Source organism: Xylophilus sp. (genome assembly GCA_009914555.1).
Lineage (GTDB): Bacteria > Pseudomonadota > Gammaproteobacteria > Burkholderiales > Burkholderiaceae_C > WNDY01.
Genome location: WNDY01000006.1, coordinates 1 through 55,138 on the forward strand (window position 1 = coordinate 1; position 55,138 = coordinate 55,138).

The 55,138-nt window shown below is 70.6% G+C and carries 54 protein-coding genes and 3 pseudogenes (1 of these 57 cut by a window edge); 24 read left to right on the forward strand and 33 right to left on the reverse strand.

The window, feature by feature from the left end:
- Positions 1–252 (reverse strand): transposase (locus tag GAK38_RS05035; protein ID WP_325341977.1); only part of this gene is annotated, 252 nt, incomplete at its 3' end.
- A gap of 63 nt (positions 253–315) precedes the next feature.
- On the opposite strand from GAK38_RS05035, the pseudogene GAK38_RS05040 reads away from it, so the two are divergent.
- A pseudogene (locus GAK38_RS05040) lies at positions 316–948 on the forward strand (Hsp70 family protein); the annotation flags it as partial.
- A 60-nt stretch (positions 949–1,008) separates the two neighbouring features.
- On the opposite strand, the gene nfsB reads toward GAK38_RS05040, so the two are convergent.
- Together nfsB and GAK38_RS05050 are read right to left on the reverse strand one after the other, a co-directional pair.
- The gene (gene nfsB, locus GAK38_RS05045) at positions 1,009–1,674 is read right to left on the reverse strand and encodes an oxygen-insensitive NAD(P)H nitroreductase (protein WP_325341979.1); all 666 of its coding nucleotides are present in this window, start codon (positions 1,672–1,674) and stop codon (positions 1,009–1,011) included.
- A gap of 39 nt (positions 1,675–1,713) precedes the next feature.
- A complete protein-coding gene (locus GAK38_RS05050) occupies positions 1,714–2,721 on the reverse strand; it encodes a zinc-binding alcohol dehydrogenase family protein (RefSeq protein WP_325341980.1) in 1,008 nt (335 codons plus the stop codon).
- Between the two features lie 110 nt (positions 2,722–2,831).
- On the opposite strand from GAK38_RS05050, the gene GAK38_RS05055 reads away from it, so the two are divergent.
- Entirely contained in the window at positions 2,832–3,746 is a 915-nt protein-coding gene (locus tag GAK38_RS05055) for a LysR family transcriptional regulator (protein WP_325341981.1), read from the forward strand.
- A gap of 1 nt (position 3,747) precedes the next feature.
- Here GAK38_RS05055 and GAK38_RS05060 read toward each other — a convergent pair whose 3' ends face one another.
- From GAK38_RS05060 to rsmI, 5 genes are all read right to left on the reverse strand, one after another.
- Entirely contained in the window at positions 3,748–4,041 is a 294-nt protein-coding gene (locus GAK38_RS05060) for a BrnA antitoxin family protein (RefSeq protein WP_325341983.1), read from the reverse strand.
- Positions 3,923–5,302, reverse strand: coding sequence for an efflux transporter outer membrane subunit (locus tag GAK38_RS05065; RefSeq protein WP_325341984.1), 1,380 nt, complete (start codon positions 5,300–5,302; stop codon positions 3,923–3,925). The genes GAK38_RS05060 and GAK38_RS05065 overlap by 119 nt, the downstream gene beginning before the upstream one ends.
- A gap of 246 nt (positions 5,303–5,548) precedes the next feature.
- Positions 5,549–7,558 (reverse strand): MacB family efflux pump subunit, encoded by a 2,010-nt coding sequence (locus tag GAK38_RS05070; protein WP_325341986.1) that lies wholly within the window; start codon positions 7,556–7,558, stop codon positions 5,549–5,551.
- Positions 7,559–7,568: 10 nt separating this feature from the next.
- Positions 7,569–8,804: an efflux RND transporter periplasmic adaptor subunit gene (locus GAK38_RS05075; protein ID WP_325341987.1), complete on the reverse strand. Its 1,236-nt coding sequence runs from the start codon at positions 8,802–8,804 to the stop codon at positions 7,569–7,571.
- Positions 8,805–8,944: 140 nt separating this feature from the next.
- Positions 8,945–9,868 (reverse strand): 16S rRNA (cytidine(1402)-2'-O)-methyltransferase, encoded by a 924-nt coding sequence (gene rsmI, locus GAK38_RS05080; protein ID WP_325341989.1) that lies wholly within the window; start codon positions 9,866–9,868, stop codon positions 8,945–8,947.
- Here rsmI and GAK38_RS05085 point away from each other — a divergent pair, their 5' ends adjacent.
- From GAK38_RS05085 to GAK38_RS05095, 3 genes are all read left to right on the forward strand, one after another.
- Complete coding sequence (locus GAK38_RS05085) at positions 9,869–10,276, forward strand: YraN family protein (protein ID WP_325341991.1); 408 nt, start codon at positions 9,869–9,871, stop codon at positions 10,274–10,276.
- Positions 10,277–10,396: 120 nt separating this feature from the next.
- Positions 10,397–10,984: an SIS domain-containing protein gene (locus GAK38_RS05090; protein WP_325341992.1), complete on the forward strand. Its 588-nt coding sequence runs from the start codon at positions 10,397–10,399 to the stop codon at positions 10,982–10,984.
- Positions 10,985–11,036: 52 nt separating this feature from the next.
- Positions 11,037–11,729: a BON domain-containing protein gene (locus tag GAK38_RS05095; protein ID WP_325341994.1), complete on the forward strand. Its 693-nt coding sequence runs from the start codon at positions 11,037–11,039 to the stop codon at positions 11,727–11,729.
- A 23-nt stretch (positions 11,730–11,752) separates the two neighbouring features.
- On the opposite strand, the gene GAK38_RS05100 is transcribed toward GAK38_RS05095, so the two are convergent.
- The 6 genes and pseudogenes from GAK38_RS05100 to GAK38_RS05125 all read right to left on the reverse strand — a co-directional run bounded on the left by GAK38_RS05100 (position 11,753) and on the right by GAK38_RS05125 (position 18,565).
- Positions 11,753–12,025 (reverse strand): hypothetical protein, encoded by a 273-nt coding sequence (locus tag GAK38_RS05100; protein WP_325341996.1) that lies wholly within the window; start codon positions 12,023–12,025, stop codon positions 11,753–11,755.
- Between the two features lie 106 nt (positions 12,026–12,131).
- Complete coding sequence (locus GAK38_RS05105) at positions 12,132–14,588, reverse strand: membrane-bound PQQ-dependent dehydrogenase, glucose/quinate/shikimate family (protein ID WP_325341998.1); 2,457 nt, start codon at positions 14,586–14,588, stop codon at positions 12,132–12,134.
- Between the two features lie 170 nt (positions 14,589–14,758).
- Complete coding sequence (locus GAK38_RS05110) at positions 14,759–15,667, reverse strand: NAD(P)-dependent oxidoreductase (protein WP_325341999.1); 909 nt, start codon at positions 15,665–15,667, stop codon at positions 14,759–14,761.
- Positions 15,668–15,742: 75 nt separating this feature from the next.
- Positions 15,743–16,879, reverse strand: a complete 1,137-nt coding sequence (locus tag GAK38_RS05115; protein WP_325342000.1) for a PilT/PilU family type 4a pilus ATPase — start codon at positions 16,877–16,879, stop codon at positions 15,743–15,745.
- Between the two features lie 19 nt (positions 16,880–16,898).
- Positions 16,899–17,493 (reverse strand): annotated as a pseudogene (locus tag GAK38_RS05120) (cyclic nucleotide-binding domain-containing protein).
- 28 nt (positions 17,494–17,521) lie between these two features.
- On the reverse strand, positions 17,522–18,565 hold the full coding sequence (locus GAK38_RS05125; RefSeq protein ID WP_325342001.1) for a type IV pilus twitching motility protein PilT: 1,044 nt from the start codon (positions 18,563–18,565) through the stop codon (positions 17,522–17,524).
- Positions 18,566–18,621: 56 nt separating this feature from the next.
- Between GAK38_RS05125 and GAK38_RS05130 the strand changes: the two genes are divergently transcribed.
- From GAK38_RS05130 to GAK38_RS05145, 4 genes are read left to right on the forward strand one after another with little or no spacing between them, the layout of a single operon-like run.
- On the forward strand, positions 18,622–19,323 hold the full coding sequence (locus tag GAK38_RS05130) for a YggS family pyridoxal phosphate-dependent enzyme (protein WP_325342002.1): 702 nt from the start codon (positions 18,622–18,624) through the stop codon (positions 19,321–19,323).
- A 41-nt stretch (positions 19,324–19,364) separates the two neighbouring features.
- Positions 19,365–19,979: a LemA family protein gene (locus GAK38_RS05135; RefSeq protein ID WP_325342004.1), complete on the forward strand. Its 615-nt coding sequence runs from the start codon at positions 19,365–19,367 to the stop codon at positions 19,977–19,979.
- A 52-nt stretch (positions 19,980–20,031) separates the two neighbouring features.
- Positions 20,032–20,904 (forward strand): TPM domain-containing protein, encoded by an 873-nt coding sequence (locus GAK38_RS05140; RefSeq protein WP_325342006.1) that lies wholly within the window; start codon positions 20,032–20,034, stop codon positions 20,902–20,904.
- Between the two features lie 2 nt (positions 20,905–20,906).
- Positions 20,907–21,452, forward strand: a complete 546-nt coding sequence (locus GAK38_RS05145) for a TPM domain-containing protein (protein ID WP_325342008.1) — start codon at positions 20,907–20,909, stop codon at positions 21,450–21,452.
- A 90-nt stretch (positions 21,453–21,542) separates the two neighbouring features.
- Here GAK38_RS05145 and GAK38_RS05150 read toward each other — a convergent pair whose 3' ends face one another.
- Positions 21,543–22,577 (reverse strand): GntR family transcriptional regulator, encoded by a 1,035-nt coding sequence (locus GAK38_RS05150; protein ID WP_325342010.1) that lies wholly within the window; start codon positions 22,575–22,577, stop codon positions 21,543–21,545.
- Positions 22,578–22,709: 132 nt separating this feature from the next.
- Between GAK38_RS05150 and GAK38_RS05155 the strand changes: the two genes are divergently transcribed.
- The 6 genes and pseudogenes from GAK38_RS05155 (at position 22,710) to GAK38_RS05180 (ending at position 28,235) form a co-directional block, all read left to right on the forward strand.
- A complete protein-coding gene (locus tag GAK38_RS05155) occupies positions 22,710–23,393 on the forward strand; it encodes an amino acid ABC transporter permease (RefSeq protein ID WP_325342011.1) in 684 nt (227 codons plus the stop codon).
- Positions 23,394–23,413: 20 nt separating this feature from the next.
- Positions 23,414–24,061 (forward strand): amino acid ABC transporter permease, encoded by a 648-nt coding sequence (locus tag GAK38_RS05160; RefSeq protein WP_325342013.1) that lies wholly within the window; start codon positions 23,414–23,416, stop codon positions 24,059–24,061.
- A 22-nt stretch (positions 24,062–24,083) separates the two neighbouring features.
- Complete coding sequence (locus GAK38_RS05165) at positions 24,084–24,812, forward strand: amino acid ABC transporter ATP-binding protein (RefSeq protein ID WP_325342015.1); 729 nt, start codon at positions 24,084–24,086, stop codon at positions 24,810–24,812.
- A 43-nt stretch (positions 24,813–24,855) separates the two neighbouring features.
- Positions 24,856–25,611 (forward strand): annotated as a pseudogene (locus tag GAK38_RS05170) (transporter substrate-binding domain-containing protein); the annotation flags it as partial.
- Between the two features lie 93 nt (positions 25,612–25,704).
- Complete coding sequence (locus GAK38_RS05175; RefSeq protein ID WP_325342183.1) at positions 25,705–27,285, forward strand: UxaA family hydrolase; 1,581 nt, start codon at positions 25,705–25,707, stop codon at positions 27,283–27,285.
- 17 nt (positions 27,286–27,302) lie between these two features.
- Positions 27,303–28,235 carry a dihydrodipicolinate synthase family protein gene (locus GAK38_RS05180; RefSeq protein WP_325342017.1) on the forward strand — a complete coding sequence of 311 codons (933 nt, stop codon included), beginning with the start codon at positions 27,303–27,305 and terminating at the stop codon, positions 28,233–28,235.
- A 52-nt stretch (positions 28,236–28,287) separates the two neighbouring features.
- Here the strand turns inward: GAK38_RS05180 and pdeM are convergent, their stop codons facing one another.
- The 15 genes from pdeM to GAK38_RS05255 form a co-directional block, all read right to left on the reverse strand.
- Entirely contained in the window at positions 28,288–28,977 is a 690-nt protein-coding gene (pdeM, locus tag GAK38_RS05185; RefSeq protein ID WP_325342019.1) for a ligase-associated DNA damage response endonuclease PdeM, read from the reverse strand.
- Positions 28,974–30,155 carry an ATP-binding protein gene (locus GAK38_RS05190; RefSeq protein WP_325342021.1) on the reverse strand — a complete coding sequence of 394 codons (1,182 nt, stop codon included), beginning with the start codon at positions 30,153–30,155 and terminating at the stop codon, positions 28,974–28,976. The genes pdeM and GAK38_RS05190 overlap by 4 nt, the downstream gene beginning before the upstream one ends.
- A 61-nt stretch (positions 30,156–30,216) precedes the next feature.
- A complete protein-coding gene (locus tag GAK38_RS05195; protein WP_325342023.1) occupies positions 30,217–30,477 on the reverse strand; it encodes a DUF2164 domain-containing protein in 261 nt (86 codons plus the stop codon).
- A 2-nt stretch (positions 30,478–30,479) separates the two neighbouring features.
- Entirely contained in the window at positions 30,480–33,311 is a 2,832-nt protein-coding gene (locus tag GAK38_RS05200) for a ligase-associated DNA damage response DEXH box helicase (RefSeq protein WP_325342025.1), read from the reverse strand.
- Positions 33,308–34,975 carry an ATP-dependent DNA ligase gene (locus GAK38_RS05205; protein WP_325342029.1) on the reverse strand — a complete coding sequence of 556 codons (1,668 nt, stop codon included), beginning with the start codon at positions 34,973–34,975 and terminating at the stop codon, positions 33,308–33,310. Before GAK38_RS05205 ends, GAK38_RS05200 begins: the two co-directional genes overlap by 4 nt.
- A complete protein-coding gene (locus GAK38_RS05210) occupies positions 34,972–36,090 on the reverse strand; it encodes a ligase-associated DNA damage response exonuclease (RefSeq protein WP_325342031.1) in 1,119 nt (372 codons plus the stop codon). Before GAK38_RS05210 ends, GAK38_RS05205 begins: the two co-directional genes overlap by 4 nt.
- Before the next feature lie 252 nt (positions 36,091–36,342).
- Positions 36,343–36,762 (reverse strand): F0F1 ATP synthase subunit epsilon, encoded by a 420-nt coding sequence (locus GAK38_RS05215; protein ID WP_325342033.1) that lies wholly within the window; start codon positions 36,760–36,762, stop codon positions 36,343–36,345.
- Positions 36,763–36,772: 10 nt separating this feature from the next.
- A complete protein-coding gene (gene atpD / locus GAK38_RS05220; RefSeq protein WP_325342035.1) occupies positions 36,773–38,206 on the reverse strand; it encodes a F0F1 ATP synthase subunit beta in 1,434 nt (477 codons plus the stop codon).
- Positions 38,207–38,256: 50 nt separating this feature from the next.
- The gene (gene atpG / locus GAK38_RS05225) at positions 38,257–39,123 is read right to left on the reverse strand and encodes a F0F1 ATP synthase subunit gamma (protein WP_325342037.1); all 867 of its coding nucleotides are present in this window, start codon (positions 39,121–39,123) and stop codon (positions 38,257–38,259) included.
- A 30-nt stretch (positions 39,124–39,153) separates the two neighbouring features.
- Positions 39,154–40,710 (reverse strand): F0F1 ATP synthase subunit alpha, encoded by a 1,557-nt coding sequence (gene atpA / locus GAK38_RS05230; protein ID WP_325342038.1) that lies wholly within the window; start codon positions 40,708–40,710, stop codon positions 39,154–39,156.
- Between the two features lie 42 nt (positions 40,711–40,752).
- Positions 40,753–41,298 (reverse strand): F0F1 ATP synthase subunit delta, encoded by a 546-nt coding sequence (locus GAK38_RS05235; RefSeq protein WP_325342040.1) that lies wholly within the window; start codon positions 41,296–41,298, stop codon positions 40,753–40,755.
- A 15-nt stretch (positions 41,299–41,313) separates the two neighbouring features.
- Positions 41,314–41,784 carry a F0F1 ATP synthase subunit B gene (locus GAK38_RS05240; protein ID WP_325342042.1) on the reverse strand — a complete coding sequence of 157 codons (471 nt, stop codon included), beginning with the start codon at positions 41,782–41,784 and terminating at the stop codon, positions 41,314–41,316.
- Positions 41,785–41,818: 34 nt separating this feature from the next.
- Positions 41,819–42,076 carry a F0F1 ATP synthase subunit C gene (gene atpE, locus GAK38_RS05245; RefSeq protein WP_325342044.1) on the reverse strand — a complete coding sequence of 86 codons (258 nt, stop codon included), beginning with the start codon at positions 42,074–42,076 and terminating at the stop codon, positions 41,819–41,821.
- 82 nt (positions 42,077–42,158) lie between these two features.
- The gene (atpB, locus tag GAK38_RS05250; RefSeq protein WP_325342045.1) at positions 42,159–43,037 is read right to left on the reverse strand and encodes a F0F1 ATP synthase subunit A; all 879 of its coding nucleotides are present in this window, start codon (positions 43,035–43,037) and stop codon (positions 42,159–42,161) included.
- A 3-nt stretch (positions 43,038–43,040) separates the two neighbouring features.
- Positions 43,041–43,529, reverse strand: coding sequence for an ATP synthase subunit I (locus GAK38_RS05255; RefSeq protein WP_325342047.1), 489 nt, complete (start codon positions 43,527–43,529; stop codon positions 43,041–43,043).
- A 163-nt stretch (positions 43,530–43,692) separates the two neighbouring features.
- Between GAK38_RS05255 and GAK38_RS05260 the strand changes: the two genes are divergently transcribed.
- The 9 genes from GAK38_RS05260 to GAK38_RS05300 all read left to right on the forward strand — a co-directional run bounded on the left by GAK38_RS05260 (position 43,693) and on the right by GAK38_RS05300 (position 51,633).
- Positions 43,693–43,974 (forward strand): YbeD family protein, encoded by a 282-nt coding sequence (locus GAK38_RS05260; RefSeq protein ID WP_325342049.1) that lies wholly within the window; start codon positions 43,693–43,695, stop codon positions 43,972–43,974.
- Between the two features lie 2 nt (positions 43,975–43,976).
- A complete protein-coding gene (lipB, locus tag GAK38_RS05265) occupies positions 43,977–44,657 on the forward strand; it encodes a lipoyl(octanoyl) transferase LipB (protein WP_325342051.1) in 681 nt (226 codons plus the stop codon).
- 12 nt (positions 44,658–44,669) lie between these two features.
- Positions 44,670–45,665 carry a lipoyl synthase gene (lipA, locus tag GAK38_RS05270; protein WP_325342052.1) on the forward strand — a complete coding sequence of 332 codons (996 nt, stop codon included), beginning with the start codon at positions 44,670–44,672 and terminating at the stop codon, positions 45,663–45,665.
- A 522-nt stretch (positions 45,666–46,187) separates the two neighbouring features.
- The gene (locus GAK38_RS05275; RefSeq protein WP_325342054.1) at positions 46,188–46,808 is read left to right on the forward strand and encodes an HdeD family acid-resistance protein; all 621 of its coding nucleotides are present in this window, start codon (positions 46,188–46,190) and stop codon (positions 46,806–46,808) included.
- A 251-nt stretch (positions 46,809–47,059) separates the two neighbouring features.
- Positions 47,060–47,692: a PepSY-associated TM helix domain-containing protein gene (locus GAK38_RS05280; protein WP_325342056.1), complete on the forward strand. Its 633-nt coding sequence runs from the start codon at positions 47,060–47,062 to the stop codon at positions 47,690–47,692.
- A 23-nt stretch (positions 47,693–47,715) separates the two neighbouring features.
- Positions 47,716–48,261 carry a DUF2271 domain-containing protein gene (locus tag GAK38_RS05285; RefSeq protein ID WP_325342058.1) on the forward strand — a complete coding sequence of 182 codons (546 nt, stop codon included), beginning with the start codon at positions 47,716–47,718 and terminating at the stop codon, positions 48,259–48,261.
- A 37-nt stretch (positions 48,262–48,298) separates the two neighbouring features.
- Positions 48,299–49,114 carry a DUF4198 domain-containing protein gene (locus GAK38_RS05290; protein ID WP_325342060.1) on the forward strand — a complete coding sequence of 272 codons (816 nt, stop codon included), beginning with the start codon at positions 48,299–48,301 and terminating at the stop codon, positions 49,112–49,114.
- Positions 49,115–49,127: 13 nt separating this feature from the next.
- A complete protein-coding gene (locus tag GAK38_RS05295; RefSeq protein WP_443089155.1) occupies positions 49,128–50,189 on the forward strand; it encodes an FAD:protein FMN transferase in 1,062 nt (353 codons plus the stop codon).
- A 55-nt stretch (positions 50,190–50,244) separates the two neighbouring features.
- Positions 50,245–51,633 (forward strand): sulfite reductase subunit alpha, encoded by a 1,389-nt coding sequence (locus GAK38_RS05300; protein ID WP_443089157.1) that lies wholly within the window; start codon positions 50,245–50,247, stop codon positions 51,631–51,633.
- Positions 51,634–51,714: 81 nt separating this feature from the next.
- On the opposite strand, the gene ftsZ is transcribed toward GAK38_RS05300, so the two are convergent.
- From ftsZ to GAK38_RS05315, 3 genes are all read right to left on the reverse strand, one after another.
- On the reverse strand, positions 51,715–52,923 hold the full coding sequence (ftsZ, locus tag GAK38_RS05305) for a cell division protein FtsZ (RefSeq protein WP_325342064.1): 1,209 nt from the start codon (positions 52,921–52,923) through the stop codon (positions 51,715–51,717).
- Positions 52,924–53,128: 205 nt separating this feature from the next.
- Positions 53,129–54,358 (reverse strand): cell division protein FtsA, encoded by a 1,230-nt coding sequence (gene ftsA, locus GAK38_RS05310; protein ID WP_325342066.1) that lies wholly within the window; start codon positions 54,356–54,358, stop codon positions 53,129–53,131.
- 47 nt (positions 54,359–54,405) lie between these two features.
- On the reverse strand, positions 54,406–55,138 hold the 3' portion of the coding sequence (locus tag GAK38_RS05315) for a cell division protein FtsQ/DivIB (protein WP_325342068.1). 104 nt of this gene lie beyond the right edge of the window; the window shows 733 of its 837 coding nt (coding positions 105–837); its start codon lies beyond the right edge, outside the window; the stop codon is at positions 54,406–54,408.

The following is a 55,138-nucleotide window of genomic DNA, read 5'->3' on the forward strand; positions in this document are numbered from 1 at the left end:
GAAAGCGTTCTCCTCCTCCAGCCGCGCCACTTCACGTTTGAGCCGTGCATGTTCGGCCAACTCCAAGCGTTGTGCCTGATCGTCCTGGTCGTGCCGCCGCGCCTGGGCGCGCCAACTGTACAGCTGGGCAGGCTGCAACCCCAGATCACGAGCCACCGTGGTTACCCCTTCTGTGGCCGCTCGCAACAGTGCCTGCTGCCTGAACTCCAGGCTGAACTCCTGCCCCTTTCTGCTTGCCTTGCTCTTGGTCATCGTCCACCTCCTATTGCGATAGTTAATCGCTTATAGGGGTGTCCGTGAAACGGGGGCAAGATCACCGACCTGCTGGCCACGGCCGGCGTGCACATCGGCGGCACCGACTTCGACCAGCGGCTGAACCTGGCGCTGGCCATGCCGCTGCTGGGCCTGGGCCACACCGGTCCGCACGGCCGCGAGGTGCCGAGCCACGTGTTCCACGACCTGGCCACCTGGCATCTGATCCACTGGCAGTACGGCGGGCCGGCGGTGCGCGCGGCGCAGGCGCTGCGCGGCGACTACCGCGACCCGGCGCTGCACCGCCTGCTGATGGCCGTGCTGGAACGCCAGTTCGGCCACCGCATCGCGGCCGAGGTGGAGCGCGCCAAGATCGCCGCGTCCAGCGCGGATGCGCAAGCCTGGCTGGACCTGGACTTTATCGAGCCGGCCCTGGGCGCGCCGCTGCCGCCGGGCCCGCTGGCCGGGCACCTGCAAGCGCTGCTGGCCCGCGTGGCCGCCTGCGCGCAGGACTGCGTGCGGCGCGCAGGCGTGGCGGCGGGCGCGCTCGACGCGGTCTACCTCACCGGCGGCTCGTCGGCGCTGCGGCCGTTCCAGGCGACGCTGCGCACGGCCCTGCCCGGCGTGCCGCTGGTCGAGGGCGACCTGTTCGGCGGCGTGGCCGCCGGGCTGGCGGTCACGGCCGCACTGGTCTAGATACCCCCCAGGTCATCGACCCACAGCGCTCGTATCTCGCGCGCCAGGAGGATATACCCCCTATAGAAAGGTCGCTACCTTGTCCAGCGGCAGGCGCGATTTCGGCAGGCCGGCGTTGAAGTCGCCGTCGCCGCGGCGGCCCAGCGCCACCAGCACCAGGCTGGTGTAGCCGCGCTCGCGCAGGCCCAGTTCGGCATCGAGCGCACGGCTGTCGAAGCCTTCGATCGGCGTGGCATCGATGCCGGCGGCCGAGGCGCCGAGCAGCAGCGTGCCGAGGGCGAGGTAGACCTGCTTCTCCAGCCACTGCGGCTCGTCCTTGCGGTCGAAGCGGTGCTGGGCGACGTAGAACTGGCGGCCCTTGTCCTGCGCGGCGCGGGCGGCGGCGTCCTGGAAGCGGCCGTCCTGCGCTTCCTGCGCCAGCACGGCGGCGAAGTGCTCGGCGAAGCGGTCGGCCCGCGCGGCCAGCACGATGACGTGCGAGGCATCGCGCACCTTGGGCTCGTTGGCCGCGTAGGAGCCGGTGGTGGCCTTGGCGATGCGCGCGCGGGCGGCCTCGTCGCCCGCGATGGTGAAGTGCCAGGGCTGCGAGTTGACCGACGACGGCGCGAGCCGGGCCAGCTCGATCAGTTCGCGCACCTGGGCGTCGTCCAGGCGCTGGCCGGCGGCATAGGCCTTGACCGCGTGGCGGGCGCGGGCGAAGGCGACGAGGGAAACGGGGTTCGGCATGGTGTCTGTGTCGTTCGAGGTTGGACCAGGGGAGCCGGATTAGAAACCTTCCAGAACAACCTTGCCGCGCGACCTGCCACTTTCGACGAGCGCATGGGCGCGGCGCAGGCTGGCGGCGGTGATCGCGCCGAAGTGCTCGGCCGCCGTGCTGCGCAGCACGGCCTGGTCCACCAGCTGCGCCACGCGCGCGAGCAGGTCGTGCTGGCGCTGGATGTCGGGCGTCTCGTAGAGCGGGCGGGTGAACATCAGCTCCCAGTGCAGCGACAGGCTCTTGCGCTTGAGCGGCATGGCGTCGAGGGTGTCGGGGTCGTCGATCAGCGCGAGCCGGCCCTGCGGGCGCAGCGTCTCGATGATCTGGGCATAGTGCCGGTCGGTGTTCGTCAGGCTGGCGACGCAGTCGACCTCGGGCAGGCCGGCGCGCTTCAGTTCTTCGGCCAGCGGCCGGCTGTGGTCGATCACGTGGTGGGCGCCGAGCTGGCGCACCCAGTCGGCCGTCTCGGGCCGCGAGGCGGTGCCGATCACGGTGAGCCGGGTGAGCTGGCGCGCCAGCTGCACGAGGATGGAGCCGACGCCGCCGGCCGCGCCGACGATCAGCAGGCTCTGCCCGGCGCCGCCGCCTTCGGGCACGCCGAGGCGGTCGAACAGCAGCTCCCAGGCGGTGATGGAGGTCAGCGGCAGCGCCGCGGCCTCGGCGTCGCCGAGGCTGCGGGGCGCCGGCCCGGCGATGCGCTCGTCGACGAGGTGCAGCTCGCTGTTGCTGCCGGGCCGCGCGATCGAGCCGGCATAGAACACGCGGTCGCCCGGCCTGAACAGCGTGGCCTCGGCACCGGCGGCCTGCACGATGCCCACCGCGTCCCAGCCGAGCACGCGCGGCGCCTCGCCCGCCACGCCGCGGCGCAGCTTGGTGTCGACCGGGTTGACCGAGACGGCGCGCACCTGCACCAGCAGGTCGCGCGGGCCGGGCTCGGGCGCGGGCAGGTCGATCTCGACGAGCGACTGCGGGTCGTCGATCGGCAGGCCGTGCCGGATGTAGACGATGGCTTTCATGGCGTTTGCTTTCGAAAAAAGGGGATGGCGGGATGGTCGCGCGTTCGATTGCCCCCTACAAGCCATGCAATGGACCAGCACTTGCATGCTTTGGCAGAAAATCGGGGGCCATGATCCGCCTCGACGACCTCGCCCTGTTCGAGCGCGCCGCCGCCCTCGGCAGCTTCTCCGACGCCGCGCGCGAGGCCAGGCTGGCGCCGCAGCAGGCCAGCGCCGCCGTCGGCCGGCTGGAGCGCGCGCTCGATCTGCGCCTGTTCGCCCGCTCCACGCGCAGCCTGCGCCTCACGGCCGAGGGCGAGCGCTACCTGCCCTATGCGCAGGAGGCGCTGGCCGCATTGCGCGAAGGCCGCGCGCGACTGCACGGCGATGGGGCGCAACTGAGCGGCCTGCTGCGCATCGCCGCGCCGTCGGACTTCGGCCGCCATGTGCTGCTGCCCTGGCTCAGGGACTTCCACCGCGCGCATCCGCGGCTGGTGCTGCGGCTGTCGTTCTCGGACCGCATCGCCGACGTGTTCCGCGATCCGGTGGACGTGGCCGTGCGCTACGGCGAGCCGCAGGACGCGAGCTTCGTCGCGCTGCCGCTGGCGCCGGTCAACCGCCGGGTGCTGGTGGCCGCGCCGGCGTACCTCGCGCAGCGCGGCCGCCCGGCCATGCTCGATGACCTGGCGGCACACGACTGCCTGCCGTTTTTGATGCGCGGCCGGGTCTACGACCGATGGGTCTTCATCGATGCCGACGGCCAGAAGCGCCCGGTGGACGTGCACGGCCCGCTGCAGAGCGACGACGCCGAGATCGTGCGCCGCCTTGCGGTGGCCGGCGAAGGCATCGCCTACAAGTCGTGGCTGGACGTGCGCGAGGACGTGCTCGCCGGCCGGCTGGAGCTGCTGCAGGGCCCGTGGCAGGGCGAGCCGGTGCCGCTGTCGCTGGTGACGGCGCACCGCAGGCAGTTCCTGCCGGCGGTGCAGCGGCTGCATGCGCTGCTGCGCCAGCGGTGCGACGGGCTAGCCCCGCCCACCGCGGGCTGAATCAGGTCGCGAGCTTGCCGCTGCGCACCGCGTCGCGCAGCAGATCGTTCACCCGCGTCTGCCAGCCGGCACCGCTGGCCTTGATGGCGGCCAGCACGTCTGCATCGACGCGCATGGTGAGGGGCACCTGCGGTCCGGTCGATACCGTACGTCGATTCACGGCGCAAGCGAGGGCGCTACACCCCTCCGCCCAGCGCCTGGAACAGCGTCGCGTGGTTGGCGAACCGGTTGAGCCGGTTCTCGGCCAGCGAGGTCTCGGCCGTGCGGCGGCTCTCCTGCGCGTCGAGCCAGACACTGAGCGCCACGGAGCCCGCGCGGTAGCGCACCTCGTAGAGCCGCTCGATGCGGCGCGCGTCGGCCAGCGACTGTTCGAGCTGCTCGCCCTGGAGCGCGTACTGGCGGCGCGCAGACAGCGCGTTGTCCACGTCGGCCAGCGCCTCGTAGAGCGTCTGGCGGAAGTCGATCACCGCCTTCTCGTAGTCGTTGCGCGCGACCTCGGTGTTGAGCCGCATCTCCGTGAGGTTGAGGAACGGCAGCGTGAGCCCCGCACCCAGCGTGACCGCGGGATTGGAGAGCACGCTGCCCAACGTGGTGCTGGAGCCGCCGAGCGCGCCGGTCAGCGAGAACTGCGGGTAGTAGGCGAGCCGCGTCGCGTCGGCCGTGGCCAGCAGCTTGCGCAGCCGCAGCTCGGCCGCGCGCAGGTCGGGCCGGCGGCCCAGCAGCGCGGCCGGCAGGCCGGCGGCCACCTCGGGCAGCGGCGCCTCGGGCAGCGCCTGCGGCACGCGCCAGCCCGGCACGGCCACCTCGACGGGCACGCCGTCGAACAGCACCGCGAGCGAGTTGGACGTCGTCACCACCTGCTGCTGCAACTGCACGAACGTGGCGCGCTGGCTCGCCAGGCTCTGGCGCGACTCGGCCACCTCCAGCGACGAGGTGGAGCCCGCGTCGTACTGCGCCTGCACCAGCGCGAGCGTGCGCTCGGCGTAGGCGATGCTCTCGGCGGCGGCGGCCAGGCGCTGGTTGTAGTAGGCGAGCTGCCAGTAGAGCGTGGCCGTGGTGCCCACCAGCGTCTGGGCCGTGGCCTCGCGGTCCTCGGCCGTGGCCTCGGCCTCCCAGCGCGCGGCGTCGAGCGAGGCGCCCAGGCGGTTCCACAGATCCAGCTCGTAGCTCGCGCTGAGCGAGGCGGAGTTCGAGCGCGTGGTGGAGCCGCCGTCGAGCGAGCGGCTCGCGTCCGCGCTCACGCTGCCGGAGAGCGTGGGCCGGTTCTCCTCCAGCCGGGCCTGCAGCCGCGCGCTGCGCACCTTGATGGCGGCGACGGCCAGGTCGTTGCTGCGCGCGAGCGCGGCCTCGACCAGCGCGTCGAGCACCGGGTCGCCGAAGGCCCTCCACCAGCCGCCCGTGGCGGCCTCGGCGTCGCGCGCGGCGTCCGGGCCGTGCTGCCACCGCGCGGGCACGGCCGTGGCCGGCGCCTCGTAAGCCGTGCGCAGCGAGGAGCAGCCCGCCAGCGCGAGGGCGAGCGCCAGGGCGGAGGGACGAAGCAATGCAGTCAGAGTCATAGGTGCCAATTCGGTTGGTCCGTAGCGCAGCGGGTGAACAGGCATGGCCTGGGCCAGCGGACGCCGCGCAAGGGCCGCGCCGCCGCGCTGGCGCCGCCCCCCTTCCCGCAGCGCGAAGCGCGGGAAGAGAAGGCGGGGGTCAGGGCCGCGGCGCCGAGCCTGCCTGCGCAGGCTCGGACGGCCCCGAACGGTCGCAGCCTCTGGCTGCGGCCTCGGGCGAAGCCGCTCGGGGGGATGTCGCTCATCCTATTCACGAGCGAGGGCTTCCACCGGATCGAGCCGGGCGGCGCTGCGCGCGGGCAGGAAGCCGAAGATCACGCCGATCAGCGTGGAGCAGACGAAGGCGGCGATCATCGAGCTGTGCGAATACACCATCTTGAATTCGCTGCTGGTCCGCCCGAAGATCTGCCCGAAGGCCAGCGCGCCGAGGATGCCGAGCACGCCGCCGATCAGGCAGACCAGCACCGCCTCGATGAGGAACTGCTGCTGGATGTCGCTCTGGCGCGCGCCGACGGCCATGCGCACGCCGATCTCGCGGGTGCGCTCGGTCACCGAGACGAGCATGATGTTCATCACGCCGATGCCGCCGACGACCAGCGAGATCACCGCGATCGACGAGATCAGCAGCGTCATGGTCTGCGTGGTCGCCTTGATGGTCTGGCGGATGCTGTCGGTGTTGAGGACGTAGAAGTCCTTCCTGCCGTGGCGCTGCTCCAGCAGCTGGTTGATGCCCTGCTCGGCCGCGGCCGTGGGCGCGTCGTCGCGGACCCGCACGGTGATCGACCGCAGATAGTTCTGGTTGACGATGCGGGTCATGGCCGCGGTATAGGGCACGAAGACGTTGAGCGACTCGCTGTTGCCGAACGCCGAATCGCTCTTGGCAGCCACGCCGATCACGCGCACCGGCACGCTGCCGAGCAGCACCACTTCGCCCACCGGGTTGGGCGTGTTGGGGAACAAGGTCTTGCGCGTATTGTCGTCGATCACTGCGACCTGCTCGCGCCGCTGCACGTGGCCGGCGTCGAAGGCGCTGCCCTGCGCGATCTTCACGCCCTTGACGCGGAAGTACTGCTCGCCCGCGCCGGTGACGGTGACCGAGGCCTCGACGTTGCGCCAGCGCCCGGTCACCGAGGACTGGAGCGTGGGCGTGACGCTGTCGACGTAGCCCTGCTGCGCCAGCGCGTCGGCGTCGGCCGGCACCAGCGTGCGGATGCGCGCGGAGCGCGGGTCGCCGAAGCCGGAGCCCGAGAAGATCTCGATGGTGTTGGTGCCGATGGAGCTGATGTTCTGCAGCACCTGCTGGCGCGAGCCTTCGCCGAGCGCGACCACGGCCACCACCGATGCGATGCCGATGATGATGCCGAGCATCGTGAGGAAGGTGCGCAGGCGGTGCGCGTTCATCGCGATCAGCGCCATCTGGAACGCCTCGACGAAGCGGTCGCGCAGCGCGCCGGCGCCGTTGCGCCCCGGCGCGCGCGCGGGCAGCGCAGGCGCCGGGCCGGCCGGCGGCTGGCCGTGCATGCGGGCCGTGGGCCGGTCGCCGATGATCTGGCCGTCGCGGATCTCGACGATGCGCTCGGCATGCTCGGCCACCGCCATGTCATGGGTCACGATGATGATCGTGTGGCCCTCGGCATGCAGTTCCTGGAGGATCTTCATCACCTCCTCGCCGCCGGCGGTGTCGAGCGCGCCGGTGGGCTCGTCGGCGAGGATCACGCTGCCGCCGTTCATGAGCGCGCGCGCGATCGACACGCGCTGCTGCTGCCCGCCCGAGAGCTGGCCCGGCCGGTGGCCGGTGCGGTCGGCCAGGCCAAGGCGGCCGAGCAGCGCCGCGGCCCGGTCGTGGCGCTGCGCCGACGGCATGCCGGCATAGATCGCAGGCACTTCGACATTGCCGCGCGCGGTCAGGTCGCCCAGCAGGTGGTAGCGCTGGAAGATGAAGCCGAAATGCTCGCGTCGCAGCGCAGCGAGCTCGTCGGGGCCGAGCGCCCGCGTTTCGCGGCCGGCCACGCGGTAGCTGCCGGCCGTGGGCTTGTCCAGGCAGCCGAGGATGTTCATCAGCGTGGACTTGCCGGAGCCCGACTGGCCGACGATGGCGATCATCTCGCCCGCGTGGATCGCGAGGTCGATGTCCTTGAGCACGGCGATCGTGCCCTCGCCGGCCGGGAACTCGCGGCGCAGCCCGCGCACGTCGAGCAGCGGCGCGCCGCGGCCGGCGGCGCCCCACGCCGCATCCTGGGGGATGTCCTGCTTCATCGCCGCGGCCTCAGAGACGCATCGGCGGGCCGCGGCGCATGCCGTTCTGCGGCGAGCCGCCTTCGGCCGCCTCGGCGAGCACGACCTTGTCGCCCTCGGCCAGGCCCTCGGTGATCTGGGCGTTGACGTTGTTGTTGATGCCGACCTTGACCGTGCGCGGCCGGGCGTTGCCCTGCGCGTCGAGCACGCGCACCGTGTAGGTGCCGTCGCGGCCACGGCGGCCGAGCGCCGACGACGGGATGACGATCGCGCCCTTGGCCTGCGCGCGCACGATGGAGACCTGCGCCGTCATCGAGATGCGCAGCTTGCCGTCGGGGTTGGGCACGTCGAACAGGCAGTTGTAGTAGATCGCGGTGGAGGAGGACGAGCTGGAGCTGCTCGACGAGGAGGAGGACGACGACGTCGAGGTGGACGTCTCGGTCTGGGTCGAGTCGGTGGTCGGCTCGATGGTGCGCAGCTTGGCCTCGTAGCGGTTGTCGGGCTCGCCGAGGATGGTGAAGTAGACCGGCAGGCCGGGCTGGACCTTGACAACGTCGGCCTCCGAGATCTGGGCCTTGATGGTCACCGTGTCGAGCTGTGCGACCTTGATGATGGTCGGCGTGGTCTGGTTGGCGTTGACCGTCTGGCCCTGCAGCGCCACGAGGGCGATCACCACGCCGTCGATCGGCGAGACGATGCGGGTGTAGCCGAGGTTGACATTGGCCGTGTCGACCGTGATGTTGGCCTGCTTGATCTGCGCCTGCAGCGACGCGATGCTCGCGCGCGTGGTGCCGAGCGTGGCCTCGGCGGCCTCATAGTCGGCGCGCGAGCCGGCGTCGGCGTCGAAGAGCCGCTTCTGCCGCTTGTACGCCAGCTCGGCCTCGATCAGCGAGGTCTGCTTGGAGGCGAGCTGTGCGCGCACGTCCTCCAGCGCCGCCTGGGCGTTGCGCAGCGTGTTCTGCTGCGTGGTCGAATCGATCTCGGCCACGAGTTCGCCCTTCTTGACGCGCTGGCCGAGCTCCACATGCAGCGCCTTGATCTGGCCCGACGCCTGCGCGCCCACGCTCACCTGCTTGAACGCCTGCACTGTGCCGGTGGCGAGCACCGCGTCCTCGATATCGCCCCGGCTGGCGGTGGCGGTGACGAACCGCTGCGGCGGCTGCGATGGGAAGAAGGCGAACTTCGCGCCGACGGCCAGCGCGGCGACAACGGCAAGGCCCAGGACGACGCGCAGCGGCGCGGGAATCTTTCTCAGAACGGTGGACATGGTTCTCCCAGATGGGGCCGGCATCCGGACGCCAGCCCGCTTCTCATGGCGCGCAAGTGTGCCCGCTCCGTACGTCGGCCCGGTAGCCGGACGGTAAATCGGCGGTGAAGGCGTGTATCGGCAGCGCCCGCCGTGGGCGCTCAGCCGGCTTCGCCACGCAGCTTCAGCGCCTGTTCGTAGAGGGCATTGCGCGGTGCGCCGGTGATGTCGGCCGCCAGGCGCACCGCGGACTTCACCGGCAGTTCGGCCAGCAATAACCGCAGAACGCGTGTGGCTTCCGCGCCGGCCTCATCGCCGCCGGCCGGCGGCGCCGGATGCAGCACGACGACGAACTCGCCGCGCGTGCGCTGCGGCCCGGCGGCCAGCCAGGCCGCGGCCTCGGCCGCCGGCACGGTGGCGATCTCTTCGAACTGCTTGGTCAGCTCGCGGCCCAGGGTGACCGGGCGCGGGCCCAGCACGGCGAGCGCGCGGGCCAGTTCCTCGATGCGGTGCGGCGCCTCCAGCAGCACGATGCTGCGCGGCTCGGCGGCCAGCTTCTCCACGGCCGCGGCGCGCTCGGCCGCGCGCGTGGGCAGGAAGCCGGCGAACAGGAAGCCCGGCGTGCCCTGCTCCACCGCGCCGGCCGCGCTCAGTGCCGCGGTCACGCTGCTCGCGCCGGGCAGCGGCACCACCGGCAGGCCGGCCGCGCGCACCGCGGCGACGAGCCGCGCGCCGGGGTCGCTCACGCCGGGCGTGCCGGCGTCGCTGGCATAGGCGATGCGCTGGCCCTGCCGCAGCCGCGCGGCCACGCCCTGGGCCGCCTCGGCCTCGTTGTGCTGGTGCAGCGCGATCAGCTGGGCGCCCGGGCGCTCGATGCCGTAGGCGCGCAGCAGGGTCTGGGTGTGGCGCGTGTCCTCGCAGGCGATGGCATCGACGGTCTGGAGCACGTGCAGCGCGCGCAGCGTGATGTCGGCCAGGTTGCCGATCGGGGTGGCCGCGACGTACAGCGTCCCCCGGGGATAATGCTGCGCACCGGCCGCGTCGCGCGCGGCAGTCAAGGCAGTGGCGAAGGAAGCAGCGCTCACATGGGTGTCCTCGGAAAGGTCTTCGGGCGGGGCGATGGTGACGGTCCCACCACGGCGCAAACCGGCCGCGCGGCCGAGGACCGCGCGCTCGGCCACCTGCAGGCCCAGGGCCTGCGGCTGGTGGCCCGCAATTATCGGACGCCGGGACGCGGCGGCGGCGAGATCGACCTCGTCCTGCGCGATCCGCGCGACGGCACGCTGGTCTTCGTCGAGGTGCGCGCGCGGCGCAGCCGCGGCCAGGGCGGCGCGGCGGCCAGCATCGGCACGGCCAAGCAGCGGCGCATCGTGTTCGCGGCGCAGCACTACCTGCTGCGCCTGGGCGGTACGCCACCGCCCTGCCGCTTCGATGCGGTGCTGGTCGAGGGCGACGCCATCGAATGGCTTCGCGCTGCCTTCGACGCAGGCTGAGCAGCTCGGGGGTATCCATTTGTAGCCGGCGGTCAGCGCCCGCCATGAGAGGGTTCTGCGGGGGGTAGTCACGCAGCGATGCGGCGGTCGGCGCGCCGCGCACGGTTATCATCGCGGACCATGCTCGAGCAACGGATCCAACAGCATTTCATCGACAGCGCCGACCTGAAGTACCAGGCCGCGCAGGCACTGAGCAAACCCATCGCCGCGGCCGTGCAGGCGCTGCTGGCCTGCGTGACCAGCGGCGGCAAGGTGCTGGCCTGCGGCCACGGTGCATCGGCCGCGCATGCGCAGTTCTTCGCAGCCACGTTCATCGGCAGCTTCGAGCGCGAGCGGCCCGAGCTGGCCGCGCTGGCGCTGCACGGCGGCCCGGTGGCCGCCCTTTCGGAATCGGCCGACACCTCGCAGAACCTCGCGCGCCAGGTGCGCGCCTTTGGCCAGGCCGGCGACGTGCTGCTGGTGCTGTCGCTCCAGGGCGAAGGCGCCGACGTGATCGCCGCGGTGGACGCGGCGCACGAACGCGAGATGTCGATCGTTGCCCTGGGCGCGCGCGGCGGCGGCCCGCTGGCGGCGATGCTGCGCGAGACCGACGTCTACATCGGCGTGCCGCACGACCGCGCGGCGCGCATCCACGAAGTGCACGGCCTGGTGCTGCACTGCATCTGCGACGGCGTGGACGCGCAGCTCTTCGGCGAGACCGAAATCTAGATCCCGCCCTTTTTCATGAACCGCGTGCATGGCACCACCCTTGGAGATTGAGATGAAGCGAACCTTTTCCCCGCGCACCGCGCAGCGCCTGGTCCTGGGCGCGCTGCTGTCCGGCTCGCTCGCGGGCTGCGCGCCGATCCTGGTCGGCGGCGCGGTCGTCGGCGGCCTGGTGGCCACCGACCGGCGCACCTCGGGCGCGCAGCTGGAGGACGAGACCATCGAGCTGCGCGCGTCCAACCGCGTCCGCGAGACGCTGGGCTCGGAGCGCGTGCACGTCAACGTGACCAGCTACAACCGCCGTGTGCTGTTGACCGGCGAGACGCCCAACGGCGCCGACAGGGCGGCGGTGGAGCAGATCGTGGCGCGCGTGGAGAACGTGCAGACCGTCGTCAACGAACTCCAGACGGCGCCGATCTCCTCGCTGGGCGACCGCTCCAACGACACGCTGATCACCGGCAAGGTGCGCGCGAGCTTCGTGGACGCGCGCGACGTGTTCGCCAACTCGGTCAAGGTCGTGACCGAGCGCGGCGTGGTCTACCTGCTGGGCCGCGTGACCCAGCGCGAGGCCGACCGCGCGACCTCCATCGCCCGCGGCGTGGCCGGCGTGACCAAGGTGGTGCGCGTCTTCGACATCATCAGCGAGGCGGAACTGGCCCGCGTGGCCAGCCAGCCGCCGGCGCCCTCCACCACCGGCAATGCGGCCGCGCTGGCCGGCGGATCGCCGGCGCCGGTGTCGCGCGACTGAACGTCCGGGGGCGGGGCCGGGCCTCAGCCCTCCGCCGCCTTCCTGTGGAACCAGGTCTGCAGGTAGTGGAACCCGCGGTCGAAGGCGTCCTGGACGCTGTCCGCCTCGATATGGGTGTCCAGCCGGGTCCGCTTTCCGGCCGGGGTCTCGACGTAGACATGCACCGGGAAGCTGTCGCGCTGGACGTCGTAGCCGGTGGCCACCGTCAGCCGGTATTCCTGGAACCGCCCTTGCTGCACGAACCGGGGGCCGCTCTCGGTCTGCCTGACGTTGAAGTGCGAGACATAGTGGGACATGGTGCCTCCTGCGTGGGTTGCCACAGTATGCCTGCGCAGCGCCCCGAAAACGCCGCGCGGCTTTCGGGCCGTGCGGCGTCTTTCGCATCCATCCGCGCCGCGCGCGCTACTGCTGCGGCAAGGCGTAGGCGATGACCTGGTCGCCCTTGGGCGTCTCCATGAAGTGGTGGCCGCCGGTCATGCTGACCAGGTACTGCCGCCCGCCCTCCTCGTAGACCATCGGGTTGGCCTGCCCGCCGGCCGGCAGCTTGGCCTGCCAGAGCGTCTTGCCGGTGTCGATGTCGATCGCGCGGATCAGGTCGTCGGTGGCCGCGGCGATGAAGATCAGCCCGCTGGCGGTGACGACCGAGCCGCCGTTGTTGGGCGTGCCGATCTCCAGCGGCAGGCCCGAGCGGATGCCGAACGGGCCGTTGGCGCGCGCGGTGCCCAGCGGCCGGTCCCACAGCGTCTTGCCGCTCCTGAGGTCGATCGCGCGGATGCCGCCGTAGGGCGGCTGCTTGCACAGCAGCTTGGTGAACGGCAGGCGCCAGCCGGCGTTGACGTTGACCGCATACGGCGTGCCGACCTGCGGGTCGCCCGCGCCCTCGGAGCCGCCCATGTCGCCGCGCACCTGCTCGCGCGACGCCCAGCCCATCTTGTCGGCCTTCTCGCGCGGCACGAGGATGTTGTAGTTGGGCATGTCGTTGTAGTTGGCCACGATCAAGCCGCGCGCCCTGTCCACCGCCACGCTGCCCCAGTCGGAGCCGCCGTTGTAGCTCGGGTACTCGATCGAATGGCGGTCGGCCTCGGGCGGCGTGTAGAAGCCCTTGTAGCTGGCCGCGCGGAACTGGATGCGGCAGGCCAGCTGGTCCAGCGGCGTCATGCCCCACATGTCCTGCTCGGTCAGGTCGCGCTTCCTCAGCGTATGCCATTCGGACACCGGCTGCACCTTGGATCGGCGCTGCGGCTCCACGCCGCCGCCGGGCGCCTGGTAGGTGCCCACGGGCGTGAGCGGCTTGCCGGTGCGGCGGTCGAGCACGTAGAGATCGCCCTGCTTGCTCGGCAGCAGCACCGCCGGCACCTTCTGGCCGTTGCCGCCGTCCCAGTCGAGCAGCGTGGGCTGCGAGCCCAGGTCGTAGTCCCAGACGTCGCGGATCGTGGTCTGGAAGTTCCACACGGGCTTGCCGGTCGCCACGTCGAGCGCGACCAGCGAGGTGGCGTACTGGTCCTGCGTCGGCGTGCGCGAGCTGCTCCAGTAGTCGGCGGCCGAGTTGCCCATGGGCAGGTAGACCAGGCCGAGCGCGTTGTCGCCGACGGCCGTGGTCCACATGTTGGGCGTGCCGCGGGTGTAGGTCTGGCCCTCGGGAGGCAGGCCGGTGAGGTCGGGGCGGTCCATGTCCCAGGCCCAGCGCAGCGCACCGGTGGCCGCGTCGTAGCCCTGGATCACGCCCGAGGGCGCGTCGCGCCGCTGGCCGTCGAGCACCTGGTGGCCGGTCACGATCACGCCGCGCACGATCGCCGGCGGCGAGGTGATCGAGACATAGCCGTCGGGTGTGTCGCCCATGCCGGCCTTGATGTCGACCTGGCCGTTGCGGCCGAAGCCGGCGCAGGGCTTGCCGTCGCGCGCGTCGACCGCGATGAGCCGGCCGTCGAGCGTGCCCTCGACGATGCGGGCACGGCAGGCGCCGTCGGCCGGTGCGGCGGCGGCCGGCGCGGCGCTGGCCGGCAGTTCGTAGTACGCCACGCCGCGGCAGGCCGCCGTGTAGGGGATGGACTTCTCCTTGACCTGCGGGTCGTAGCGCCAGCGCTGCTGGCCGGTGCGCGCGTCCAGCGCCAGCAGCTGGTTGCGCGCCGAGCACAGGTAGAGCGTATCGCCGACCTTCAGCGGCGTGGTCTCGGCTCCCCAGCGGTGGTCGGGCAGGTCGCCGGTGTGGGCCAGCCAGGCCTGCTGGAGCCGGCCGACGTTGTCCTTGGTGATCTGCGTGAGCGGCGAATAGCGCGTGCCCGCGTTGTCGCGGCCGTAGGCCACCCAGTCGCCGGCCGCGGGCTGATCCGCGCGCTGCGCGAATTCGGCCGGCGGCGGCGCCACCGCGGCTCCTGCGCCCGCCGCAGCCTGCGGACCGGGCCCCTGGGCCGGCGTCACGCCATAGGGCACGAAGGCCAGCGCGAACGCGGCCACGAAGACCAGCGCCAGCACCACGGCGATGCCGCGCGATGCGGCGCGGGCGAAGGGCCGATCCAGCCGCGGCAGCAGCAGTGCCAGCACGAAGCCCAGGGCCACGATCAGGCCCAGGCGCGGCACCCAGCGCCAGTAGTCCAGCCCCGACTCCCAGGCGCTCCACAGCACCGTGCCGACGAAGACCGCGGCGAACCACCAGGCGCCGGCGCGGCGCGCGCGCCAGAGCAGGGCGCCCGCGACGACCAGGCCGATGCCGGCCAGCAGGTAGTACCAGGAGCCGCCCAACGCCGCCAGCCAGACGCCGCCGCCCAGCAGCGCGAGTCCGACCACCAAAAGAATCGCCGCCAGGACCCTGAGGGGCCAGGCGGCGTGCACACGCCCACGTGGCGTTCTGTCATCAGCCATGCTTCACTCCGTTTGCGATCACAAGAAAGAACCGAATCGGCCCATCTTGGTCATGTGCAACTCGGCGCATGCAAGCGGTTGTTGCCGGCAGCAGCTGGCCAGCCGGGGGCAGGGGTATATGGCCGCAGTGCGCGATAGACCAGCGCTTATGGCTACTACAGCGGGGGGTATCAGCGCAGGCGGCGGATCAGGCTCGACGTGTCGAGGCGGCCGCCGCCCTGCTGCTGCACGTCGGCATAGAACTGGTCGACCAGCGCGGCGAGCGGCAGGCGCGCGCCGTTGCGCCGGGCCTCGTCGAGCACCAAGCCCAAGTCCTTGCGCATCCAGTCCACGGCGAAGCCGAAGTCGAATTTGTCGGCGACCATGGTCTTGCCGCGGTTGTCGAGCTGCCAGCTCTGGGCCGCGCCCTTGCCGATCACGTCGAGCACCAGGTTCATGTCGATGCCGGCCTTCTGGCCAAAGGCGATGGCCTCCGACAGGCCCTGCACGATGCCGGCGATGCAGACCTGGTTGACCATCTTGGCGAGCTGGCCCGCGCCGCTCTCGCCGATGCGGGTAAAGGCGCGCGAGAAGGCCGCAGCCACCGGCGCGACGGCATCGAACACGTCCTGGTCGCCGCCGACCATGACGGTCAGCGCGCCGTTCTGCGCGCCGGCCTGGCCGCCGGAGACCGGCGCGTCGAGAAACTGCGCGCCCTGCCTGCGCGCGGCGGCATACAGCTCGCGCGCCACGTCGGCCGAGGCGGTCGTGTGGTCCACGAAGATGGCGCCCTGCGCCAGGCCGCCAAAGGCGCCGTCGGCGCCGGTGGTGACCGAGCGCAGGTCGTCGTCGTTGCCGACGCAGGCAAAGACGATCTCGGCGCCCTCGGCCGCCTCGCGCGGCGTGCGCACGGCACGGCCACCGAACTCCGCCGCCCAGGCCGCGGCCTTGGGCGCCGTGCGGTTGTAGACGGCGACCTCGTGGCCCGCGCGCGCGAGGTGGCCGGCCATCGGATAGCCCATCACGCCGAGGCCGACGAAGGCGACGCGGCGCGACGGCACGGGTTCATAGGGGCGCGGGTGGATGCTGGTGGTGGACATGGTGGACGAAGGCTCCGAAAGCACAGCGGCCCGCACGGGGCCGCGACAGGAAGATCGAGAAGAAGGCCAAGCCTACTACACGATGGCCAGGCTCTCGGTGCCGGCGGCCAGGTCGGCGCTCTTGGCACGCTGGCTGTTGAGCTTGATCTGCAGCCGCAGGTCGTTGAGCGAGTCGGCGTTGCGCAGCGCGTCCTCATACGTGACGAGGTTGGCCTCGAACAGGTCGAACAGCGCCTGGTCGAAGGTCGGCATGCCGAGGTTGCGGCTCTTCCTCATGATGTCCTTGATCTCGGCGACCTCGCCCTTGAAGATCAGGTCGGAGATCAGCGGCGTGTTGAGCATGATCTCCACCGCCGCCGCGCGGCCCTTGCCGTCCTGGCGCGGCAGCAGCCGCTGCGACACCATCGCGCGCAGGTTGAGCGACAGGTCCATGAGCAGCTGGTCGCGCCGCTCCTCGGGGAAGAAGTTGACGATGCGGTCGAGCGCCTGGTTGGCGCTGTTGGCATGCAGCGTGGCCAGGCACAGGTGGCCGGTTTCGGCGAAGGCGATGGCATGCTCCATCGTCTCGCGGTCGCGGATCTCGCCCATCAGGATCACGTCGGGCGCCTGGCGCAGCGTGTTCTTGAGCGCGATCTCCCAGCTGTCGGTGTCGAGCCCCACTTCGCGCTGGGTGACTACGCAGTTCTTGTGCGCGTGCACGAACTCGATCGGGTCCTCGATCGTGATGATGTGGCCCTGGGTGTTCTCGTTGCGCCAGTCCACCATCGCGGCCAGCGTGGTCGACTTGCCCGAGCCGGTGGCGCCCACCAGCACGCACAGGCCGCGCTTGCTCATCGCCACTTCCTTGAGCACCTGCGGCATGCCCAGGCCGTCGATGGTCGGCAGCGTCAGCGGGATGGTGCGCAGCACCATGCCGACCTTGCCCTGCTGCACGAACGCGTTCACGCGGAAGCGGCCGACGCCGGACGGCGAGATCGCGAAGTTGCATTCCTTGGTGCGCTCGAAGTCGGCCACCTGCTTGTCGCTCATGATCGAGCGGGCCAGCGCCAGCGTGTGCTGCGCGTTGAGCGGCTGCGGCGACACCTTGGTGACCCGACCGTCCACCTTGATCGCGGGCGGGAATTCGGCGGTCACGAACAGGTCGCTGCCGCCGCGGCTGATCATGAGCTTGAGCAGATCGTTGATGAACTTGCTCGCCTGGTCGCGTTCCATGCGCGTGCTCCGGTTGCGGTTACTGCTGGCCGTCGCTGAGCCGCGCGCTCACCGCACGCAGCCGCAGCGAAAGTTTACGGGCCAGCAGCGCGATGAGGCTGGCCGCGAGCTGCGGGTCGCGGCCGACCATCTCGTCGAGCGCCTCTGCGCCGAGCACAGCGATCTCGCTGTCGGCCAGCGTGGTGCAGGACGAGAAGCGCACGCCGCTGTCGAGCAGCGACATCTCGCCCAGGATGTCGCCGGGCCGCGCCTCGGCCAGCCGCAGGTGCTCGCCCCAGGGCTGCACCCGGTCGATGGCGATGGAGCCCGACAGCAGCACGACCATGAAGTTGCCGTACTCGTCCTGGCGGATCAGGTCGCGGTTGGCCGGCACCGCGGCGAACTGGAAGAAGCGCTCCATGCGCGGCACCGCGTCGCTGTCCAGCAGCGCCATGTACTTGTCCTTGGCCCAGAGCACCTGGAGCTGCTTGCTGCCGCGCGAACTCGGCAGCCGGCGCGAGCATGGACGCATCCACGCCCTGGCCGGCGAAGGCCGTGGTGAACAGCACCGAGTCGGCCCGCTCGTCGGCAACGGTGGTCTCCCTGGATCGCAGCAGCCCGAGGATGCCTTTCATGGTCGTGTCCCTTCTGTTGGCGGGTGGGTCATCCTGGGAAGTTCTCGGGGATCTTGGCCTTGGCCCGCGCCTCGGCCGCGCTGATGACGTTGCGGCGCACCAGGTCGGTCAGGTTCTGGTCCAGCGTCTGCATGCCGGCGCTGTTGCTGGTCTGGATCGTGGAATACATCTGCGCCACCTTGGCCTCGCGGATCAGGTTGCGGATCGCGCTGGTGCCCAGCATGATCTCGTGCGCCGCCACGCGGCCCGCGCCGTCCTTCGTCTTGCACAGCGTCTGCGAAATGACGGCCTGCAGCGATTCGGACAGCATGGCGCGCACCATCTCCTTCTCCTCGGCCGGGAACACGTCGATGATGCGGTCGATGGTCTTGGCTGCGGAAGACGTGTGCAGCGTGCCGAAGACCAGGTGGCCGGTTTCCGCGGCCGTCATGGCCAACCGGATGGTTTCGAGGTCGCGCATTTCCCCCACCAGGATCGCGTCCGGATCCTCGCGCAGCGCGCTCTTCAGGGCGGCCGAGAAGCTCAGCGTGTGCGGCCCGACCTCGCGCTGGTTGATCAGGCACTTCTTGCTCTCGTGCACGAACTCGATCGGGTCCTCCACCGTGAGGATGTGGCCGTACTCGGTCTCGTTGAGGTAGTTGATCATCGCGGCCAGCGTGGTCGACTTGCCCGAGCCCGTGGGCCCGGTCACGAGCACGAGGCCGCGCGGCTTGAGCGCGAGGTCGCCGAAGATCTTCGGCGCATTGAGCTGCTCCAGCGTGAGGATCTTGCTCGGGATCGTGCGGAACACCGCGCCGGCGCCGCGGTTGTGATTGAAGGCGTTGACGCGGAAGCGCGCCAGCCCCTCGATCTCGAACGAGAAGTCGACCTCCAGGAATTCCTCGTACACCTTGCGCTGGGCGTCGCTCATGATGTCGTAGACCATGGCATGCACCGTCTTGTGGTCCAGCGGATCGACGTTGATGCGCCGCACGTCGCCGTGCACCCGGATCATCGGCGGCAGGCCGGCCGACAGGTGCAGGTCCGAAGCCTTGTTCTTGACGCTGAAGGCCAGCAGCTGGGTGATGTCCACGGCGGTGCTCGGTATACGGTTTGATACGCTCGGACGCTGATTATGACCATGAACCCATGACCATCGCCCGCCAACTCGACACGGTGCGCGGGCGCATCGCCGCCGCCTGCGCCGCCGCCGGCCGCGACCCGCAGAGCGTGCGCCTGCTGGCCGTCTCCAAGACCTTCGGCGCCGAGGCCGTGGCCGAGGCCGCGGCCGCCGGCCAGACCGCCTTCGGCGAGAACTATGTGCAGGAGGCCGCGGCCAAGATCGACGCGCTCGCGCACCTGCCGCTGCAGTGGCACTGCATCGGCCCGCTGCAGGCCAACAAGACCCGCGCCGCGGCCGAACGCTTCGCCTGGGTGCACACGGTGGACCGACTGCGCATCGCCGAGCGGCTCGCGGCCCAGCGGCCGGCCGGCCTGCCGCCGCTTTCCGTCTGCATCCAGGTCAACATCGACGGCGGGCCGTCGAAGTCGGGCGTGGCGCCGGATGAAGCGCCGGCGCTGGCGCGCGCGGTCGCCCTGCTGCCGCGGCTGGCGCTGCGCGGCCTGATGGCCGTCCCCGAGCCGGCCGAAGGCTTCGACGCGCAGCTCGCGGTGCACCGGCAGGTGCGCGCGCTGTTCGAGGCGATCCGTGCCGAAGGCGGGCCGGGCATGGAGCGGTTCGACACGCTGTCGCTCGGCATGTCGGGCGACCTGGAGGCGGCGATCCATGCCGGCAGCACGCTGGTGCGCGTGGGCTCGGCCATCTTCGGAAACAGGAACTACGCCGCCTGAGGTCAGAATCCCTCCCATCGTCCCTACCGGAGCCATCCGCCATGACCTTCCTGCGCCGCCTGCGCGTCCTCGCCCTCGCCCTGCCCCTGGCCGCCCTGCTGACCGGCTGCGGCTACAACGACTTCCAGCGCCTCGACGAACAGTCCAAGGCCGCGTGGAGCGAGGTGCTCAACCAATGCCAGCGCCGCGCCGACCTGGTGCCCAACATCGTCGCCACGGTCAAGGGCGAAGCGAGCTTCGAGCAGGACACGCTGACCAAGGTGGTCGAGGCGCGGGCCAAGGCCACGGCCATCCAGGTCACGCCCGAGACGGTCAACGACCCGGCCACGTTCCAGAAATTCCAGCAGGCCCAGGAGGAGCTCTCGGGCGCCCTTTCGCGGCTGCTGGTGGTGGCCGAGCGCTATCCGACGCTGCAGGCCAACCAGGCGTTCCGCGACCTGCGCGTGACGCTCGAAGGCACCGAGAACCGCATCACCGTGGCCCGCAACCGCTACATCCAGACGGTGCAGGAATACAACGTGCTCGCGCGCAGCTTCCCGACCGTCGTGACGGCCAAGGTGTTCGGCTACCAGCCCAAACCGACGTTCACCGTGCAGAACGAGGCGGAGATCTCGGCGCCGCCCAAGGTCGATTTCTCGGCCCCCGAAAAGAAGTAGCAGGGGTATGAGCCCAATGCGCCTGATCCGCGCGTGCTGCCGACTTCTACTCATGGCAGTATGGCTGATGGTCGGGCTGGCGTCCGCCCAGGGCCTGCAGCCGGTGCCGGCGCTCACCGGCCACGTGGTGGACACCAGCGGCACGCTCGACGCCGCGCAGCGCGGCGCGCTCGAAAGCCAGCTCGGCGCCATCGAGCGGCAGCACGGCTCGCAGGTCGCGGTGCTGCTGGTGCCGACCACGGCGCCCGAGGACATCGCCGCCTATGCCAACCGCGTGGGCAACGCCTGGAAGATCGGCCGCCGCGACGTCGGCGACGGCGTGCTCGTCGTCGTCGCCGTGAACGACCGGCGCATGCGCATCGAGGTGGCCAAGGCGCTCGAAGGCGCGATCCCCGACATCGCGGCGGCGCGCATCATCGACGGCGCGATGAAGCCGCGCTTCCGCGAGGGCGACTACGCGGGCGGCCTGCAGGCCGCCGTGCAGCAGATCGGCGCGCGCATCGCGGGCGAGGCGCTGCCGCCTCCCTCACAGCCCACGCAGAAGCGCGGCAACCCCGGCTTCGACTGGGAGGACTTGGCCGTCTTCCTGTTCTTCGGCGTGCTGGTCGCCGGACCGGTCGTGCGCCGGCTGTTCGGCAACCGGTTCGGCGCACTGCTGCTGGGCGGCGGCATCGGTGCCATCGCGTTCGCCGTGACCGCGAGCCTGCTCGTGGCCGCCGGCGCGGGCCTGCTCGCGCTGCTGTGGACCTGGCTCGGCAATGCCGTGCCGGCCGGGCGCGCGGGCGCCGGCGGGCCGTGGATCGGCGGCGGCTGGGGCGGTGGCGGCGGCTGGAGCAGCGGCGGTGGTGGTGGTGGGGGTGGCGGAGGTTTCAGCTCCGGCGGCGGCGGCGATTTCGGCGGCGGCGGCGCCTCGGGAGGCTGGTAGCGATGGCACGACGAGACCACGAAACGCAGCGGCCCGGCCTGCTGCATCGCATCGCGCGGCTGTTGCGCCACCGCTGGGCCGAGGGCGCGGCGCGGCGCGCGTTCACGCCCGTGCTGCTGGAGCGCCTGGGCCAGCGCGTGGCCGCGAGCGAGCGGCGCCACAGCGGGCAGATCCGCATCTGCGTCGAAGCCGGCCTGCCGGCCAGCTACCTCTGGCGCGGCGCCTCGGCGCGCGAGCGGGCGGTTACGCTGTTCGGCAAGCTGCGCGTGTGGGACACCGAGCACAACAACGGCGTGCTGATCTACCTGCTCGTGGCCGAACGAGCGATCGAGATCGTGGCCGACCGCGCGCTCGCGCGCGCCGTGCCGGCCGCCGACTGGCAGGCGTTCGTCGCCCGCATGGGCGGCGCCTTCCGCGACGGGCGCTACGAGGACGGGCTGACCGAGGCGCTGGCGGAGGTGTCGGCATTGCTGGTGGAGCATTTCCCGGCCGGCCAGGGAGCGCACGACAACGAACTGCCTGACGCGGCAGTATTCGGCAAACAATAATACCCCGCAGGGTAAATCCTCAAAGCGCTTCATTTTCAGTCGCTTTCATCATATACCCATAAATAATTTCAAACCATAGCGGCGTGCACGTTAGCCCGCATAGGGGACGTTGGGCGTTGCCAGATGCTCACGGACGAAGGCTGCGCGCTGTACGACCTTCGTGCAGGAGGCTTCCAGATGGCGCTGGAGCGCTCCGCGCGCCCGCGCCGCATCTCCGCCGGCGACCGCGTCGAGCACGGCCCGGTGCTCCGCGAGAAACGGATCGTCCTGCGGCATCGGTGCCGCGGCGCCGAGCACATGCTTGCTCAAGGTCAGGATGCAGCGCGTGCGCTGCAGACTCTCCAGCAGCGGCCGGTTCGGGCAATGCGCGAGCAGGGTCACGTGCAGGTCGCGCTCCAGGCGGTCCATCTCATCGCGCCGCACGCGCGGATAGGCGCGCGCGGCCTTGTCGAGTCGCGCCGCCATGGCCGCCGTCTCGGCCGCCGGCGCCCGGGCCATGGCAGCCTCCAGCGCCGCAGGCTCCAACCACCACCGCAGCTCGTAGAGATGGCCGATGCGGTCGCGGTCGAGCGGCGTGACGGCCCAGCGCTGGCGGTGGTCCTTCTCGACCAGCCCGAGGCTCTCGAGCCGCAGCAACACGTCGCGGGCGACCGTGCGGCCGACGCTGAAGTGCCGGGCCAGTTCCAGTTCGTTGATCCGATAGGTCTGGAAGACCGCGAGATGCACTACGTCGCGCTCAACCTCCTGGTAGATCGCCTCCCAGCCCAGCGTTTTGCGCACCGGCTCGGCCGCCGCGTCCACGCCCAGCATCGCGGCGGTCAGCGCGACGCGCCGCGGCGCCGTGCCCGACGGGCCGGCCACCAGGCCGCGGCCCTCGAAGCGGCTCAGCAAACCGGCCGCTTCCAACTCCTGCAGCGCATGGCGCACCGGCGTCCGGGTCACGCGCAGGATGTCGGCGATATGGCCTTCCAGCAGCACGGCACCCGTCGGGATGGAACCGTTCACCAGGGCCTGCTGCAGCACCCCGGTCACGCGCGCATACAGCGGTGAGACGGCAGCGGCGTCGGCGCCGGGGTCGGAGAACTGCGCCGCACCGCGCGGCATTCGGAGAGCGTTGGTGTCCACGTGCTTGAGCCTCTGCGCGGCATCGTAAGGCGCCGCCGGCCGCACGCCATTCATCCTAGGGAAAACAATAGCGACTTTTGCCGGCAATATTCAATATAGTGACTCTTGCCGACAAGAGTCATATTAAACCCCATGGGCTACGACTTCGATTTCAGTTTCCTTGCGACCCATTGGCGCACGCTCGTCGATGGCATGCTGCTGACCCTGCGAATGTCCATCGCAACCATCGTGCTTGGTTTTTTCGCCGGCGTGGCCCTGGCCGTGGCACGCACGCAGGGCGACCCGCGATTGCGGCAGGCCGTGGTTTTCTATGTAGAGGCGATCCGCAACACGCCGCTGGTGATCCAAGCCTTCTGGCTGTTTTTCGGGCTTGCTGCGATCCAGGTGCGGGTGCCGGCTCTCACGGCGGCCGTCATCGCACTGGTCATCAACGTCTCGGCCTACACCGCCGAGATCGTGCGGGCGGGTATCGAGTCGATCCCGCGCGGCCAGCTCGAGGCTGCCTCCTGCCTGGGGCTGTCGCGCTGGAAGATGCTGCGTCTCGTGGTTCTGCCGCAGGCGGTAGAGCGGATGTATCCCGCGCTCATCAGCCAGTTCGTGCTGATGATGCTGGCCACATCCATCATGTCGCAGATCTCGGCAGAAGAGCTGACCGCCGCAGGCTACGGCATCCAATCGGAGACCTTCCGCGGCTTCGAGATTTACCTGGTGATCGCAGCGGTCTACCTCTTCATGTCGTGGCTGCTGCGTCTGGTCATGGCGGGCTTTGCCCATGCCGCGTTCGCGCGCCGCCGGCGCCTGAAGACGCCGCTCTGAGACGAAGGAGGAACATCGGCATGCTGTTTGGAATCTCCTCCGATCAGATCGGCTTCATCTTCCGCGGCGCGGGCTGGACGCTGGCGCTGTCGCTCATGGGATTCGCCGGCGGACTACTCGTGGGGCTGCCCATCGCGCTCGCGCTCAGCCGGGGCGGCCGGCTGCTGCAGGCCGTGGGCGGCGCCTATGTCAAGCTGGTGCAGGGCATTCCGCTGCCGGTGATCATGTTCCTCTGCTACTTCGGCATCAGCATCGCAGGCTTCGACCTGCCGTCGCTGGTGGCCGCCGGCCTCGCGATGACGGCATATGCCAGCGCCTACCTCGGCGAGATCTGGAAGGGCTGCATCGCGGCGGTGCCGCGCACGCAGTGGGAAGCCGCGGAATGCCTGGCGCTGCGGCCGATGCAGCGTGCCATGCACGTGATCCTGCCGCAGGCCGTGCGCATCGCCGTGGCGCCGACGGTGGGCTTCCTCGTGCAGATCGTCAAGAACTCGTCGTATGCCGTGGTCATCGGTTTCTTCGACCTGACGTACTCGGCGCGCGTGGTCAACAACTCCACCTTCAAACCGTTCGCAGTCTTCACGCTGGCCGCGCTGCTGTACTTCGCCATCTGCTACCCCCTTTCCTCGCTGGCGCACCGCCTCGAGCGGCGTCTGGCCCGGCGCTGAAGGCATTACAAGGATCGTTCCCATGGATGACATCGTCCGCTTCCACAAGGTCTGCAAGTCGTTCGGCGAACTGGAGATCCTCAAGGGCGTGAGCTTCTCGGTCGGTCGCGGCCAGGTGGTCGCGCTGATCGGCCGCAGCGGCTCGGGCAAGACCACGGCGCTGCGCTGCATCAACGGCCTCGAGACGATCCAGGCCGGCGAACTGCACGTCTGCGGCCGCGCAATGCACGCGGACACCGTCGACCTGCTGGCGTTGCGCCAGGAGGTGGGCATCGTGTTCCAGAGCTACAACCTGTTCCCGCATCTCACGGTGCTGCAGAACGTGACGCTAGCGCCGCGCAAGGTCCGCGGTCTGCCGCGTCGCCAAGCCGACGAGTTGGGCATGCAGATGCTGCAGAAGGTCGGGCTGCAAGAGCGGGCCCACGCCTATCCCGAGCAGCTTTCCGGCGGCCAGCAGCAGCGCGTGGCCATCGCCCGGTCGCTGGCCATGGAGCCGAAGCTCATGCTGTTCGACGAGGTCACTTCGGCACTCGACCCGCAGCTCACCGGCGAGGTTCTGCGCGTCATCGAACGACTCGCGCAGGACGGCATGACGATGGTGCTGGTCACGCACGAGATGGCTTTCGCGCGCTCGGTGGCCGATCAGATCCTGTTCATGCACCAGGGCATCGTCTGGAAATGCGGCAGCGGCGACTTGCTGAGCCGTCCCGCCACGCCCGAGCTGCAGCAGTTCGTGGCCAACGGCCTCTGAGCCGTTTTCCTTCTTCCGCACCACTCCACTGGAGACACGCCCCATGAAGCTCACCCGCCGTCTTCTTGCCGCCTTCGCCGCACTCTCGCTCGGCACCAGCGGCACCCTCGCCCACGCCGACGCGCTGGACACCATCAAGCAGCGCAAGAGGATTCTCGTGGCCGTGGACATCGGCGCGCCGCCCTACGGCATGCTCGACGAACAGGCCCGCCAGGTGGGCTCTGACATCGAGGCCGCCAAGCTGCTCGCGCAGGATCTCGGCGTTGCCCTCAAAATCGTTCCGGTCAGCGGTCCCAACCGCGTACCTTGCCTGCTCAGTCGCAAGGCCGACGTGGTCATGGCCTCGTTCTCCATCACCGAGGAACGCCGCAAGGTGATCGACTTTTCCGAGCCCTACGGTGTGGTGCCGGTCGTCGTCGGCGGCCCGGCATCCGCCAAGGTCGCGTCGTTCGCCGACCTGTCGGGCAAAACGGTGGCGGTGACGCGCGGCACAACGAGCGATCAGGAACTCACGCGCGGCAGCAAGGAGGTGCAGGGCGTCACCATCGTGCGCTACGAGGACGACGCGACGACCAACACCGCCGTCGCGACCGGCCAGCAGGACTTCATCGCGGCCGCGCCCAGCGTGATCCCAGCCGTGAAGAAGGCCAACCCGTCGCGCGACATCGTGCCCAAGTTCACGATGAAGGCCTATCCCTACGGCATCGGCCTGCGAAAGAACGAGCCCGCGCTCAAGTCCTGGCTCGACGACTGGGTCAAGACCAACCTCAGGAACGGCCGGTTCAACGAGATCTATACGCGCTACTTCGGCATGCCACTGCCGCCCGACATGCTCCAGCAGGAGCCCGTTGCGACCGACCAACCGACCGCCGCCGCATCCTTCCATCGCCTCATGCACACCTCCACCGCAGAAGCGCCTGCATCCTCTCCACCGCCTTTCCCGCCACGGGCTGCACGCGTCATCCGGCTGCATCCTCAGGACGATGTCGTCGTCACGCTGGACCAGTTGGTGTCGGGCACGTCCCTTCCTTCGGAAGGAATTTCGGTCACCGGCCTCGTACCGCCCGGCCACAAAGTGGCCACACGCGCCATCGCACCGGGCGCTGCCGTGCGACGCTACGGCCAAGTGATCGGCTTCGCGAGCCGGCCGATCCTGCCGGGACAGCACGTGCACACGCACAACCTGGCGATGGGCGATTTCGCCCGCGACTATGCCTTCGGCAAGGAGGCGCGGCCCACGCCGTCCGCGTCCACGCCCGCCAGCTTCCAGGGCATCGTGCGTGAGGACGGCCGCGTGGCCACGCGCAACTACATCGGCATTCTGACCTCGGTGAACTGTTCGGCCACCGTGGCGCGCGCCATCGCCGACCATTTCCGCCGCGACATCCGGCCACAGGCGCTGGCCGGTTTCCCGAACGTGGACGGCGTGGTGGCGCTTACCCACGGCACCGGCTGCGCCATGGATGCAGAGGGCGAAGGTCTGGCCATCTTGCAGCGCACGCTCGGCGGCTATGCCTGCCACGCCAACTTCGCGGGCCTGCTGGTGATCGGCCTGGGCTGCGAGACCAACCAGATCCCACGCCTGCTGGAAACGCAGGGCCTGCGCGACGGCGGGCGGCTGCACGCTTTCACGATCCAGGATACCGGCGGCACTACCCGGACCATCGAGCGCGGCATCGCGCTGATCCGGGAGATGCTGCCGGCAGCCAACGCCGTGCAGCGCGAGACAGTGCCGGCAAGCCACCTTGTCGTCGGTCTGCAGTGCGGCGGCTCCGACGGCTATTCCGGCATCTCGGCCAACCCGGTGCTCGGCGCGGCGGTCGATCTGTTGGTGCAGCACGGCGGCACCGCCATCCTCTCCGAAACGCCCGAGATCTACGGCGCGGAGCACCTGCTCACGCGCCGCGCGCAGACGCCCGAGGTCGGCCGCAAGCTGGTCGAGCGCATCCGCTGGTGGGAAGCCTATTGCGCGCGCAACGGCGCGGCCATGGACAACAACCCCTCCGCTGGCAACAAGGCCGGCGGCCTGACGACGGTGCTGGAGAAGTCGCTCGGCGGCATCGCCAAGGCAGGCTCGACCAACCTCGTCGATGTCTACGAATACGCCCAGCCTGTGCGCGCACGGGGCCTTGTATTCATGGACACGCCGGGCTACGACCCGATATCGGCGACCGGCCAGGTGGCCGGTGGCGCCAACCTGATCTGCTTCACCACCGGCCGCGGATCGGCCTATGGCTGCGCACCGGCACCGTCCTTCAAGCTGACCACCAACACCGCGCTGTGGGAACGCCAGTCCGACGACATGGACCTCAACTGCGGCGAGGTTCTCGAAGGCCGCCGCACCATCCCCGAGCTCGGCGCCGAGCTGTTCCAGCGGTTGCTGGACACCGCCTCGGGGCAACGCTCGCGCAGCGAATGCCACGGGTACGGCCAGCAGGAATTCGTGCCCTGGCAGATCAGCGTGATCACCTGACCCCTCCTTTCCTCTCCATGACTTTTAACCGCATCGCGCCGCGCTACCGCGGCATCTTTCCCGTAGCACCCACGACATTCCGCGAGGACGGCACGCTGGACCTGGGCAGCCAAAGGCGCTGCCTAGACTTCATGATCGACTCCGGCGTGGACGGCATCTGCATCCTGGCCAACTTCTCGGAGCAGTTCCTGCTCTCAGACGACGAGCGCGAAGTCCTCACGCGCACCGTGCTAGAGCACGTCGCAGGCCGCGTGCCAGTGATGGTGACCACGACCCATGCCAGCACCCGGGTCTGTGTCGAGCGCAGCCGCCGCGCGCAGGACATGGGCGCAGCGATGCTGATGGTGATGCCGCCCTACCACGGTGCCACCTTCCGTTTCGCCGAGACACAGGTGTTCGCGTTCTACGAGCGCCTGTCGGACGCCGTGGACATTCCCATCATGGTCCAGGATGCGCCGGCGGCCGGCACGCCACTGCCGGCGGCTTTCCTTGCGCGCATGGCGCGCGAGATCGAGCATGTCGCCTACTTCAAGATCGAGACGGCCGGCGCCGCGGGCAAACTGCGCGAGCTGATTCTGCTGGGCGGCGAAGCCGTAGAAGGCCCCTGGGATGGCGAGGAAGCCATCACGCTGCTGGCCGACCTGGACGCCGGCGCCACCGGGGCCATGACCGGCGGCGCCTTCGCCGACGGCATCCGCCCGATCATCGAGGCCCACCGCGCGGGTGATGCCGACGCCGCCTTCGCGCTGTACCAGCGCTGGCTGCCGCTCATCAACCACGAGAACCGGCAGGCCGGCTTCCTTGCGGCCAAGGCTCTCATGCGCGAAGGTGGCGTGATCGCCTGCGAGGCGCCGCGTCATCCGTGGCCGCCCCTGCACCCCGAAGTGCGACGCGGCCTGATTGACATCGCTCGCCGGCTCGATCCGCTCGTGCTGCGCTGGGGGCGGTGAAGGGCGACCATCCAGCGCACATTCCCTCCGCAGCCTTCAGCCACGTACCCTTTCAAGTTCGCGGCACCTCCCACACCTGCCCCGTCCCGACCGCGAACAGCCGCCGCCCCGGCGCGCGCGCCAGCACCGCGCTGCCGGTGAATTCGCCGAAGGCCGGCAGCAGCGTCATGCCCTCTGCCTCTTCCACACAGAAGCACGGCAGCCGCAGCGCATCGCGCGCCGGGCCCTGCAGCACGATGGCCGGATGCACGTGGCCGGCGAGCACATGGTGCGTGGCATGGCGCTGCGGATGGTGGCAGGCGGCGAACGGCCCGAGCAAGAACGGCTCGTCGACGACCGCGATGCCGAGCATCGATGGCGGGTCGCCCGCATGGCTGTCGTGGTTGCCGCGCACCAGCACGATGTCGAGCGCCGCATGCACCGCGCGCCAGGCCGCCAGCGACGCCAGCACGGCCGGCGTCTGCGCCTCGGCCGCGTGGAGGAAGTCGCCCAGCACCACGAGCCGCCGCGCGCCGTACCGCGCCATCAGGGCCGCGAGCCGCGCGAGGTTGGCCTGCGTGGTGCCGCTGGGCACCGGCAGCCCGCGCGCGCGGAAGGTGGCGGCCTTGCCCAGATGCAGGTCGGCAATGAAGAGCGTCGCGGCAGCGGGCCACCACAGCGCCGGGTCGGGCAGCAGTTGCACGGCTTCGCCACCCAGCCGCCCGGCCAGCCCCGGCGCGGCGCGCCGGGCCGCTGCCGTCACCCGAGCTGCGGCATCATGCGCCGCATGTACGCATCGAACAGCGGGACCGTGAAGCCGGTGTCCCCGTGCGACGGGCTGTACACCATGCCCTTGCCGATCAGCTTGGCGCGCGTCGGCGCGACGAGCTGTACCTCCCGGCCGAGCCCATGGGCGATGTCGCCCGAGCGGTGCGGCCCGGGCCCGAGCTCTGCCATCGCGCGCAGATAGCGCCGCTCCGACGGCGTGAGGCGGTCGAAGCGCACGCGGAAGAAGCTGTTGTCCAGCTCGATGATGGCCTGCTCGGTCGCCGCCTGCACGTCGTCGAGCCGCACCGGCGACTGCGGCGCGCAGGTCCAGCTGTGTTTGCCCCACTCCTGCAGAAAGTACGGGTAGCCCTGCGTCTGCCGCAGGATCTCCGCGAGCGCGGCCTCGTCGAACCGCACGCCGAAGCGTTCGGCCGGCGCCGTGATCGCCAGCCGGGCGTCGTCGGACGACAGCGGCCCGACGGCGGCGAACTCGAACAGCCGCTCCGCATAGGACTTGGCCCGCCCCATCTGTCCCGCGAGCTGCGGCAGCCCGGCGCCGACGAGGGTGACCGGCAGCTGCAGCTGCGCGCAGCGGTGCAGCGCGGTGATCAGGGCGGCGAGCTGCGGCTCGGCGACGTACTGCAACTCGTCGATGAACAGCACGACCACCGTGCGGCGCTCGCGGGCCGCTTCGCCGACGGCCTGCAGGAGCCCCACGAGGTCGGCGTCCAGATCGCCGGTATCGGCCAGGCCGGCTTCGTTGCCCAGGTCGACGCCGAACTCGACATCCCCGTACCTGACCTTCATGGCCTGCACGAACCCGCCGAGCGCCCGCAGCGCGCGCTGTGCCAGGGCGCTGCCCGCGGCGAGCCGGTCGAGCTTGAGCAGGACGGCGCGCAGGGACGGCGCCAGCAATGCAGGCAGCGAGCGGCGCTCGGGCGCTTCGAGCATGACGGTGGCGAACCCCTGCGCGTCGGCCTCGTTGTGGAGACGGTTCAGCAGGACGGTCTTGCCCACGCCGCGCAGGCCGATGAGCATGAAGCTGCGGGCGACCAGACCGTTGCGCATGCGGTCGAGGGCCACCGACGCGGATTCGATGATGCGGCCGCGTCCGGCCAGCTCCGGCGGCGGTGCGCCCGCGCCAGGCGCGAAAGGGTTCGTTCGGGGATCCATGGCAAGCCATGTTATCTTAGTTTATCCAATTTTGATAACTTTAGATAAACTCCGTAGAAGCTCAGCGCTCGCGGCGCTTGTTCCAGTAACCGAACGGCTCCTCGTGCAGTTCGATGTCCACCTCGGACACGCGCAGCTGGATGCGTTCCTGCACGTCGGCCACGGCCTGGTTGTAGACGGCCGGCGCGATCTCTTCGAGGAAGAACGACAGCAGCGCGCCGGCCGCGATGTTGCCGAGGCGCTCGTCGCGCTCGTCCTGGAACCAGCGTTCGATGGAGGCGATGGCCTGCTGGCGCAGATCCCGGGAGAGTTCGATGGACATGGCTAGAGCGGAGGAAGGGGGCGCGAAGACCGGCGCTGCCGGCGCGGACGCGGCGGCGGCTGCGCACCCGTGGGCGTGGTCAGGGAGAAGTCGAGCATACGCCGCACCGCCTGGGTGGATTCAGGCGCCGGCGCTGGCGCCGCCTTGCGCTTCCTGGCGGCCGGCGCCGGATCGGGCGGCACCACGAACGCCCCGGCCGCCGCCTTGGCATCGGCCGCGCCTTCGAGCTGCGCGAGCATGCGCGCGATGCGCTCGGCCAGGTCTTCGTTGGTGAGCTTCTCGCGGAAGCGCGCAACCATCAGCGGGAACGCGAACGGGCTCGGCCGCGCGATCGGCTTGACCACCAGCCGCTGCGCCTGCATGCGGCGCAGCGCCGCGAGCAGCTGGGCCACGTCGAGCTCCTGGCTCAGTACCTCCTCGTCGGCCTGGCGCAGCAGCAGGTTGGCATCGTCGTACTTGCGGAACACCTCGAAGAACAGCTGCGACGAGGCCTGCAGCTGCCGCGCGCTGCGCCGCTCGCCCGGATGGCTCTGGAAGATCAGGCCCGAGACGCGCGCGATCTCGCGGAAGCGCCGGCGCGCCATCTCCGTCGCATTGAGGCTCGCGAGCACCTCGTGCAGCAGCGCGGCGTGGACCGCCGTGTCGCCGGGCGCGACGTTGCCGGCCGCGTCCTCGGCTTCGGCGCGCGCCGCGTTGGCCGTGTTGCGGATCGCGAGCGCATCGGCCGGCTGCAGGCCGCCCCGCGGCCCCGCGGGCGCCGTCGGCTCGGCGCGCAGCAGCTCGGGCAGCAGCGCCGCCCAGTCGCGCTCGGTGGCGCTCAGCAGTTCGAGCCCGTAGTCGTTGACCGAGAGCGAGAAGGTGCCGGCCTCGCCTTGCGCGGCGCGCCAGGCGAACAGGCTCGCGAGGCCGATGTGTGCATGGCGGCCCGCGAACGGGTAGAGGAACAGGTGCCAGCCCTCGCGCGTGCGCAGCGTCTCGGCCACGAGCGTCGCCGGCGTGGGCAGCGCCGACCAGCGCTGCTGCAGTTCGAGCAGCGGGCGCACCGCCTTCAGTTCCGGGCTGTCGTAGCGGCCTTCGCTGGCCTGCGCGAGCTGCTGCACGACGAAGTCGGCCAGCACGGTCGACAGCGGCATGCGCGAGCCCGACCAGCGCGGCACCGTGGGCCGGCGCGGCGGCGCGCGGCGCACGTAGGCGGTCATCTCCTCGATCTTCACCATCTCCAGCACTTGGCCCGCGAACACGAAGCAGTCGCCGGGCGACAGCCGCGAGAGGAAGCTCTCCTCCATCGCGCCGAGCCGCGCGCCGTGCTGGATCTGCACCGTCATGCTCGCGTCGCTCACGATGGTGCCGATGTTGGAGCGGTGGCGCCGCGCGAGCCGCACGTCGGGCATGCGCCAGACGCCGTCGGCATCGGGCTGCACGCGGCGGTAGTCCGGGTAGGCCGCGAGCGCCGGGCCGCCGCGGTGCACGAAGTCGAGGCACCACTGCCAGATGTCCGGCGGCAGGTCGCGGTAGGCGGCGGTGCCGCGCACCTCGCCGTAGAGTTCGTCGGGTCGGAAGCCGCCGCCGAGCGCGACGGTCACGAGGTGCTGCACCAGCACGTCCACCGGCCGGCGCGGCGTCGCGCGCATCTCGACCTGGCCCGCGCGCACCGCGGCGCGCGCGGCCGCGGCCTCGACGAGTTCGAGGCTGTGCGTGGGCACGAGCGTGACGCGCGAAGGCCGCCCCGGCGCATGGCCCGAGCGGCCGGCGCGCTGCAGCAGCCGCGCGATGCCCTTGGCCGAGCCGATCTGGAGCACCCGCTCCACCGGCAGGAAGTCCACGCCGAGGTCCAGGCTCGACGTGCAGACCACGGCGCGCAGGCTGCCGGCCTTCAGGCCCGCCTCGACCCAGTCGCGCACCGCGCGGTCGAGCGAGCCGTGGTGGATCGCCAGCGTGCCGGCCCAGTCGGGCCGCGCGTCGAGGATGGCCTTGTACCAGAGCTCGGCGGCCGAGCGCACGTTGACGAAGACGAGCGTGGTCGTCGTGCTCTCCAGCTCGCGCACCACGGCCGGCAGCATCGCCAGGCCCAGGTGGCCGGCCCAGCTGAAGCGCTCAGGGTGGTCGGGCAGCAGCGTGTCGACCACGAGACGCTTGTCGATGCGGCCCTGCACCAGCACACCCTCGCCGCCGCGATCGGGGCCGAGCAGCGTGCGCATGGCTTCGCCGAGGTTGCCGAGCGTGGCCGACATGCCCCAGACGCGCAGCGCCGGGTTCCAGCGCGCCAGCCGCGCGAGCGCGAGCTGCACCTGCACGCCGCGCTTGTTGCCGAGCAGCTCGTGCCATTCGTCGGCCACGACGAGCTGCACCGAGGCGAGCGTCTCGCGCGCGTCGGCGCGCGCGAGCAGCAGCGACAGGCTCTCGGGCGTGGTCACGAGCACCGTCGGCAGGCGGCGCGACTGGGCGCTGCGCTCGCCGCTGGCGGTGTCGCCGGTGCGCGCGCCGGCCGTCCAGCGCGCGAGGCCCGAATGCACCGGCGCGAGCGCGGCCAGCGGCGCGGCCAGGGCCTTGAGCGTGTCGGCCGCGAGCGCGCGCATCGGCGTGATCCAGAGCACGGTGAGCGGCACCTCGGCCTGCCGACCGCGCGCGCCGGCCGGCGGCGGCGCCGCGTCGGCGAACGCCTGGAGCGCGCCGAGCCAGACCGCATAGGTCTTGCCGGCGCCGGTGGTCGCATGCAGCAGGCCGGAGCGGCCCGCGGCCATGGCCTTCCAGACCTCGCGCTGGAACGCGAACGGCTTCCAGCCGCGCTCGGCGAACCAGCCGGCGACGGCCCGGGCCGCGGCACGCTTCGTCATGGATCGGAATGCGGCAGCAGCGCCGCCAGCGTGTCGAGCGTGTCGGCCTCCTCCACCGGCTTGTCCTCGCGCCAGCGCAGCATGCGCGGAAAGCGCACCGCGATGCCGCTCTTGTGGCGCGGGCTGCGGCTGATGCCCTCGAAGCCGAGTTCGAACACCAGCGTCGGCTTCACGCTGCGCACCGGGCCGAAGCTCTCGATCGTGGTGCGGCGCACGATCGCGTCCACGCGCGCCATCTCGGCATCGGTCAGGCCCGAATAGGCCTTGGCGAACGGCACCAGCGCGCGGCCTTCGGTGCCGGGCGCCGCGTTCCAGACGGCGAAGGTGTAATCGCTGTAGAGGCTGGCGCGGCGGCCGTGGCCGCGCTGCGCGTAGATCAGCACCGCATCGACCGAGAGCGGGTCGATCTTCCACTTCCACCAGGTGCCGACGTCGCGCGTGCGGCCCACGCCGTAGCGGCCGGCGCGGGCCTTGAGCATCATGCCCTCGACGCCGAGCGCGCGGGCGCCGGCGCGCTGCGCGGCCAGCTCCAGCCAGTCGGCGGCAGCCAGCAGCGGGCTCGCGACGAGCGCCGGATGGGCGACCTCGGCCAGCAGCGCGTCGAGCGCGGTGCGGCGCGCGCCCTGCGGCGTGTCGCGCAGGTCGCGGCCTTCGTGCTGCAGCAGGTCGTAGGCGATGAAGACGACCGGAATGTCGCGCTGGAGCTTCGGCCCGATGGTCTTGCGGCCGATGCGCTTTTGCAGCTCGGCGAACGGCTGCACCCGGCCGTCGCGCCAGACGGCGCTCTCGCCGTCGAGCACCGTGCCGTCGGGCAGCGCGTCGGCCATCGCGAGCAGCTCGGGAAAGCGCTCGCTCACCAGTTCCTCGCCGCGCGACCAGATCCACGACCGGCCGGCGCGGCGCACGGCCTGCGCGCGGATGCCGTCCCACTTCCATTCGACCAGCCAGTCGGCGACCGGGCCGAGCTGGTCGGCGAAGGTCTCGGGCGGCGCGGCCAGCGGGTGGGCCAGGAAGAACGGGTAGGGATGGCCGCTGGTTTCGGCCGGGCCCGTTCCTGCGTCCGACGCCGGCGCGATCAGTGCCTGGTAGTCGCGCGCCGCGGGCCGGGCCGCCAGGTGCGTGTAGCCGATCAGCCGCTGGGCGACGAGCTTCGCGTCCACGCCGCCGACGGCCGCGAGCGCCTGCGTGACCTGGAGCCTGGACACGCCGACGCGGAAGGCGCCGGTGATGAGCTTGAAGTAGACCAGCCGCTCCTCGACCGCGAGCTGCGCCCACTGCGCGCGCAGCGCGGCGGCCAACGACTCGGGCGCCAGGCCGCGCAGCGGCAGCAGGCGCTGCCCGACCCAGGTGGCGAGGCCGTCGTCGGCCGGCTGCGCGCCGGGCGCCGGCGGCGGCAGCAGCAGCGCCACCGTCTCGGCCAGGTCGCCGACGGCCTCGTAGCTCTCGTCGAACAGCCACTGCGGCAGGCCCGCGGCCTCCTGCGCCAGCTGGCGCAGCAGCCTGGTCGGCACCAGCTGGCGCGGTTTGCCGCCCGCGAGGAAGTAGACGGCCCAGGCCGCGTCGCACGGCGGTGCGGCGCGCAGGTACTGCTGCAGGGCGGCCTGCTTGGCAAGGCTGGAGGTGGACGCATCGAGCGCGCGGTAGAGCGCGGCGAAGGCCCTCATGGCGATGGCGCCGCTTCCACGACGGGCTCGGCCGGGGCCGCCGGCCCTTCGTCCTCGTCGCCGTACTCGGTGGCGAAGGCCTGCGCGTCGAGCCCCTGCTCGCGCAGCCAGCGCACCAGCACGGCGACGCTGCCGTGGGTGACGAACACCCGCTGCGCGCCGGTCGCGGCGATGGCCGACTGCAGGCCCGGCCAGTCGGCATGGTCCGACAGTACGAAGCCGCGGTCCACGCCGCGGCGGCGGCGGGTGCCGCGCAGCAACATCCAGCCGCTGGCGAAGGCGTCGGTGTAGGCGCCGAACCGGCGCAGCCACGGCGTGCCCTGGGCCGATGGGGGTGCCAGTATCAGCGCACGGCGCAGATCAGCCGGGGACACGGGACCGGTAGCGGGGAGGGTATCCGGCAGCGCCACGCCGGCCATGCGGTAGACGGCGTTGATCGACTCGACCGCGCCGTGCACCAGGACCGGCCCGATGGAGGTGTCCGGCAGCCCGTGCAGCACGCGCTGCGCCTTGCCGAACGCATAGCAGAACAGCACCGACGCGCGGCCGGCATCGGCATTGGCGCGCCACCACTGGTCGATCTCGACCATCAGCGCGGCCTGGGTGGGCCAGCGGTAGATCGGCAGGCCGAAGGTCGATTCGGTGATGAAGGTGTCGCAGCGCACCGGCTCGAACGGTGCGCAGGCGCCGTCGGGCTCCAGCTTGTAGTCGCCCGAGGCGACCCAGACCTGCCCGCCGTGGGCGACGCGCACCTGGGCCGAGCCGAGCACGTGGCCGGCCGGGTGCAGCGAAACTTCCACGCCGCGGTGCAGGATCGATTCGCCGTAGGCCGCGCTCTGCAGTCGGATGTCGGCGCCGAGGCGCTGGCGCAGCACGCCGGCGCTGTCGGCATGGGCCAGGTAATGGTTGTGGCCGACGCGCGCATGGTCGCTGTGGCCGTGGGTGATGACGGCCCGGTCCACCGGACGCCAGGGGTCGATGTAGAAGTCGCCCGGCGGGCAGTACAGCCCTTCGGGCCGCAGCACGATCAGGTCGCCCGGCTCCGGCCGGACCGCAGGCGAGGTGCTGGCCGGGTGCAGCGCGGGATCGACGGTGGGTTCGACCGTGCCGTGCATGCTAGCGCCTGGCCCCTGTCGCCGCCCGCACCGCGCCGCGCAAAGCACTGTGGGCCGCCACCTACGCGGCCATGGCGCCAGAAAAGCAAAGAGCCGCCCGAAGGCGGCTCAACGACGAACGCTGGCACGTGCGCGGCTCAGACCAGCGGACGCCGCGCAAGGGCCGCCCCGCAACGCTGGCGTCGCCCCCCTTCCCGGAGCGCAAAGCGCGTAGAGAGAAGGGGGAGCGGCGCAGCCGCTCGGGGGGATGCTCTAACGTTTCTGCCGGTACTTGCGCAGCGCGGCGATCTGCGCGGCCAGGGCCACGAGCTCGTTCTGCGCCTTGGCCAGGTCCAGTTCGTTCTTGGCGTGCTTGAGGGCTTCCTCGGCGGCACGCTGGGCCTCGTTGGCCTTGGCCTCGTCGAGGTCCTTGCCGCGGATGGCGGTGTCGGACAGCACGGTCACGCGGTCGGGCTGCACCTCAAGGATGCCGCCGGCGACGAAGACGAATTCCTCGTTGCCCTCGGCCGTCTCGATGCGCACCGAGCCGGGCTTGATGCGCGTGATCAGCGGCGTGTGGCGCGGGTAGATGCCGAGCTCGCCGACCTCGCCGGGCAGGGACACGAAGCGTGCCTCGCCCGAGAAGATCTGCTCCTCGGCGCTCACCACGTCGACGTGGATGGTGTTTGCCATGTCGTGCCTCTCAGGCAGCCAGCTTCTGGGCCTTCTCGATGGCCTCGTCGATGGTGCCGACCATGTAGAAGGCCTGCTCCGGCAGGTGGTCGACCTCGCCGTTCACGATGGACTTGAAGCCGCGGATGGTCTCGGCCAGCGACACGTACTTGCCCGGCGAACCAGTGAACACCTCGGCCACGTGGAACGGCTGCGACAGGAAGCGCTGGATCTTGCGGGCGCGGGCCACGGCCAGCTTGTCCTCGGGCGAGAGTTCGTCCATGCCCAGGATGGCGATGATGTCGCGCAGTTCCTTGTAGCGCTGCAGGATGCCCTGCACCGAGCGGGCGACCTGGTAGTGCTCCTCGCCGACCACGTTCGGGTCCAGCTGGCGCGAGGTCGAGTCCAGCGGGTCTACGGCCGGGTAGATGCCCAGCGAGGCGATGTCGCGCGACAGCACCACGGTGGAATCCAGGTGGGCGAAGGTCGTGGCAGGCGACGGATCGGTCAAGTCGTCGGCCGGCACGTAGACGGCCTGGATCGAGGTGATCGAGCCGACCTTGGTCGAGGTGATGCGCTCCTGCAGGCGGCCCATTTCCTCGGCCAGCGTCGGCTGGTAGCCCACGGCGGACGGCATGCGGCCCAGTAGCGCGGACACTTCGGTGCCGGCCAGCGTGTAGCGGTAGATGTTGTCCACGAAGAACAGCACGTCGCGGCCTTCGTCGCGGAACGACTCGGCGATGGTGAGGCCGGTCAGGGCCACGCGCAGGCGGTTGCCCGGAGGCTCGTTCATCTGGCCGTAGACCATGGCCACCTTGGACTCGCCGAGGTTCTCCAGGTTCACGACGCCGGAATCGGCCATCTCATGGTAGAAGTCGTTGCCCTCGCGGGTGCGCTCGCCCACACCGGCGAACACCGACAGGCCGCTGTGGGCCTTGGCGATGTTGTTGATGAGCTCCATCATGTTGACGGTCTTGCCCACGCCCGCGCCGCCGAACAGGCCCACCTTGCCGCCCTTGGCGAACGGTGCGATCAGGTCGATCACCTTGATGCCGGTCTCCAGCAGTTCCTGCGACGGGCTCAGCTCGTCGTAGGCCGGCGGCTTGCGGTGGATCGACGCGGTGAGATCCTGGTCCACCGGGCCGCGCTCGTCGATCGGGTTGCCCAGCACGTCCAGAATGCGGCCGAGGGTAGCCTTGCCGACCGGCACCGTGATCGGCGCGCCGGTGTTGGTCACCTGCAGGCCGCGGCGCAGGCCGTCGGAGGAACCGAGGGCAATCGTGCGCACCACGCCGTTGCCGAGCTGCTGCTGGACTTCGAGCGTCAGCGGCGAGCCTTCGAGCTTGAGGGCGTCGTAGACGCGGGGCAGCTTGTCGCGCGGGAATTCCACGTCCACCACCGCGCCGATGGTCTGGACGATCTTGCCCTGAACGCCGGCATTCACCGGGGTGTTGTCTTGAGCCATGTCTTTTGCTCCAAAAATTGAAACCAGCCGAGTCCGTCGCGCTGCGCGCGTCAGACGGCCGCTGCCCCGCCGACGATCTCCGAAAGCTCCTTCGTGATCGCCGCCTGGCGCGTCTTGTTGTAGACCAGCTTGAGTTCGCTGATGAGGTTGCCGGCGCTGTCGGTCGCGGCCTTCATGGCCACCATGCGCGCCGATTGCTCGGATGCGATGTTCTCGGCCACGGCCTGGTAGATCAGCGACTCCACGTAGCGCACCAGCAGTTCGTCGATGACGGTCTGCGCGTCGGGCTCGTAGAGGTAGTCCCAGCGGAGGTCGCCCTCCTTCACCGCGAGCGCGTCGGCCTTCAGCGGCAGCAGCTGCTCGACCACGGCCTCCTGGCGCATCGTGTTGATGAAGCGCGTATAGCTCAGGTAGACCGCGCTGATGCGGCCTTCGGCATAGGCGTCGAGCAGCACCTTGACCGGCCCGATGAGCCGTTCGAGGTGCGGCGTGTCGCCGAGCTGCGTGACCTGCGAGACCACCTTGGCGCCGATGCGGTTGAGGAAGCCGAGCCCCTTGCCGCCGATCGCCACCGTCTCCACGCCCGTGCCTGCGGCCTGCAGCTCGCGCAGCTTGGCCGTGACGACGCGCAGCACGTTGGTGTTGAGGCCGCCGCACAGGCCCTTGTCGGTCGTCACGACGATCAGGCCGGCGGCCTTGGCGTCGTTGGACTGCAGGAACGTGTGCGTGTACTCCGGGGTGGCTTCGCCGAGGTTGGCCGCGATGGCACGGATCTTCTCGCTGTACGGGCGGGCAGCGCGCATGCGCTCCTGCGCCTTGCGCATCTTGGAGACCGAGACCATTTCCATAGCCTTGGTGATCTTCTTCGTGTTCTCGAAGCTCTTGATCTTGCCGCGTATTTCCTTGCCTGTTGCCATCGATGGCTCCTTGCGTTGTCGACGCCGGGATCAGGCGAAGGACTTCTTGAACGCGGCGATCGCGTCGCTCAGCTGGGCTTCGGAATCCTTGTCGAGCGCCTTCTTCTCCTCCAGCGTGGCGAGCAGCGCGCCGTGGCTGGACTTGAGGAACTGGTGCAGGCCGTGTTCGAACTCCAGCACCTTGTCGACCGCCACGTCGTCGAGGAAGCCCTTGTTCGCTGCGTAGAGCGAAGCGCCCATCAGCGAGATCGGCAGCGGCGAGTACTGGGGCTGCTTGAGCAGTTCGGTCACGCGGGCGCCGCGGTCGAGCTGGCGGCGGGTGGCCGGGTCCAGGTCGGAAGCGAACTGCGCGAACGCAGCCAGCTCACGGTACTGCGCCAGGTCGGTACGGATGCCGCCGGACAGGTTCTTGATCAGCTTGGTCTGCGCGGCACCGCCGACGCGCGACACCGAGATACCCGCGTTGATGGCGGGACGGATGCCGGCGTTGAACAGCGAGGTTTCCAGGAAGATCTGGCCGTCGGTGATCGAGATCACGTTGGTCGGCACGAACGCGGACACGTCGCCGGCCTGGGTCTCGATGATCGGCAGCGCGGTCAGCGAGCCGGTCTTGCCCTTCACTTCGCCGTGGGTGAGCTTCTCGACGTAGTCGGCGTTCACGCGGGCGGCGCGCTCGAGCAGGCGGCTGTGGAGATAGAACACGTCGCCGGGGAAGGCTTCGCGGCCCGGCGGGCGGCGCAGCAGCAGCGAGACCTGGCGGTAGGCCACGGCCTGCTTGGACAGGTCGTCGTAGACGATCAGGGCGTCCTGGCCGCGGTCGCGGAAGTACTCGCCCATGGTGGTGCCGGAGTAGGCGGCCACGTACTGCAGCGCGGCCGAATCGGAGGCCGAAGCGGCCACGACGATGGTGTACTCCAGCGCGCCGGCCTGCTCCAGGGCACGCACGACGTTCTTGATCGAGGAAGCCTTCTGGCCGATCGCGACGTAGACCGCGATCACGCCCTGGCCCTTCTGGGCGATGATGGCGTCGATGGCCACGGCCGTCTTGCCGGTCTGGCGGTCGCCGATGATCAGCTCGCGCTGGCCGCGGCCGATCGGCACGGTGGCATCGACGGCCTTCAGGCCGGTCTGCAGCGGCTGATCCACCGACTGGCGCGCGATCACGCCCGGAGCGACCTTCTCGATCACGTCGGTCAGCTTGGCGTTGATGGGGCCCTTGCCGTCGATCGGCTGGCCCAGCGGGTTCACCACGCGGCCGATGAGCTCGGGGCCGACCGGCACTTCGAGGATGCGGCCCGTCGTCTTGACGGTGTCGCCTTCGGAGATGTGCTCGTAGGGGCCCAGGATCACGACGCCGACGGAGTCGCGCTCGAGGTTGAGCGCCAGGCCGGTGGTCGGCGAGCCGTCGGGTGCGGCCGGGAATTCGAGGGCTTCGCCCTGCTGCACGTCGGAGATGCCGTGCACGCGCACGATGCCGTCGGTCACCGAAATCACGGTGCCCTGGTTGCGGATGTCGGCGCTCGGGGCCAGCCCTTCGATGCGGCTCTTGATGAGTTCGGAGATTTCTGCGGGATTGAGTGACGACATGACTCTTTCCTTGTGTCTTTGTGGGGCCGTGCCTGGCAGCCGTCAGGCGGTCAGGGCGGCTTGCAGTTGTTCGAGGCGGGCTTTGACGGAGGTGTCGAGCACTTCATCGCCCACCACCACGCGCACGCCGGCGATGAGCGCGTCATCGGGGCGGACGGTGACGTTGAGCGTGCGGCCGAAACGCTTCTCGAGCGAAGCCTTCAGGTCGGCCAGCGCATCGCCCTCGATCGGGAAGGCGCTGTAGACGACGGCATCGGACGAGCCGCTGCGCGCGTTGACGAGTGCCCGGAACTGGGCCGCCACCTCGGGCAGGGCCGCGATGCGGCCGTTGTCGATCACGGTGCGCAGGAAATTCCGTGCCGCATCCGGCAGCGCCGAGCGCGCCACGCCCGAGAACACGTCAAACACCTGGTCCGGCGTGACCTTCGGATTGTCGGCGAACTGGCGCAGCGCCGGGTCGGCGGCAATGGCTCCGAGCTCCTCCACCCACGCGACCGTGCCGGCCAGGTCGGAGGAGGCACCCTGCGCGGTGCTGGCCTGGAACAGGGCGTCGGCGTAGGGACGGGCAATGGTGGCGAGTTCGGCCATGGCAGTGCAGTCCTCTTACAGCTCGGTCTTCAGGCGGTTCAGCAGGTCGGCATGGACGCCGGCGTTCACTTCCTTGCGGAGGATCTGCTCGGCACCCTTGACGGCCAGCGTCGCGACCTCGTCGCGCAGCGCTTCGCGCGCGCGCGCGCTCTGCTGCTCGGCTTCGGCGCGTGCGGCGGCGACGATCTTCTCGCCTTCCGCGGTAGCACGGGCCTTGGCTTCTTCGATGATCGCCTGGGCACGGCGCTCGGCGTCCGCCAGGCGCTGCGTGGTTTCGCTGCGGGTCTGGGCCAGTTCCTGCTCGACGCGCTGGTTGGCGGCGGCGAGTTCGGACTTGGCGCGATCCGCGGCAGCGAGACCCTCGGCGATTTTCTGTGCTCGCTCGTCCAGCGCCTTCGCGATCGGGGGCCACACGAACTTCGTCGTGAACAGCACCAGGATCAGGAAGACGATGGCCTGGACGAACAGGGTCGCGTTGATGCTCACGGCAACACCTCTTTGTCAGTGGTGTGGGCCGGGATCAGCCTGCGAGTGCAGCGATGAAGGGGTTGGCGTAGGCGAACAGCAGGGCGATGGCCACGCCGATCAGGAAGGCGGCGTCGATCAGGCCGGCCAGGATGAACAGCTTGGTCTGCAGTTCGTTGATCAGCTCGGGCTGGCGAGCCGAGGCCTCCAGGTACTTGCCGCCCACCAGGGCGATGCCGATGGAGGCGCCGATGGCGCCCAGACCCACGATGAGACCGGCAGCCAGCGCGACGAGACCGAGAACGTTTTCCATGATGACTCCTAGGATGGATGGAAGGTGGATTGAGAAAGGAAGCGAAAGGGAAAAGGCGGGCTACGGAGCAGCGGGCTGCCGCTCAGTGGGCCTCGTGGGCCTGGCCCAGGTAGATCAGAGCCAGCATCATGAAGATGAACGCCTGCAGCGTGATGATCAGGATGTGGAAGATCGCCCAGATCGAGCCGGCGATGATGTGGCCCAGGGGCAGCAGCACGCCAGAAAGCGACAGCGCCGCGGCGCCGCCCATGAGGGCGATCAGCATGAACACCAGCTCGCCCGCATACATGTTGCCGAACAGCCGCATGCCATGCGACACAGTCTTGGCAACGTATTCGATGATCTGCATGGCCAGGTTGACCACGCCGAGCAGCAGCGCGAACACCGGGTTCTTGCTGGTGCCGAACGGTGCGGTCACGAGTTCGTGCGCCCAGCCGCCCAGGCCCTTGATCTTGATGTTGTAGAACAGGCACAGCAGCAGCACGGCCGACGACAGGCCGAGCGTGGTGGACAGGTCGGCCGTCGGCACGACGCGCAGGTAGGCGTGGTGCGGATCGTTGCCGGCGGCGCCGTAGACGCCCGACCAGATGGCCGGAAGCAGGTCGACCGGCAGCATGTCCATGGCGTTCATCAGGAAGATCCAGACGAACACGGTCAGCGCCAGCGGCGCGACGAACCTGCGGCTCTGGGCGTTGTGGATGCTGGCCTTGGCCTGGTTGTCGACCATCTCGACGAGCAGTTCGACGGCGGCCTGGAAGCGGCCGGGCACGCCCGAGGTCGCCTTGCGGGCAGCCAGCCAGAACACGAACAGGCCGATCACGCCGAGCACCGAGCTGACGATGATGGAGTCGATGTTGACCACCGAGAAGTCGATGATGGACTTCTGCTTGATGTTCTGAAGATGCTGCAGGTGGTGAACGATGTATTCACTTGCAGTCGGGGCGTGCGCTTCTGCGGCCATCTTTCAACTCTTGTCTTTTCCACTCGGTTTCAGGACACCGGACGGGAACAGCAGCCCTATCCAGTACGTTTTCATTGTCACGACCATTCCCGCCAGCAGCGCCAGCCAGCTCAGCCCCGGCACCAGCCGGGGCGCTGCCGCGAGCAACGCCACGGCCAGCACGATCTTCGCCATCTCCCACATGAAGAAGCCCGCCGCCGCCGCGCCCGCGCTGGCCGCTCCACGCTGGCGCGCGAGCCCGCGCACGAACAGCATCGATGGAACGACCACGGCCAGCGCACCATAGGCGGCCGACCAGCCCGCAGCACTGCGCCCCGCGATCCAGCCGACGACGACTGCCGCCAGCGCGCCCACGAAAGTCTGCAGAACGATCACCCTCCAGGGAGACTGGACCGGGTGCCGCGTTCGCCACTGCTGCGCTTCCTGCGCACTCAGGGGCTTGAAATCGGCAACCTCGGCCTCGACATCGGTTTGCGGGGCGATTATTGTCATCGTTGGTTACGCCCGGGTTACGACCGAAATCTCCACAAAGCCCTTGATTATAAGTATGAACACGCATGCTCCGGCCATAACCCAGGGGTGTGCTGGTCAAATTCGTCCACGGCGAGTCGCTCGTGCGACAAGCCACAATCCGGCCCTTCCGCCTTCCCGCGCCATGACCCAGAACACCGCCTCCCGCCAGGACTCGCTCATCGAGTACCCCTCGCTCTTCCCGATCAAAGTGATGGGCGCGAACGTGGACGGCTTCGTGCATGCGGTCACCCAGATCGCCAGGCGCTTCGACCCGGACTTCGACGCCGCCACGATCGAGCTGCGCGACAGCAAGGCGGGCAACTACCTCGGCATCACCATCACGGTCACGGCCACCAGCCGCCAGCAGCTCGACGACCTCTACCGCGCCCTGACCTCGCACGAACTCGTGAAGGTGGTGCTCTGAACATGGCGGCGCCGCTCGCGCCGCAGGTGCTCGGCCGGGTGGACTACGCGGCCGCCTACGACGCGATGCGCAGCTTCAGCGCGGCGCGCACCGCCGGGACCGACGACGCGCTCTGGCTCTGCGAGCATCCCCCGGTCTTCACCCAGGGGCTCGCGGGCCGGGCCGGCCACCTGCTCGCGCCGGGCGACATCCCGGTGGTGCAGACCGACCGCGGCGGCCAGGTCACCTACCACGGCCCGGGCCAGGTCGTGGCCTATCCGCTGCTGGACCTGCGGCGCGCCGGCTACTTCGTGAAGGAATACGTCTTCCGCATCGAGGAGGCCGTGCTGTCCACCCTCGCCCACTACGGCGTGACCGGCTACCGCGTCGCGGGTGCGCCCGGCATCTACGTGCGGCTCGACGGCCCCTTCTCGCACGCTGCCCTGCAAGGCCCGCAGCCCGCAGGCGACCCGTTCCGCGGCCTCGGCAAGATCGCCGCGCTGGGCATCAAGGTCAGCCGCCACTGCAGCTACCACGGCGTGGCGCTCAACGTGGCGATGGACCTGCAACCCTTCGGCCGCATCAACCCTTGCGGTTACGCAGGGCTTGCGACGGTGGACCTTTCTACAATCGGCGTCCATACCACCTGGCAAGAAGCCGCCGACGTGCTGGGCAAGAAGCTCGCCGCCCGGCTCGCCCCCTGACCGAGCTTTTCCATGAGCACCACCGAAGTCGTCCGCGAGGCGCAGCGCCTTGCCAACTACAACCCCCTGGCCAAGCAGAAGGCCGCGGCCAAGCTCGCACGCATTCCGGTGCGCGTCGAGCAGGGCGAGGTGCTCCGGAAGCCGGACTGGATCCGCGTGAAGGCCGGCAGCCCGACCACGCGCTTCTACGAGATCAAGGAGATCCTGCGCGAGAACAAACTGCACACGGTCTGCGAGGAAGCCTCCTGCCCCAACATCGGCGAATGCTTCGGCAAGGGCACGGCCACCTTCATGATCATGGGCGACAAGTGCACCCGCCGCTGCCCGTTCTGCGACGTGGGTCACGGCCGCCCCGACCCGCTCGACCAGGACGAGCCGCTGAATCTGGCGAAGACCATCGCCCAACTGCGCCTGAAGTACGTGGTGATCACCAGCGTGGACCGCGACGACCTGCGCGACGGCGGCTCGGGCCACTTCGTCGAGTGCATCCGGCGCACGCGCGAACTCTCGCCGGCGACGCAGATCGAGATCCTGGTGCCCGACTTCCGCGGCCGCGACGACCGCGCGCTGCAGATCCTCCAGGCCGCGCCGCCCGACGTGATGAATCACAACATCGAGACCGTGCCGCGCCTCTACAAGGAAGCGCGCCCGGGTTCGGACTATCGGTTCAGCCTGAACCTGCTGAAGAAGTTCAAGGCGCTGCACCCCACCGTGCCGACCAAGAGCGGCCTGATGGTGGGCCTGGGCGAGACCGACGAGGAGATCCTCGACGTGATGCGCGACATGCGCGCCCATGACATCGACATGCTGACCATCGGCCAATATCTGGCGCCATCCAACAGCCACCTTCCGGTGCGCCGCTACGTGCACCCGGACACGTTCAGGATGTTCGAGGAGCGGGCCTACGCAATGGGCTTCACCCACGCGGCCGTGGGCGCAATGGTGCGGTCGAGCTACCACGCGGACCAGCAGGCGGAGCACGTGCTGGCCGCGCAGCCGGCGGCCTGAGAACACGTTCGGGGCGCTCCCCGGGCCGGGCCGGGGACAAGAAAACCCGGAGGCGGCCCGGCTGCCGACGCGGAGCGCCACGCGGCAGCGGTCGCTGGTCCCGGCAGCCCGTGCGCCGCGATGCGGCTGCGTAGACGGCGCCCGCACGACGATCGCGCCGCGCTGGCCGTCGAAGTCGCTCATGCTGCGCGCCCGGGCCAGGTGTCGTAGTCCTGCATCGCGGTGACGGGGCGGGGCTGCGAACCCGGCCCCAGCCGGCCAGCGTTTCGGTCACGTCCAGATCGACCCGGCGGTCGCTCCACGATCCGGCGCTTCTTGAGCGCCGACTCCAGCGTGCGCGGCGGCTTTCGGTCGTCGTGCTGCCGGTGCGGGACGGCGGCCCACATGAAATCATTCTCATTTATTCTTGCGTCCGCGCATGTGCTTATGCGCAGGCCGCCGCCGTGCGCCCGCCGCCGGCGGCCGGCCCGTGTCACCATGCATGCCGCCCTCGTCCCTCGTTTCCACAGAAAGGAGTTCTCCATGGCCAACGATCTTCCCGGCGCCGGCGCGGCCCCTTCCGCCCCGGCCTCCTCCGCTTCCGTCTCCTCCGGCGGGCTGCTGCCACCCGGCGCCCTGGGGCGCCACTGGGGCTGGATCGCGCTGCGCGGCGTGGCCGCACTGGTGTTCGGCGTGCTCGCGTTCGTGCTGCCGGGGCTCACGCTCGCGGTGCTCGTGACCGTCTGGGGCGTCTATGCGCTGATCGACGGCGTGCTCGCGCTTGTGGCCGGGCTGCGCATCCGCGACGCCGGGCGGCCGCTGTGGTCGCTCGTCGTCGTCGGGCTGCTCGGCATCGCCGCGGGCGTGGTCGCGCTGCTGTGGCCCGGCATCACGGCGCTGACGCTGGTCCTCATCATCGGCGTCTGGTCGGTGGCGATCGGCGTGTTCCAGATCGTCGCGGCCGTGCACCTCCGCAAGGAGATCGCCGGCGAATGGCTGCATGCGCTCTCGGGGCTGCTGTCGATCGTGTTCGGCGCCTTCGTGCTGGTGGCGCCGGGGGCCGGCGCGCTGGCCCTGGTCTGGGTGATCGCGGGCTACGCCGTGGTCTTCGGCGTGCTGCTGCTGGGCTTGGCGCTGCGGCTGCGCCGCCAGCAGCGCGCCTGATACACCCTCCTGTAGCTTTCCATAGCGGGCGCGAGCCGGCCGCTATGGGCATATACCCCCGTAGATCCTGCGCGTCGGCGCCCGACGCCCCGTGCGGCGCAGCCGGTCCGCGCGCATGTAAACCCCAGGTAAATGCAAATTGTTTTTATCTGGGGCGCCTAGAATGCGCCCGTTCCCGCTCTTCCCCCTCTGGCCTGCTCCGGCCGCGCCACCGTCCCGGCGCTGCGCCGTCCGCAGCGCTTTCCGACCGCATGGACGTTCCGCACGACAACCGCCGCCGCGCCTACTGGCTCAAGACGCTGCACGAATGGCACTGGGTCAGCTCCGCGCTGTGCCTCGTCGCCATGCTGCTGTTCACGGTGACCGGCTTCACGCTCAACCATGCGGCGCAGATCGAGGCGAGGCCGCAGGTGACGCGCCGGCAGGCCACCGTGCCGCCCGCGCTGCGCCAGGCGCTGGCGCGGCAGGCCGCGAAGGCCGGCAAGCGCGACCCCGCGCCCGCCGCGCTGGCCGGCTGGACGCGCGCGCAGTGGGGCATCGACGCGACCGGCCGCGAGGCCGAATGGTCGGCCGACGAGATCTACGTCGCCCTGCCCCGCCCCGGCGGCGACGCCTGGCTGCGCGTGGGACTGGAGGACGGCGAGGCCGAGTACGAGTCGACCGACCGCGGCTGGATCTCCTACGTCAACGACCTGCACCAGGGCCGCAACACCGGCGCGGCCTGGCGCTGGTTCATCGACATCCTCGCAGGGGCCTGCCTGGTGTTCACCGTCACCGGGCTCTTCATCCTGAAGATGCATGCGGCCAAGCGCCCGTTCACTTGGCCGGTAGCCGGGCTCGGGCTGCTCATCCCGCTGCTGCTCGCGCTGCTCCTCATCCACTAGAGAAACCCAGAAGCAACCTGCCTATGAACGCGCCCTCCTCCTCCCTGCCCCGCCTGCGCTACACCGCCGCGCTCGGCACCTGGCTCGCCGCCGGCCCCGTGCTGGCCGCCGGCCTCGACGTGAACGTGGAGATCCCGCGCCTGAACGTGGCCGAGTACCACCGCCCCTACGTGGCCGTGTGGATCGAGCGCACCGACAACACCGTGGCCTCGACGCTGGCCGTCTGGTACGAGGTCAAGAAGCGCGACGACGAAGGCGCCAAGTGGCTCAAGGACCTGCGCCAGTGGTGGCGCCGCACCGGCCGCGACCTGGCCGTGCCGATCGACGGCGTGACCGGCCCGACCCGCCCGGCCGGCAGCCATGCGCTGTCGTTCACCGAAGGCGCGGGCGCGCTCGCGAAGCTGCCGGCCGGCGACTACCGGCTGGTGGTCGAGGCCGCGCGCGAAGTCGGCGGCCGCGAGGTCGTGGCCATCCCGTTCCAGTGGCCTGCGGCCAAGGCGCAGTCATCGCCGCTCGCCGCCCAGGGATCGAGCGAACTCGGCGCCGTGCGCCTCGAACTCAAGCCCTGAACTCCTTCTTCCGCCCCCATCCGACAAGAGCCACGACATGCAACTGCTTGCCCGCACCCGTACCGCCCTCGGCGCCGCCGCCGCCCTGCTGCTGGGCGCCGTCGCCCCGGCCCAGGCCCACAACGTCTGGCTGCTGCCCTCGTCCACCGTGCTGTCGAAGGCCGAATGGATCACGGTGGACGCCGCCGTCTCCAACGACATCTTCTTCTTCAACCACGTCCCCCTCGGCCTCGAAGGCCTGGCCGTGACCGCGCCGGACGGCAGCAGCGTCGCCGCCGAGAACGTGCACCGCGGCAGGCTGCGCAGCGTGTTCGACCTGAACCTCACGCAGACCGGCACCTACCGCGTCGCCGTGATCAACGGCGGCCTGTTCGCCAGCTACAAGGACAAGAGCGGCGCGCCCAGGCGCTGGCGCGGCACGGCCGAGAGGTTCGCCGCCGAGATCCCGGCCGACGCGCAGGACCTCAACGTGACCCAGTCGGCCGGCCGCATCGAGACCTTCGTGACCGTCGGCAAGCCCAGCGCCCTCCGGCCGACCGGCCAGGGCCTGGAACTGGTGCCGGTGACCCACCCGAACGACCTGGTCAAGGGCGAGAAGTCCACGTTCGCGCTGCACATCGACGGTCGCCCGGCCGCCGGCCTGGACGTGGCGATCGTCGCCGCCGGCACCCGCTGGCGCGACAAGATCGGCGAGATCAAGGCCACCACCGACAGCGCCGGCCAGTTCAGCGTGACCTGGCCTGCCGCCGGCTACTACTGGATCGACGCCGACGCCAAGGACAACAAGACCTCGCTGCCGCAGGCCAGGGAGCGCCGCCTGTCGTACAGCGGCACGGTCGAAGTCCTGCCTTGACCCGCCACCGCCGGTGACCCTCTCGCTGCGCTATGGCGGCCTGCTCACGCAGCCGCTGCCCGGAAGCTTCGCGCACTCGCCGGCCGCGCCGGGCGACACGCTGCCGCGCCGGGCCGACCCGGCCACGCTGCATACGCTGGCCGGGCGCACGATGGGCACGACCTGGAGCGTGCGGCTGACCAACCCCGGCTTCGCGCCGCTGGCACCGGCGCGCACGGCCATCGAGGCCGCGCTGGCCGAGGTCGTCGCCCAGATGAGCCACTGGGAGCCGGCATCGGACCTCTCGCGCTTCAACCACGCGCCGGCCGGCAGCTGGCATCGGCTGCCGGCCCCCTTCTTCACTGTGCTGTCCTGCGCGCTCCAGTGGTCGCGCGACAGCGGCGGCGCCTGGGACCCGACCGTCGGCCCGCTGGTCGCCGCCTGGGGCTTCGGCCCGCGGCCCGATCCGCTGGCGCCGCATGCGGGCGGTCTGCCCGGCGCGGATGCGCTCGCCGCGGCCCGTGCGCGTGTCGGCGGCCACCGGATCGGGCTGCGGACCGACGAGGACGGCAGCCGCTGGGCCCGGCAGCCGGGCGGCGCGGCGCTGGATTTCTCCGGCATCGCCAAGGGCTTCGCGGTCGACCAGGTCGCCGCGGCGCTGCGCGCGGCGGGCTTCAACCAGTTCCTCGTCGAGGTCGGCGGCGAACTGCGCGCGGCCGGACAGCGCCCCGACGGCGCGCCCTGGCGCGTGGCCATCGCCACCCTGCCCGGCCAGGCGCCGCGCGCGCTGGTGCTGGCCGACCGGGCCGTCGCCACCTCGGGCGACCACTTCCATGTGTTCGAGCACGGCGGCGAGCGCTTCTCGCACACCATCGACCCGCGCACCGGCACGCCTGTGCGCCATGCGCTGGCCAGCATCACCGTGCTGCATGCCGACTGCATGCAGGCCGATGCGCTCGCCACCGTGCTGACCGTGCTCGGCCCCGAGGAGGGCCTGGCCTGGGCCGAGGAACGCGGCATCGCGGCGCTGTTCTGCGAACGCGCCATCGGTGGGCCGGTGCTGCGGGCCACGCGCAGCTTCCCGCCGGCCAGCTGACCATACTCCCCCCACAAACATCCCCTGCCGGGCGCAATCCGCCCGCTACGGACTGATACTCTTGACAGTACGCTACATCCTCGCCGGCGCCGCAGTGCTGCTCTATGGGCTGCTGTGCGCCGCCATCGCCTGGCGCGAACACCGTTGCCGGGCCCAGGCCCGCGCCGCGGCCGCCGCGCTGGCCCCGGCGCGCGACGGCGTGACGCCGCTGCTGGTTGCCTTTGCCAGCCAGACCGGCCATGCGGAGGAGATCGCCTGGGAAACCGCTCGCCTGCTGCACGCCGCCGGCGAGCCGGTGGATGTGCGACCGCTCGATGACGTCGACGCGGCCGTGCTGGCCGCAGCCGGCCGCGCGCTGTTCGTCGTCAGCACCTACGGCGAAGGCGACGCGCCGGACAACGCCGCCGGTTTTGCCGACCTGCTGGCCGCCGCGCCGCCCGCTGCGCTGGCCGGGCTGCGGTACGGCCTGCTGGCGCTCGGCGACCGCGAATACGCCCGGTTCTGCGGCTTCGGCCGCCAGCTCGACCGCTGGCTGCGCACGGGCGGCGCCACGCCGTGGTTCGACGCGCTGGAGATGGACGGCATCGATGCCGCCACGCTGCGCCACTGGCGCCAGCAGCTGGGCCACGTCGCCGTGCTCGACGAATCCGCGCAGGCGCCGGCCTGGGAAGCCGGCGCGCCGTTCGCCGCCTGGACGCTGGCCGAACGCCGCCTGCTCAACCCCGGCAGCCAGGGCGGCCCGGTGTACCACATCGAACTCGCGCCGCCGGCCGGCGGGACGGCGCCGCAGTGGGAATCCGGCGACCTCGTCCAGGTGCAGCTGCCGGACGACGCGGCCCATCCGCGCGACTACTCGATCGCCTCCCTCGCCGCCGACGGCCGGGTCCACCTGCTGGTGCGCCTGGCGCGGCGCGAGGACGGCACGCCGGGCCGGGCATCGCACTGGCTCACCACCGGCGCGCCGCCGGGCGGCGCCGTCGCGCTGCGGCTGCGCGCGCACCGCAGCTTCCGGCTGGAGGACAACGCCGCGCGCCCGCTGATCCTGATCGGCAACGGCACCGGTCTGGCCGGCCTGCGCGGCCACCTGCGCGCCCGCGCGGCCGCGGGCGCCGCGGCGAACTGGCTGGTCTTCGGCGAGCGGCAGCGGGCGCACGACTTCCACCACCGCGGCGAGATCGCGGCCTGGCAGGCTGCCGGCCATCTGGCACGTCTGGACCTGGCCTTCTCGCGCGACGGCGCCGAACGCGTCTACGTGCAGGACCGCCTGCGCGAAGCCGCCGGCACGCTGCGCGACTGGGTGGTGCAGCGCGGCGCGGCCATCTACGTCTGCGGCAGCCTGCAGGGCATGGCCCAGGGCGTGGACGACGCCCTGCGGGCGGCGCTGGGCGAAGAACGGATGGCGATGCTCACGCGCAGCGGGCGCTACCGGCGCGACGTGTACTGAACGCAGACCCTCACCCCGGCCCTCGCCCGCACGCGGGAGAGGGTGCGGAAACGGAAAAGCGCCGCCGACGCGGGGCCTGGATCAGTCCGCCTGCTTGCGCAGGAACGCCGGGATCTCCAGGTCGTCCATGCCGCCCGAGGACAGCGCATCGACGCGCGCCGCCGCCTGGCTGCGGTTGGTGCGCCAGACGCTGGGCACGGCCATGCTGCCGTAGTCCGCGCCCTGCACGCCGCCGGGCGCTGCACCGCCGGCGGCGCCGGACAGGCTGTAGGCCACGTTGTCGGTGCCGGTGCGCAGCACCTGCAGCGGCGGGGCCTGGCGGCGCTGGCCCTGGCGGGCCAGGCCGGTGGCCACGACGGTCACACGGATCTGGTCGCCCAGCGAATCGTCGTAGGCGGTGCCGTAGATCACGTGCGCTTCGGGCGAGGCATAGGCACGGATGGTGTTCATCGCCTTGCCGGACTCCGACAGCTTGAGGCTGCCGCGCGCAGCGGTGATCAGCACCAGCACCCCCTTGGCGCCCGACAGGTCCACGCCTTCGAGCAGCGGGCAGGCCACGGCCTGCTCGGCCGCGATGCGGGCGCGGTCCGGGCCCTCGGCCAGCGCCGTGCCCATCATGGCCTTGCCGGTCTCGCCCATGACGGTGCGCACGTCCTCGAAGTCGACGTTGATCTGGCCCGGCACGTTGATGATCTCGGCGATGCCGCCGACGGCGTTCTTCAGCACATCGTTGGCATGGGCGAAGGCCTCTTCCTGCACGATGTCGTCGCCGAGCACTTCGAGCAGCTTGTCGTTGAGCACGACGATCAGCGAATCGACGTTGGCCTCCAGTTCGGCCAGCCCCTGCTCGGCGTTGGCCATGCGCTTGGCGGCCTCGAACTCGAACGGCTTGGTGACCACGCCGACGGTGAGGATGCCCATCTCCTTGGCCACGCGCGCGATCACCGGCGCCGCGCCGGTGCCGGTGCCGCCGCCCATGCCGGCCGTGATGAACAGCATGTGCGCGCCCTCGATGGCCGCGCGGATGTCTTCGACGGCCGCTTCGGCGGCCTCGCGGCCCTTCTCGGGCTTGCTGCCCGCGCCCAGGCCGCTGGTGCCGAGCTGGATCACCTTGTGCGCGGCGCTGCGCGTGAGCGCCTGGGCGTCGGTGTTCGCGCAGATGAATTCGACGCCCTGCACGCTGCGCCCGATCATGTGATCGACGGCGTTGCCGCCGCCGCCGCCAACGCCGATCACCTTGATCTGCGTGCCCTGGTTGAACGTTTCGTCTTCGATCATTTCGATGGCCATGATGCTGAACTCCTGAATGTAATTTGCTGCTGTCGGTACAAGCGGGGGGTGGTTGGGAAAGCGGAGGTTGTCAACGATCGGTTGCTGGCAGGTGCGATGCCGGACCGACATCGGGTTCGCCGCTGGCGCCATCGCCCGGGCGGCCCGCCCTGGGCGAGCCACGGAGGGTGCGACACGCTACGGAAGAACTGGCGGGAGTACGTCATCAGAAGTTTCCGACGATGAAGTCCTTGATGCGGCCGAAGGCGGTCTTCACCGAACCGTTCTTCTGCGCGACCTTGTAGCCGCGCAGTCGCGCGCGGCGGGCTTCTTCGAGCAGGCCCATGACGGTGGCGGCGCGCGGCTGCGACACCATGTCGGCCAGCGCGCCGCGGTAGTGCGGCACGCCGCGGCGCACCGGTTTGAGGAAGATGTCCTCGCCGAGTTCGACCATGCCGGGCATGACGGCGCTGCCGCCGGTCAGCACGATGCCGGAGGACAGCACCTCCTCGTAGCCCGACTCGCGGATGACCTGCTGCACCAGCGAGAAGATCTCCTCCACGCGCGGCTCGATCACGCCGGCCAGCGCCTGGCGCGAGAGCATGCGCGGCGCGCGGTCGCCCAGGCCCGGCACCTCGACCTGGGTGTCGGGGTCGGCCAGCAGCTGCTTGGCCACGCCGTTCTCGACCTTGATGTCCTCGGCGTCCTTGGTCGGCGTGCGCAGCGCCATGGCGATGTCGCTCGTGATGAGGTCGCCGGCGATCGGGATCACGGCGGTGTGGCGGATCGCGCCGCCGGTGAAGATGGCCACGTCGGTGGTGCCGGCGCCGATGTCGACCACGGCCACGCCGAGTTCGCGCTCGTCGTCGGTCAGCACGGCCTGGCTCGACACCAGCGGGTTGAGCAGCAGCTCGTCGACCTCCAGGCCGCAGCGGCGCACGCACTTGATGATGTTCTCGGCCGCGCTCTGGGCGCCGGTCACGATGTGGATCTTGGCTTCGAGCCGGATGCCGCTCATGCCGATCGGCTCGCGCACGTCCTGGCCGTCGATCACGAACTCCTGCGCAGCCACGAGCAGCAGGCGCTGGTCGGTCGAGATGTTGATCGCCTTGGCGGTCTCCATCACGCGGGCCACATCGGCCGGCGTGACCTCCTTGTCCTTGACCGCGACCATGCCGCTCGAATTCAGGCCGCGGATGTGGCTGCCGGTGATGCCGGTGTAGACGTGGGCGATCTTGCAGTCGGCCATCAGCTCGGCCTCTTTGAGCGCCTGCTGGATGCTCTGCACCGTGGCGTCGATGTTCACGACCACGCCGCGCTTGAGCCCGTTGCTCGGCGCCACGCCGAAGCCCGCGAGCTTGAGCTCGCCGCCGGACTGCACCTCGGCGACCACGGCCATGACCTTGGCCGTGCCGATGTCGAGCCCGACGACCAGATCCTTGTATTCCTTTGCCATATGCGTGCCTGATGTCTACGTTGTAGGGGTGCTGCTGAGCGCGATCCTCACCGCCGTCCTGCCGCGTGGGCGGCCGGGCGTGCGCGCGGGGCCTGCGGGGCCCGCGCGGCCTGCTCGGCCGTCACCGTGGTCACGCCGCGCAGCCGCACGGCATAGCCGTCGGTGTGGCGCAGGTCGGCTCCCTCCAGGGCGTCGGGCTTGCGGCCGTACTTGGCCGCCACCTCGCCCACCGTGCGCACGAAGCGCTGCGTGCGCGCGACCACCTGCTCGGGCGTGCCGCCGCCGAGTTCGATGACCGCATCGCCGTCGGTCCGCACGCGCCAGCCGCCGCGCGGCGACAGCGCCAGTTCCTCCACGTCCATGCCGAGCGGCGCGAACACCGGCTCCAGCCGGCGGTACATGGCCAGCACCACGGGCGCGTCGGCAGCCGGACCCTGGAGGCGCGGGAGGTCGTCCTCCTCGTCGCCGCCCTCGGCCTCGAACACCTCGCCCTGCGGGTTCAGCAGGGTCGAGTCCGACGCCGGCCCCCAGTAGGCGACGGCCTGGTGCTCCTGGATGACCACGCGCAGGCGGTTGGGGAACTCGCGCTGCACCGTGGCCGAGCGCACCCAGGGCGCGCTCAGGAAGGCCTCGCGCGTGCGCTCCAGGTCGATGGTGAAGAAGTTGCCGTCGAGCCGGGGGGCGACGTGCTCGCGCAGCGTGGCCGCGCTGTTGTGGGCGAGGTCGCCCTGCACCACGATGCGGCCGACCGCGAACGCCGGGTTGCGCATGACCCACCAC

Bases quoted from the DNA above. Each gene is read 5' to 3' on its own strand.
- GAK38_RS05085 (WP_325341991.1), top strand. From the start codon at position 9,869: ATGGGTGTCCTCGGAAAGGTCTTCGGGCGGGGCGATGGTGACGGTCCC.
- GAK38_RS05255 (WP_325342047.1), bottom strand. From the start codon at position 43,529: ATGACAATAATCGCCCCGCAAACCGATGTCGAGGCCGAGGTTGCCGAT.
- GAK38_RS05055 (WP_325341981.1), top strand. From the start codon at position 2,832: ATGATCCGCCTCGACGACCTCGCCCTGTTCGAGCGCGCCGCCGCCCTC.
- GAK38_RS05290 (WP_325342060.1), top strand. From the start codon at position 48,299: ATGCAACTGCTTGCCCGCACCCGTACCGCCCTCGGCGCCGCCGCCGCC.
- GAK38_RS05140 (WP_325342006.1), top strand. From the start codon at position 20,032: ATGGCAGTATGGCTGATGGTCGGGCTGGCGTCCGCCCAGGGCCTGCAG.
- GAK38_RS05215 (WP_325342033.1), bottom strand. From the start codon at position 36,762: ATGGCAAACACCATCCACGTCGACGTGGTGAGCGCCGAGGAGCAGATC.
- GAK38_RS05090 (WP_325341992.1), top strand. From the start codon at position 10,397: ATGCTCGAGCAACGGATCCAACAGCATTTCATCGACAGCGCCGACCTG.
- GAK38_RS05065 (WP_325341984.1), bottom strand. From the start codon at position 5,302: ATGACTCTGACTGCATTGCTTCGTCCCTCCGCCCTGGCGCTCGCCCTC.
- lipB (WP_325342051.1), top strand. From the start codon at position 43,977: ATGGCGGCGCCGCTCGCGCCGCAGGTGCTCGGCCGGGTGGACTACGCG.
- GAK38_RS05135 (WP_325342004.1), top strand. From the start codon at position 19,365: ATGACCTTCCTGCGCCGCCTGCGCGTCCTCGCCCTCGCCCTGCCCCTG.
- GAK38_RS05070 (WP_325341986.1), bottom strand. From the start codon at position 7,558: ATGAAGCAGGACATCCCCCAGGATGCGGCGTGGGGCGCCGCCGGCCGC.
- GAK38_RS05075 (WP_325341987.1), bottom strand. From the start codon at position 8,804: ATGTCCACCGTTCTGAGAAAGATTCCCGCGCCGCTGCGCGTCGTCCTG.
- atpE (WP_325342044.1), bottom strand. From the start codon at position 42,076: ATGGAAAACGTTCTCGGTCTCGTCGCGCTGGCTGCCGGTCTCATCGTG.
- GAK38_RS05210 (WP_325342031.1), bottom strand. From the start codon at position 36,090: ATGCACGGCACGGTCGAACCCACCGTCGATCCCGCGCTGCACCCGGCC.
- GAK38_RS05275 (WP_325342054.1), top strand. From the start codon at position 46,188: ATGGCCAACGATCTTCCCGGCGCCGGCGCGGCCCCTTCCGCCCCGGCC.
- GAK38_RS05195 (WP_325342023.1), bottom strand. From the start codon at position 30,477: ATGTCCATCGAACTCTCCCGGGATCTGCGCCAGCAGGCCATCGCCTCC.
- atpA (WP_325342038.1), bottom strand. From the start codon at position 40,710: ATGTCGTCACTCAATCCCGCAGAAATCTCCGAACTCATCAAGAGCCGC.
- ftsZ (WP_325342064.1), bottom strand. From the start codon at position 52,923: ATGGCCATCGAAATGATCGAAGACGAAACGTTCAACCAGGGCACGCAG.
- atpG (WP_325342037.1), bottom strand. From the start codon at position 39,123: ATGGCAACAGGCAAGGAAATACGCGGCAAGATCAAGAGCTTCGAGAAC.
- GAK38_RS05205 (WP_325342029.1), bottom strand. From the start codon at position 34,975: ATGAGGGCCTTCGCCGCGCTCTACCGCGCGCTCGATGCGTCCACCTCC.
- GAK38_RS05130 (WP_325342002.1), top strand. From the start codon at position 18,622: ATGACCATCGCCCGCCAACTCGACACGGTGCGCGGGCGCATCGCCGCC.
- GAK38_RS05175 (WP_325342183.1), top strand. From the start codon at position 25,705: ATGCACACCTCCACCGCAGAAGCGCCTGCATCCTCTCCACCGCCTTTC.
- atpB (WP_325342045.1), bottom strand. From the start codon at position 43,037: ATGGCCGCAGAAGCGCACGCCCCGACTGCAAGTGAATACATCGTTCAC.
- GAK38_RS05200 (WP_325342025.1), bottom strand. From the start codon at position 33,311: ATGACGAAGCGTGCCGCGGCCCGGGCCGTCGCCGGCTGGTTCGCCGAG.
- GAK38_RS05050 (WP_325341980.1), bottom strand. From the start codon at position 2,721: ATGAAAGCCATCGTCTACATCCGGCACGGCCTGCCGATCGACGACCCG.
- GAK38_RS05190 (WP_325342021.1), bottom strand. From the start codon at position 30,155: ATGGATCCCCGAACGAACCCTTTCGCGCCTGGCGCGGGCGCACCGCCG.
- GAK38_RS05260 (WP_325342049.1), top strand. From the start codon at position 43,693: ATGACCCAGAACACCGCCTCCCGCCAGGACTCGCTCATCGAGTACCCC.
- ftsA (WP_325342066.1), bottom strand. From the start codon at position 54,358: ATGGCAAAGGAATACAAGGATCTGGTCGTCGGGCTCGACATCGGCACG.
- GAK38_RS05160 (WP_325342013.1), top strand. From the start codon at position 23,414: ATGCTGTTTGGAATCTCCTCCGATCAGATCGGCTTCATCTTCCGCGGC.
- GAK38_RS05280 (WP_325342056.1), top strand. From the start codon at position 47,060: ATGGACGTTCCGCACGACAACCGCCGCCGCGCCTACTGGCTCAAGACG.
- GAK38_RS05095 (WP_325341994.1), top strand. From the start codon at position 11,037: ATGAAGCGAACCTTTTCCCCGCGCACCGCGCAGCGCCTGGTCCTGGGC.
- GAK38_RS05105 (WP_325341998.1), bottom strand. From the start codon at position 14,588: ATGGCTGATGACAGAACGCCACGTGGGCGTGTGCACGCCGCCTGGCCC.
- GAK38_RS05155 (WP_325342011.1), top strand. From the start codon at position 22,710: ATGGGCTACGACTTCGATTTCAGTTTCCTTGCGACCCATTGGCGCACG.
- GAK38_RS05235 (WP_325342040.1), bottom strand. From the start codon at position 41,298: ATGGCCGAACTCGCCACCATTGCCCGTCCCTACGCCGACGCCCTGTTC.
- nfsB (WP_325341979.1), bottom strand. From the start codon at position 1,674: ATGCCGAACCCCGTTTCCCTCGTCGCCTTCGCCCGCGCCCGCCACGCG.
- GAK38_RS05100 (WP_325341996.1), bottom strand. From the start codon at position 12,025: ATGTCCCACTATGTCTCGCACTTCAACGTCAGGCAGACCGAGAGCGGC.
- atpD (WP_325342035.1), bottom strand. From the start codon at position 38,206: ATGGCTCAAGACAACACCCCGGTGAATGCCGGCGTTCAGGGCAAGATC.
- GAK38_RS05165 (WP_325342015.1), top strand. From the start codon at position 24,084: ATGGATGACATCGTCCGCTTCCACAAGGTCTGCAAGTCGTTCGGCGAA.
- GAK38_RS05115 (WP_325342000.1), bottom strand. From the start codon at position 16,879: ATGGAACGCGACCAGGCGAGCAAGTTCATCAACGATCTGCTCAAGCTC.
- GAK38_RS05110 (WP_325341999.1), bottom strand. From the start codon at position 15,667: ATGTCCACCACCAGCATCCACCCGCGCCCCTATGAACCCGTGCCGTCG.
- GAK38_RS05145 (WP_325342008.1), top strand. From the start codon at position 20,907: ATGGCACGACGAGACCACGAAACGCAGCGGCCCGGCCTGCTGCATCGC.
- GAK38_RS05285 (WP_325342058.1), top strand. From the start codon at position 47,716: ATGAACGCGCCCTCCTCCTCCCTGCCCCGCCTGCGCTACACCGCCGCG.
- lipA (WP_325342052.1), top strand. From the start codon at position 44,670: ATGAGCACCACCGAAGTCGTCCGCGAGGCGCAGCGCCTTGCCAACTAC.
- GAK38_RS05180 (WP_325342017.1), top strand. From the start codon at position 27,303: ATGACTTTTAACCGCATCGCGCCGCGCTACCGCGGCATCTTTCCCGTA.